This window comes from Roseivivax sediminis (assembly GCF_900112685.1).
Classification (GTDB): domain Bacteria; phylum Pseudomonadota; class Alphaproteobacteria; order Rhodobacterales; family Rhodobacteraceae; genus Roseivivax; species Roseivivax sediminis.
On sequence record NZ_FOMS01000001.1, the window covers coordinates 111,070 to 166,237 of the forward strand.

Annotated in this window: 54 protein-coding genes, 1 other RNA gene and 1 pseudogene (2 of these 56 running past the window's edge); 27 read left to right on the top strand and 29 right to left on the bottom strand. The window is 67.9% G+C overall.

What is annotated here, in order from left to right; genetic code table 11:
- Together F3H57_RS00565 and F3H57_RS00570 are read right to left on the bottom strand one after the other, a co-directional pair.
- Positions 1-586, bottom strand: partial view of a 2-hydroxyacid dehydrogenase gene (locus F3H57_RS00565; protein WP_149753929.1) — the 5' portion only. The gene continues 353 nt to the left of window position 1, outside the view; 586 of the gene's 939 nt are visible here — the first part of the coding sequence; it begins with the start codon at positions 584-586; the stop codon falls past the left edge of the window.
- A 56-nt stretch (positions 587-642) separates the two neighbouring features.
- Complete coding sequence (locus F3H57_RS00570) at positions 643-1,428, bottom strand: hydroxypyruvate isomerase family protein (protein WP_223162885.1); 786 nt, start codon at positions 1,426-1,428, stop codon at positions 643-645.
- A 121-nt stretch (positions 1,429-1,549) separates the two neighbouring features.
- Here F3H57_RS00570 and aroQ point away from each other — a divergent pair, with 121 nt between their 5' ends.
- Positions 1,550-1,987, top strand: coding sequence for a type II 3-dehydroquinate dehydratase (gene aroQ / locus F3H57_RS00575; RefSeq protein ID WP_149753930.1), 438 nt, complete (start codon positions 1,550-1,552; stop codon positions 1,985-1,987).
- 57 nt (positions 1,988-2,044) lie between these two features.
- On the opposite strand, the gene F3H57_RS00580 is transcribed toward aroQ, so the two are convergent.
- The 6 genes from F3H57_RS00580 to F3H57_RS00605 all read right to left on the bottom strand — a co-directional run bounded on the left by F3H57_RS00580 (position 2,045) and on the right by F3H57_RS00605 (position 8,992).
- Entirely contained in the window at positions 2,045-2,908 is an 864-nt protein-coding gene (locus F3H57_RS00580) for an FAS1-like dehydratase domain-containing protein (RefSeq protein ID WP_149753931.1), read from the bottom strand.
- Between the two features lie 32 nt (positions 2,909-2,940).
- Positions 2,941-4,047 (bottom strand): CaiB/BaiF CoA transferase family protein, encoded by a 1,107-nt coding sequence (locus F3H57_RS00585; RefSeq protein WP_149753932.1) that lies wholly within the window; start codon positions 4,045-4,047, stop codon positions 2,941-2,943.
- Positions 4,047-5,207, bottom strand: coding sequence for an acyl-CoA dehydrogenase family protein (locus F3H57_RS00590; protein WP_149753933.1), 1,161 nt, complete (start codon positions 5,205-5,207; stop codon positions 4,047-4,049). The genes F3H57_RS00585 and F3H57_RS00590 overlap by 1 nt, the downstream gene beginning before the upstream one ends.
- Before the next feature lie 130 nt (positions 5,208-5,337).
- Positions 5,338-6,981, bottom strand: coding sequence for a BCCT family transporter (locus F3H57_RS00595; protein WP_149753934.1), 1,644 nt, complete (start codon positions 6,979-6,981; stop codon positions 5,338-5,340).
- 431 nt (positions 6,982-7,412) lie between these two features.
- Positions 7,413-8,405 (bottom strand): acryloyl-CoA reductase, encoded by a 993-nt coding sequence (gene acuI, locus F3H57_RS00600; RefSeq protein WP_149753935.1) that lies wholly within the window; start codon positions 8,403-8,405, stop codon positions 7,413-7,415.
- A gap of 71 nt (positions 8,406-8,476) precedes the next feature.
- Entirely contained in the window at positions 8,477-8,992 is a 516-nt protein-coding gene (locus F3H57_RS00605; protein WP_149753936.1) for a DinB family protein, read from the bottom strand.
- A gap of 132 nt (positions 8,993-9,124) precedes the next feature.
- Here F3H57_RS00605 and F3H57_RS00610 point away from each other — a divergent pair, with 132 nt between their 5' ends.
- From F3H57_RS00610 to F3H57_RS00640, 7 genes are all read left to right on the top strand, one after another.
- Complete coding sequence (locus F3H57_RS00610) at positions 9,125-9,484, top strand: DUF4345 family protein (RefSeq protein WP_149753937.1); 360 nt, start codon at positions 9,125-9,127, stop codon at positions 9,482-9,484.
- 129 nt (positions 9,485-9,613) lie between these two features.
- Positions 9,614-9,966: a transfer-messenger RNA gene (ssrA, locus tag F3H57_RS00615) on the top strand.
- A 102-nt stretch (positions 9,967-10,068) separates the two neighbouring features.
- A complete protein-coding gene (chrA, locus tag F3H57_RS00620; protein ID WP_149753938.1) occupies positions 10,069-11,313 on the top strand; it encodes a chromate efflux transporter in 1,245 nt (414 codons plus the stop codon).
- Positions 11,314-11,421: 108 nt separating this feature from the next.
- On the top strand, positions 11,422-11,886 hold the full coding sequence (locus tag F3H57_RS00625) for an SspB family protein (RefSeq protein ID WP_149753939.1): 465 nt from the start codon (positions 11,422-11,424) through the stop codon (positions 11,884-11,886).
- A gap of 102 nt (positions 11,887-11,988) precedes the next feature.
- Positions 11,989-13,383, top strand: coding sequence for a class II fumarate hydratase (gene fumC / locus F3H57_RS00630; protein WP_149753940.1), 1,395 nt, complete (start codon positions 11,989-11,991; stop codon positions 13,381-13,383).
- Positions 13,384-13,451: 68 nt separating this feature from the next.
- Positions 13,452-13,628, top strand: coding sequence for a DUF4169 family protein (locus tag F3H57_RS00635; protein WP_149753941.1), 177 nt, complete (start codon positions 13,452-13,454; stop codon positions 13,626-13,628).
- Entirely contained in the window at positions 13,625-13,870 is a 246-nt protein-coding gene (locus F3H57_RS00640) for a ribbon-helix-helix domain-containing protein (RefSeq protein ID WP_149753942.1), read from the top strand. The genes F3H57_RS00635 and F3H57_RS00640 overlap by 4 nt, the downstream gene beginning before the upstream one ends.
- Here the strand turns inward: F3H57_RS00640 and F3H57_RS00645 are convergent.
- Positions 13,852-14,547, bottom strand: a complete 696-nt coding sequence (locus F3H57_RS00645) for an SIMPL domain-containing protein (protein WP_149753943.1) — start codon at positions 14,545-14,547, stop codon at positions 13,852-13,854. The two genes, F3H57_RS00640 and F3H57_RS00645, sit on opposite strands and share 19 nt — an antisense overlap.
- Before the next feature lie 158 nt (positions 14,548-14,705).
- Between F3H57_RS00645 and F3H57_RS00650 the strand changes: the two genes are divergently transcribed.
- Positions 14,706-17,525, top strand: coding sequence for a hypothetical protein (locus tag F3H57_RS00650; protein WP_149753944.1), 2,820 nt, complete (start codon positions 14,706-14,708; stop codon positions 17,523-17,525).
- Positions 17,526-17,603: 78 nt separating this feature from the next.
- Here F3H57_RS00650 and hppD read toward each other — a convergent pair whose 3' ends face one another.
- A complete protein-coding gene (gene hppD / locus F3H57_RS00655; protein WP_149753945.1) occupies positions 17,604-18,710 on the bottom strand; it encodes a 4-hydroxyphenylpyruvate dioxygenase in 1,107 nt (368 codons plus the stop codon).
- Between the two features lie 124 nt (positions 18,711-18,834).
- On the opposite strand from hppD, the gene F3H57_RS00660 reads away from it, so the two are divergent.
- Positions 18,835-19,308 (top strand): Lrp/AsnC family transcriptional regulator, encoded by a 474-nt coding sequence (locus tag F3H57_RS00660; RefSeq protein ID WP_149753946.1) that lies wholly within the window; start codon positions 18,835-18,837, stop codon positions 19,306-19,308.
- Positions 19,309-19,445: 137 nt separating this feature from the next.
- Complete coding sequence (locus F3H57_RS00665) at positions 19,446-21,314, top strand: monovalent cation:proton antiporter-2 (CPA2) family protein (protein WP_149753947.1); 1,869 nt, start codon at positions 19,446-19,448, stop codon at positions 21,312-21,314.
- A 119-nt stretch (positions 21,315-21,433) separates the two neighbouring features.
- On the opposite strand, the gene F3H57_RS00670 is transcribed toward F3H57_RS00665, so the two are convergent.
- The 5 genes from F3H57_RS00670 to F3H57_RS00690 all read right to left on the bottom strand — a co-directional run bounded on the left by F3H57_RS00670 (position 21,434) and on the right by F3H57_RS00690 (position 26,713).
- A complete protein-coding gene (locus F3H57_RS00670) occupies positions 21,434-21,943 on the bottom strand; it encodes a CarD family transcriptional regulator (protein WP_149753948.1) in 510 nt (169 codons plus the stop codon).
- A 273-nt stretch (positions 21,944-22,216) separates the two neighbouring features.
- Positions 22,217-22,555 (bottom strand): ferredoxin FdxA, encoded by a 339-nt coding sequence (fdxA, locus tag F3H57_RS00675; RefSeq protein WP_149753949.1) that lies wholly within the window; start codon positions 22,553-22,555, stop codon positions 22,217-22,219.
- A gap of 54 nt (positions 22,556-22,609) precedes the next feature.
- Complete coding sequence (locus F3H57_RS00680; RefSeq protein ID WP_149753950.1) at positions 22,610-22,990, bottom strand: RNA-binding S4 domain-containing protein; 381 nt, start codon at positions 22,988-22,990, stop codon at positions 22,610-22,612.
- Positions 22,991-26,089 (bottom strand): helicase-related protein, encoded by a 3,099-nt coding sequence (locus F3H57_RS00685; RefSeq protein WP_149753951.1) that lies wholly within the window; start codon positions 26,087-26,089, stop codon positions 22,991-22,993.
- 48 nt (positions 26,090-26,137) lie between these two features.
- Positions 26,138-26,713, bottom strand: a complete 576-nt coding sequence (locus F3H57_RS00690; RefSeq protein WP_223162887.1) for a tetratricopeptide repeat protein — start codon at positions 26,711-26,713, stop codon at positions 26,138-26,140.
- 70 nt (positions 26,714-26,783) lie between these two features.
- On the opposite strand from F3H57_RS00690, the gene F3H57_RS00695 reads away from it, so the two are divergent.
- From F3H57_RS00695 to F3H57_RS00715, 5 genes are all read left to right on the top strand, one after another.
- Positions 26,784-27,071 carry an SCP2 sterol-binding domain-containing protein gene (locus F3H57_RS00695; RefSeq protein WP_149753952.1) on the top strand — a complete coding sequence of 96 codons (288 nt, stop codon included), beginning with the start codon at positions 26,784-26,786 and terminating at the stop codon, positions 27,069-27,071.
- Positions 27,071-28,036: an alpha/beta fold hydrolase gene (locus F3H57_RS00700; RefSeq protein WP_149753953.1), complete on the top strand. Its 966-nt coding sequence runs from the start codon at positions 27,071-27,073 to the stop codon at positions 28,034-28,036. Before F3H57_RS00695 ends, F3H57_RS00700 begins: the two co-directional genes overlap by 1 nt.
- Before the next feature lie 31 nt (positions 28,037-28,067).
- A complete protein-coding gene (locus F3H57_RS00705) occupies positions 28,068-29,081 on the top strand; it encodes a ligase-associated DNA damage response exonuclease (protein WP_149753954.1) in 1,014 nt (337 codons plus the stop codon).
- Positions 29,078-30,676, top strand: coding sequence for an ATP-dependent DNA ligase (locus tag F3H57_RS00710; RefSeq protein ID WP_149753955.1), 1,599 nt, complete (start codon positions 29,078-29,080; stop codon positions 30,674-30,676). Before F3H57_RS00705 ends, F3H57_RS00710 begins: the two co-directional genes overlap by 4 nt.
- Positions 30,677-30,808: 132 nt before the next feature.
- A complete protein-coding gene (locus tag F3H57_RS00715; RefSeq protein ID WP_149753956.1) occupies positions 30,809-32,623 on the top strand; it encodes a M3 family oligoendopeptidase in 1,815 nt (604 codons plus the stop codon).
- A gap of 124 nt (positions 32,624-32,747) precedes the next feature.
- On the opposite strand, the gene ribD is transcribed toward F3H57_RS00715, so the two are convergent.
- From ribD to F3H57_RS00735, 4 genes are all read right to left on the bottom strand, one after another.
- The gene (gene ribD, locus F3H57_RS00720; RefSeq protein WP_262504480.1) at positions 32,748-33,848 is read right to left on the bottom strand and encodes a bifunctional diaminohydroxyphosphoribosylaminopyrimidine deaminase/5-amino-6-(5-phosphoribosylamino)uracil reductase RibD; all 1,101 of its coding nucleotides are present in this window, start codon (positions 33,846-33,848) and stop codon (positions 32,748-32,750) included.
- A 1-nt stretch (position 33,849) separates the two neighbouring features.
- Positions 33,850-34,314, bottom strand: coding sequence for a transcriptional regulator NrdR (gene nrdR / locus F3H57_RS00725; protein WP_149753957.1), 465 nt, complete (start codon positions 34,312-34,314; stop codon positions 33,850-33,852).
- 124 nt (positions 34,315-34,438) lie between these two features.
- Entirely contained in the window at positions 34,439-34,861 is a 423-nt protein-coding gene (locus F3H57_RS00730; protein WP_149753958.1) for a secondary thiamine-phosphate synthase enzyme YjbQ, read from the bottom strand.
- A 55-nt stretch (positions 34,862-34,916) separates the two neighbouring features.
- Positions 34,917-35,168 (bottom strand): hypothetical protein, encoded by a 252-nt coding sequence (locus F3H57_RS00735; protein ID WP_149753959.1) that lies wholly within the window; start codon positions 35,166-35,168, stop codon positions 34,917-34,919.
- Between the two features lie 169 nt (positions 35,169-35,337).
- Between F3H57_RS00735 and F3H57_RS00740 the strand changes: the two genes are divergently transcribed.
- Positions 35,338-36,009, top strand: a complete 672-nt coding sequence (locus F3H57_RS00740; RefSeq protein WP_149753960.1) for an SDR family oxidoreductase — start codon at positions 35,338-35,340, stop codon at positions 36,007-36,009.
- Between the two features lie 23 nt (positions 36,010-36,032).
- On the opposite strand, the gene F3H57_RS00745 is transcribed toward F3H57_RS00740, so the two are convergent.
- Positions 36,033-36,416, bottom strand: coding sequence for a hypothetical protein (locus F3H57_RS00745; protein WP_149753961.1), 384 nt, complete (start codon positions 36,414-36,416; stop codon positions 36,033-36,035).
- Positions 36,417-36,545: 129 nt separating this feature from the next.
- Between F3H57_RS00745 and F3H57_RS00750 the strand changes: the two genes are divergently transcribed.
- Positions 36,546-37,031, top strand: a complete 486-nt coding sequence (locus F3H57_RS00750; RefSeq protein WP_188129567.1) for a VTT domain-containing protein — start codon at positions 36,546-36,548, stop codon at positions 37,029-37,031.
- Between the two features lie 10 nt (positions 37,032-37,041).
- On the opposite strand, the gene F3H57_RS00755 is transcribed toward F3H57_RS00750, so the two are convergent.
- The 5 genes from F3H57_RS00755 to F3H57_RS00775 form a co-directional block, all read right to left on the bottom strand.
- A complete protein-coding gene (locus tag F3H57_RS00755; protein ID WP_149753963.1) occupies positions 37,042-37,326 on the bottom strand; it encodes an HlyU family transcriptional regulator in 285 nt (94 codons plus the stop codon).
- Between the two features lie 10 nt (positions 37,327-37,336).
- The gene (rpoD, locus tag F3H57_RS00760) at positions 37,337-39,334 is read right to left on the bottom strand and encodes an RNA polymerase sigma factor RpoD (RefSeq protein WP_149753964.1); all 1,998 of its coding nucleotides are present in this window, start codon (positions 39,332-39,334) and stop codon (positions 37,337-37,339) included.
- Positions 39,335-39,478: 144 nt separating this feature from the next.
- Positions 39,479-41,422 (bottom strand): DNA primase, encoded by a 1,944-nt coding sequence (gene dnaG, locus F3H57_RS00765; protein WP_149753965.1) that lies wholly within the window; start codon positions 41,420-41,422, stop codon positions 39,479-39,481.
- Between the two features lie 99 nt (positions 41,423-41,521).
- On the bottom strand, positions 41,522-41,827 hold the full coding sequence (locus F3H57_RS00770) for a hypothetical protein (protein WP_149753966.1): 306 nt from the start codon (positions 41,825-41,827) through the stop codon (positions 41,522-41,524).
- A 95-nt stretch (positions 41,828-41,922) separates the two neighbouring features.
- Entirely contained in the window at positions 41,923-43,359 is a 1,437-nt protein-coding gene (locus F3H57_RS00775; protein WP_149753967.1) for a Glu/Leu/Phe/Val family dehydrogenase, read from the bottom strand.
- Between the two features lie 492 nt (positions 43,360-43,851).
- Between F3H57_RS00775 and F3H57_RS00780 the strand changes: the two genes are divergently transcribed.
- From F3H57_RS00780 to F3H57_RS00790, 3 genes are read left to right on the top strand one after another with little or no spacing between them, the layout of a single operon-like run.
- Positions 43,852-45,198, top strand: a complete 1,347-nt coding sequence (locus F3H57_RS00780; protein WP_223162889.1) for a TadE/TadG family type IV pilus assembly protein — start codon at positions 43,852-43,854, stop codon at positions 45,196-45,198.
- Positions 45,195-45,785 (top strand): TadE/TadG family type IV pilus assembly protein, encoded by a 591-nt coding sequence (locus tag F3H57_RS00785; RefSeq protein ID WP_149753969.1) that lies wholly within the window; start codon positions 45,195-45,197, stop codon positions 45,783-45,785. Before F3H57_RS00780 ends, F3H57_RS00785 begins: the two co-directional genes overlap by 4 nt.
- Before the next feature lie 13 nt (positions 45,786-45,798).
- Positions 45,799-46,527, top strand: a complete 729-nt coding sequence (locus tag F3H57_RS00790) for a TadE/TadG family type IV pilus assembly protein (RefSeq protein ID WP_149753970.1) — start codon at positions 45,799-45,801, stop codon at positions 46,525-46,527.
- A 6-nt stretch (positions 46,528-46,533) separates the two neighbouring features.
- Here the strand turns inward: F3H57_RS00790 and F3H57_RS00795 are convergent, their stop codons facing one another.
- Entirely contained in the window at positions 46,534-47,022 is a 489-nt protein-coding gene (locus F3H57_RS00795) for a hypothetical protein (RefSeq protein ID WP_149753971.1), read from the bottom strand.
- 122 nt (positions 47,023-47,144) lie between these two features.
- On the opposite strand from F3H57_RS00795, the gene F3H57_RS00800 reads away from it, so the two are divergent.
- The 3 genes and pseudogenes from F3H57_RS00800 (at position 47,145) to F3H57_RS00810 (ending at position 49,655) form a co-directional block, all read left to right on the top strand.
- Positions 47,145-47,828 carry a haloacid dehalogenase type II gene (locus F3H57_RS00800; protein WP_149753972.1) on the top strand — a complete coding sequence of 228 codons (684 nt, stop codon included), beginning with the start codon at positions 47,145-47,147 and terminating at the stop codon, positions 47,826-47,828.
- Positions 47,828-48,654: pseudogene (locus tag F3H57_RS00805) on the top strand (alpha/beta fold hydrolase). The gene F3H57_RS00800 and the pseudogene F3H57_RS00805 overlap by 1 nt, the downstream one beginning before the upstream one ends.
- 32 nt (positions 48,655-48,686) lie before the next feature.
- On the top strand, positions 48,687-49,655 hold the full coding sequence (locus F3H57_RS00810; RefSeq protein WP_149753973.1) for a threonine ammonia-lyase: 969 nt from the start codon (positions 48,687-48,689) through the stop codon (positions 49,653-49,655).
- Positions 49,656-49,768: 113 nt separating this feature from the next.
- Here the strand turns inward: F3H57_RS00810 and F3H57_RS00815 are convergent, their stop codons facing one another.
- The 3 genes from F3H57_RS00815 to F3H57_RS00825 are packed head-to-tail and all read right to left on the bottom strand — an operon-like array spanning position 49,769 to position 52,030.
- A complete protein-coding gene (locus F3H57_RS00815) occupies positions 49,769-51,094 on the bottom strand; it encodes an MATE family efflux transporter (RefSeq protein WP_149753974.1) in 1,326 nt (441 codons plus the stop codon).
- A 1-nt stretch (position 51,095) separates the two neighbouring features.
- Positions 51,096-51,608 (bottom strand): PaaI family thioesterase, encoded by a 513-nt coding sequence (locus F3H57_RS00820; protein WP_149753975.1) that lies wholly within the window; start codon positions 51,606-51,608, stop codon positions 51,096-51,098.
- Positions 51,605-52,030, bottom strand: a complete 426-nt coding sequence (locus F3H57_RS00825; protein ID WP_149753976.1) for a PaaI family thioesterase — start codon at positions 52,028-52,030, stop codon at positions 51,605-51,607. Before F3H57_RS00825 ends, F3H57_RS00820 begins: the two co-directional genes overlap by 4 nt.
- 439 nt (positions 52,031-52,469) lie before the next feature.
- Here F3H57_RS00825 and F3H57_RS00830 point away from each other — a divergent pair, with 439 nt between their 5' ends.
- From F3H57_RS00830 to F3H57_RS00840, 3 genes are all read left to right on the top strand, one after another.
- Positions 52,470-52,841, top strand: a complete 372-nt coding sequence (locus tag F3H57_RS00830) for a MerR family transcriptional regulator (protein ID WP_149753977.1) — start codon at positions 52,470-52,472, stop codon at positions 52,839-52,841.
- Positions 52,842-53,069: 228 nt separating this feature from the next.
- A complete protein-coding gene (locus F3H57_RS00835) occupies positions 53,070-53,474 on the top strand; it encodes a MerR family transcriptional regulator (RefSeq protein WP_149753978.1) in 405 nt (134 codons plus the stop codon).
- A 32-nt stretch (positions 53,475-53,506) separates the two neighbouring features.
- A protein-coding gene (locus F3H57_RS00840; RefSeq protein ID WP_149753979.1) for an acyl-CoA dehydrogenase crosses the window boundary here: on the top strand, positions 53,507-55,168 show its 5' portion. Its footprint extends 120 nt past the window's final position; the window shows 1,662 of its 1,782 coding nt (coding positions 1-1,662); its start codon is at positions 53,507-53,509; its stop codon lies off the right edge, out of view.

Sequence of the window (55,168 nt, forward strand, 5' to 3'; positions counted from 1 at the left end):
CGACCGCGCCCGCCAGCGACACCGGATCGGCGTGGTAGGTCCAGCCGGGCGTGTCCTTCTCGCTGCGCGAATGGTAGTGAATCTCCATCTTGAAGGCCGAAAGGCGGTCCGCGATCTCGCGCCCGATGCGGCCGAGCCCGAGGATGCCGGCCGTGCCGCCGCTTGCCTTGGTGTTCAGACGGTATTCGCCCTTTTCCTTCCAGTTGCCCTCGCGCGCCCAGCGGCTGGCCTGTTCCATCTCGCGCCGCTGCATCAGCCACATCGCGACGGCAAGGTCGGCAACGTCGTCGTTCAGCACGTCCGGCGTGTTGGTCACGCGGATTCCGCGCTCCGTCGCCGCGTCCACGTCGATCGCGTCGTAGCCGACCCCGTAATTGGCGATGACGCCGAGGTTCGGCAGCAGGTCCATCATCTCGCCGTCGAAGGGCAGATGGCCCTTGTAGGCCACCGCACGCACGAGATCGCGCTCGCCTGCGTCGACGCGCGCCAGTTCGGAGATCTTGTCGAGATGCAGCGGGTCGAACGCGGCCGTGAGGTCCTCCCGCTCGTGGGGCTTGTAGTTGCCGATGGCCGCGGTGTCGGTCATGTGGGGTCCTTTCCGGAAAATGGTATACCAAACGATGCCGGTGCGCCGCGCGGGTGTCAACGCAAGGCGCGCATCCAGCCGAGCGTGGCCTCGGTCGGGCCACCCGGCCGGTACTCCGCCCCGACCGGCCGCGTCCAGCCGAGCCGGGCCAAAAGCGCGAAGACATGGGCATAGTCGAGTTCGCCGGTATCGGGCGGCCCCCGGTCCGGCGCCCCGGCGATCTGGATATGTCCGATCCGGGGCAAGAGCGCCTCCAGCCGGCGCGACACGTCTCCTTCGGTCCGCTGGACGTGGTAGCAATCGAACATCAGCCCGAGATTGGGCCGGTCGATCGCGTCCATGACCTCCGTCGCCTGCGCGGTGGTGCCCAGGAAATAGCCCGGCGCGTCGAAGCGGTTGAGCGGCTCGATCAGGATCATCACGCCCTGCCCCGCCGCACGGTCGCAGGCATGGGCGATATTGGCCACGAATGCGTCCCGCGCCGCCGCGCCCGAGGCCGTGCCGGCCATGACGTGCACCGCGCCCGCGCCGATCCGCGCGGCGTAGTCCAGCGCTTCGCCTATGTCCGCGCGCGCCTCCGCCTCACGGCCCGGCAGCGCGGCGAGCCCCGACTCCCCCGGTGCCCCCCGCCGCGTGTTGAGACCGAGCATCGGCAGGCCGGTTTCCTCCAGCGCGGCGCGCACCTGCGCGGCGTCAACATCGTAGGGCCAGTGGCATTCGACCGCGTCGAACCCCGCGGCGGCCGCGGCCCGGATCGCGTCGGGCAGCGTCAGCTCCGTCCAGAGAAACCCAAGGTTGGCAGAGAGCTTCACCGGCAGATCACTTCGCGCCGCGTCCGGCATGTCGTCCTCCCGCCTCCGCCTTCGTCCCGCGAGCGGTAGCCAGTGCCGCGCGGCGGGGTCAAGCGCGATTGCCCGGCCTTTGCCACGCGGCTAAGAGGGGCGGGCAAGACACGAGGCGCCCATGCAGACGATCCTGATCCTGAACGGTCCGAACCTGAACCTTCTCGGCAAGCGCCAGCCGGAGATCTACGGCAGTGAGACGCTCGCCGACGTGGAGGCGCGGTGCCGTGCCATCTGCCCCGCCGGCATCGACATCGAAGTGCAGCAGTCGAACCACGAGGGCCAGATCATCGATTGGATCCACGCGGCCCGCGAGAGTGCGGCCGGGATCGTCATCAACCCCGCCGCCTTCACCCACACCTCCGTGGCGATCCTCGACGCGCTCAACACATTCGAGGGTCCGGTGATCGAGGTGCACATCTCCAACGTGCACAAGCGCGAGAGCTTCCGGCACCATTCCTACGTGTCGCTGCGGGCGGACGGCGTGATCGCGGGGCTCGGCATCGAGGGATACGTCGCCGCCACGCGCCGGATTTGCACCCTGCTCGCGAGCGGATGACGCCAACCCGCGTGCCTGCCCGCACCGGACCGCTTCGCACCTCTTTAGACGGAGCTGCTACCGTAGCACCGCTCTGGCCCCCTCTGCCCAGCCGGCCTCCGCGCGCATCGCTTCGGGTCCGCCGTCGCGGGCGGTCCAGAGGGCCTGCCGACCGTCCTCCACCTGCGCCGCATTGAGGTGGAAGGCGCCTCCGGTGTCGGTCAGCGGCGACATCCCACGGAACGAAAGCCGGTCGGGCGCCCGCCCCGCCAGGTCGCCGGCGAACATCAGCAGCAGCGCGGCCTGCATCGGGCCGTGCACCACCAGCCCGTCATAGCCTTCGCTCCGCACCGCGTGATCGCGATCATAATGGATGCGATGCCCGTTGAAGGTCATCGCCGAGTAGCGGAACAGCAGGGTGCTCGACGGCTCCACGCGTCGGCGATGCTTTCCGGGCGGCGCAGCGGCGGGCGCCGCGCCGCCCGCTCCGCCGGCGGCGCGGTAGACAAGATCCTGCCGCTCGGTGACGCGCGTCTGCCCCGCGACGGTGATCTCATGCGCCACGGTCACGAACCAGAGCGTGCCGGAACGTCCCTCCTTCCGTGCGATATCGGCGATGCGCGACGTCCGGCACACCCTGTCGCCGACGCGCAGATCGCCGTGGAACGTCACCTCGCCGCCGGCCCACATGCGGCGCGGCAGCGGCACCGGCGGCAGGAAGGTTCCGAGCGCCGGGTGCCCGTCTTCGCCCAGCGCGGACATCGGCGCCACGGGCTGGGCCAGGCACCAGTGGATCAGGCGCGGCGCGGCGGCGCCGGGCGCCGGCGGATCGCCGGGACGCTCGAAGGTCATGTGATACCGGGTCGCGAGGCGGTGCGAGAGCACCTCCTCGGCGCTGTCCTTGCGGCCGATCCACTCCGCAAGGTCATCCGCGTCGGTCATGCCGTCCTCCTCCTCCGAAGCTCGATGCTGCCTCACCCATCTCGCCCGCTCCCGTGCTGGCCGAGCCCCGGGACCGGCCCGAGCCCCCGCGGTGCGCCGTCGAAGACCGCTGCGGGCGCCGGATAGCGCACCGGCCCGCACGCGGTGTCCACCGTCACGCGGCGCAAGTGCGGATGCGCCGCGAGCCCGGCCATGTCGTTCACTCGGGCAAAGGCGATCCCGGCGGCGTCGAGGATCGCCTCGGCCTCCTGAACCGTGTGGCTGGCGAAGCCCTCGGCGACGGCGGCGTCGGTCTCTGCCCGGTGCCGGACCCGGGCGACATTGGTGGCAAAGCGCGCATCCTCCGCCATCTCGGGCCGGGCAAGGAGATGTCCGCAGAGGACACGCCATTCACGGTCGCTCTGGATCGAGATCAGGATCTGGCCTCCGCAGGTACAATCGAAGACGCCATAGGGCGCGATCGAGGGATGGGCGAGTCCCATGCGCTGCGGCGTGTACCCCGCCTCGTGGTTCAAGAGCGGCACGGTCAGCCAGTCGGCCATCACGTCGAACATGGAGATGCGGATATCCGCGCCCTCTCCGGTCACGCCGCGGCGGATCAGTGCCTCGAGGATCGCGGCATGCGCCGTCGCGCCGGTGGCAATATCGACGACGGAGACGCCCACTCGCGCCGGCCCGTCCGGCCCGCCAGTGATCGAGGCAAGGCCGCTTTCGGCCTGGATCAGCAGGTCATACGCCTTTCGCTGCGCCATCGGCCCATCCTCGCCGTAGCCGCTGATCGAGCAAAGGACCAGCCGCGGATACTCGGTCCGCAGCCGGTCAGGGCCCAGGCCCATCCGCTCGAGCGCCCCGGGCTTGAGGTTCTGCACCAGCACGTCCGCGCCCGCGATCAGCTCTTCCAGCCGCGCGCGGCCCGCATCGGTCGCCAGATCCACGACGACGCTTTCCTTGCCGCGATTGAGCCAGACGAAATAGCTCGCCTCGCCGTTCGCCGCGTCGTCGTAGCCGCGCGCGAAATCGCCCTCGGGCCGCTCGACCTTGACCACCCGCGCGCCGGCATCGGCCAGCCGCGACGTGGCGAAGGGCGCGGCGACGGCCTGTTCGACCGCGACCACCGTAAGCCCCTCGAGCGCCTGCATCAGAACGACCTCGGCAGGCCGAGCACGTGTTCGGCGACGTAGGACAGGATCAAGTTCGTGGAGATCGGCGCCACCTGGTACAATCTCGTTTCGCGAAATTTGCGCTCCACGTCGTATTCGTGCGCGAAACCGTAGCCGCCATGGACCTGAAGACAGGCATTCGCCGCCTCCCACGACGCTTTCGCGGCGAGGTACTTGGCCATGTTCGCCTCTGCCCCGCATGCGGCGCCCGCATCGAACTTGCGGCAGGCTTCGAAACGCATGAGGCTGGCGGCCTCCACCTCAACATGCGCCTCCGCGATCGGGAACTGCACGCCCTGGTTCTGCCCGATGGGCCGGCCGAAAACCTCCCTGTCGCGCGCATAACCGGTGGCCTTCTCCACGAACCACCGGCCGTCGCCGATGCACTCCGCGGCGATCAGAACCCGTTCGGCGTTAAGACCGGTCAGGATGTACCTGAAGCCCTTGCCCTCTTCACCGATCAGGTTGTCCGCCGGGATCTCAAGGTTCTCGAAGAACAGCTCGTTGGTCTCGTGGCCGACCATGTTCCGGATCGGACGCACTTCCATGCCCGCCTGCATCGCCTCGGCGATGTCGACAAGGAAGATCGACAGACCTTCGGATTTCTTGCGCACCTCGGCCAGCGGAGTGGTGCGGGCCAGAAGGATCATCAGGTCGGAATGCTGGACCCGGCTGATCCAGACCTTCTGGCCGTTGATGACGTAGCGGTCGCCGCGCCGTTCGGCAGTGGTCTTGATCTTCGTGGTGTCCGTGCCGGTGGTCGGTTCCGTCACGCCCATGGATTGCAGGCGCAGCTCGCCGCTGGCGATCCTCGGCAGGTAGGTCCGGCGCTGCTCTTCCGAGCCGTGCCGGACGAGCGTGTTCATGTTGTACATCTGCCCGTGACAGGCGCCGGAATTGCCGCCCGAACGGTTGATCTCCTCCATGATTACCGACGCCTCGGTCAGGCCGAGCCCCGCCCCACCGTATTCTTCGGGGATCAGTGCGGCGAGCCAGCCGTTGCGCGTCAGCGCATCGACGAAGTCCTCGGGATAGGCGCCCTCGGCATCGATCCGGCGGTGATACTCGGCCGGGAACTCGGCGCAGAGCGCGCGGAGCGCGTCGCGGATCTCCGCGTGGTCTTCGGCGGTGTCGTACATGGATGTCCTCCCTCTCGGCGCTCAGACATAGTCCGGAGCGGGGGCAAGGTTCAAACCGCTGGCGCCGCCGCGCGCAACGAAAAAGGCCCCCGCACCGGGCGGGGGCCTTCCTTCCGCGATGACGCCTGGTTCAGCGCGGTTCGGAGCGCAGGCCCTGCAGCGTCGAGTAGCACAGCACCAGCAGGATCAGCGTGAAGAAGATCCCCGTGGTGTTCACCATCGCCTGCAACGCCGTCAGACCGCCGCCGATCAGCAGCACAATGGCCACGATGCCTTCGGTCGTCGCCCAGAACACGCGCTGCGCGGTGGGCGCCTCGGTCTTGCCACCGGCGGTGATCGTGTCGATCACCAGGCTGCCGGAATCCGACGAGGTGATGAAGAACACCAGAACCAGGATGATCCCCAGCGAAGAGGTGATCATCGACAGCGGCATGTCCCCGAACATCGCGAACATGGCCAGCGAGTCGTTATAGTTCTCGATCACGTTCTGATAGACGCCGCTCTCGGTGCCCTGTTCGATCACGTGGGTGATCGCGGTGCCGCCGAAGGTGGCCATCCAGAAGATCGACACCAGGGTCGGGATCAGCATCACGCAGGTGATGAACTCGCGCACCGTGCGGCCACGGCTGACGCGCGCGATGAACATGCCAACGAACGGCGACCAGGAGATCCACCAGGCCCAGTAGAACGAGGTCCAGCTTTCGCGGAAGCTGGCGTCGTCACGCCCGATCGGGTTCGACAGCGGCACGATGTCGACGACGTAGGTCGACAGACCGGACCAGAAATCGCGCAGGATCTGCATCGTCGGCCCGGCAAAGAACACGAACAGCAGCAACACAGCCGCGAAGCCCATGTTGATGTTCGACAGAAGCTTCACGCCGCCGTCGATACCGCGCACGACCGAGATCAGCGCCACACAGGTCACACCCGCGATCACGATGATCTGGGTGTTCAGCCCCTCGGGCACGCCGAAGACGTAGTGCATCCCCGAACTGGCCTGCTGCGCCCCGAGGCCGAGCGACGTGGTCAGACCGAACAGCGTCGCGAAGACGGCGATGATGTCGATGACATGGCCGGTCCAGCCCCAGACGCGATCCCCGAAGATCGGATAGAACGCCGACCGGATCGAGAGCGGCAGCTGCTTGTTGTAGGTAAAGAGCGCCAGCGCCAGCGCCACGACCGCGTAGATCGCCCAGGGGTGCAGACCCCAGTGGAAGATCGTCGCGGCCAGTCCGTGCGCGCGCGCCTCGGCGACGAGATCGGGGTTGACGGACCCGTCGTCGTTGAGCGGCCCCTCGAGCCCGAGCGGTCCCGACACCTGCATGTGGTAGACCGGCTCCAGCACGCCAAAGAACATCAGGCCGATGCCCATGCCCGCCGCGAAGAGCATCGCGAACCACGAGGCGTATCCGAAATCCGGCACCGCGTCCGTACCGCCGAGCCGCACCGCGCCCCATGGACTGACGATGAGGAACAGGCAGAAGATGACGAAAACGTTCGCCGCCGAGAGGAACAGCCAGTCGAACTTCGTGGTCACGAAGGTGAACAGCCAGTTGAAGACCGCGGACGCCTGATCCTGGAAGATCAGCGTGACGAGCACGAAGGCCAGCGTCGTCAGCGACGAGATCAGGAAAACGGGGTTATGAATGTCGAAGACGAGCGGCCCCAGCGTGGGCTGAAGGTTGTCCTGCCCGACCTCGTAATCCGTGTCGATCGTGTTGACCTCGCCGTCCGGTGACGGGATGTCGAGACCTTCGGACGATGTGTCCGTCATGGGCACGTCCCTCCTGAGGTTGGTTGTGTTTGAATATTTGCTCAGCGTTGTATCACGCCAGTATGGCACCACGTAGATCACCGCGCACCCACGGGCATCAAGATCTCGGCAATGAAATGCCGATTCCCGACGGTTCGGTCCGGAACATCATGTTTTAAATTACTAAAAAAATCCCCCGCCACGCACGGAACCGAATGCCGGATTGCGGCGTTCGCGCGCGAAGCGGCCGCAATTGCCCGCCGGGGCCTGCAGGCAAGGCTGCGCTGACGCTGCTGCATTGAATGCACGGCGACCGACGGAACCAACCGAGGCGAAGAGCGCATCTCGAGAAGGGCGCGCGATGGCTGTCCGGGCCTCGCATTCCCGCCCCAATTCGCACCCCGAAACCTCCCGGCGGCGTGGGGGCAAAGCCCCCACCCTTGCCGGCCGGCTCAGGCGGTCAGGTCGACGACGACCCGTCCCTGGACCTGCCCCTTCAGGATGTCGGCGCCGAGTTGCGGCAGGTCGGACAGGCGCGCGGGCCGCACCATGTCTTCCAGTTTCTCCATCGGCAGATCCCGGGCGATGCGCTGCCAGGCCTCCAGCCGGTTCTCGTAGGGCTGCATCACGCTGTCGATGCCCAGAAGATTGACGCCGCGCAGCAGGAACGGCACCACCTTCGCCGGCAGCTCCGCGCCGCCGGCCAGCCCCACTGCAGCGACCGAGGCGCCGTATTTCATCTGCCCCAGCACGCGGGCAAGCATGGGGCCGCCCACGGCATCGACGCAGCCCGACCAGGTTTCCGCCTCGAGCGGGCGCTTGGTGGTCTCGGCGAGGTCGGCGCGCGCGACGATCTGCGTGGCGCCGAGGCTGCGCAGGTAATCGGCGCTCTCCGGCCGCCCGGTCACCGCCGCGACCTCGTGACCGAGCCGGCCGAGGATCGCCGTGGCCACGGAGCCGACGCCGCCCGACGCCCCGGTCACCAGGACCGGCCCCTGGCCCGGCGCCAGCCCGTGCCGCTCCAGCGCCATCACGCCCAGCATCGCGGTGAATCCGGCGGTCCCGACCGCCATCGCCTGCCGCGTGTCGAGCCCCTCCGGCAGCGGCACCAGCCAGTCGGCGCGCACGCGCGCCTTCTCGGCATAGCCGCCCCAATGCGCCTCGCCGACGCGCCAGCCGGTCAGCACGACCTTGTCGCCGGGCTTGTACCGGTCGTCCGAAGAGCTCTCCACCGTGCCGGCGAAGTCGATCCCCGGCACGTGCGGATAGGAGCGGACCAGTCCCCCGCCCGGCCCGATGCAGAGCCCGTCCTTGTAATTGAGCGTGGAATACTCGACCGCGACCGTGACCTCGCCGTCCGGCAGGTCGCTTTCCTCGATCTCGCGGACGGCGGCGCTGGTCTTGCCGCTTTCCTCGTCCTTCTCGACCACCAATGCGCGGATCATCGTCCTGTCTCCTCTTCGCTGTCGCCCTTCGTCGTGACCTACCGCGCGGACTGCCGAAGGCAAATGCGCACTCAGGGGATTCCGGCGCCTTCCGGCATGAAGGCGAGGTCCGAGACCGGCGGGACAGCCCCGGCCTGCGACAGCATCGCATGAACCTGGCCCCGATGATGGGTCTGGTGATTGAACATGTGCACCACGCAGAGCGCGCGAGACTTCGTCTCCGTCCGGCCCGTCGCGGCGGAAGTCCAGCTCAGCGTGCCGCCAAGCTCCACGTTGCGCAGCCGCTCGGCCCAGTGGAGGATCGCCGCATCGCGCCGGAAGCGGGCGATTTCCCACGCGCCGGGCCCGTCCGTGAAGTCGGGGCTCTCCTCGAGGCCCACCCTTGGCGGCGCACCGCCGGTAAAACGCGCCATCCAGGCGGTATCTGCCCAGAGCACGTGGTTGAGCGTGCCAAGGATCGAGCCGAAGACCGCGCCGCGATCGCAGGTGAGGTCGGCCTCGGTCAACGTCTTGAGCGCGGCCTTGATCTGGCGGTTCTGCCAGGCGTTGTAACGCGCCATCTCTACGCAATAGCCAGTGTCGACCATCTCGCCGATGCTCCTTTTCGCTGCACGCGCACCGAATGTTTGGCCGATGCGGCGAACGACCGCAACACACAGGCTCTGGTCCTGACCCGGCCTCCGGCCTAGCTCCCCATGACCAAGGCCAGGGAGGCAGACATGGCGGTAGTCATCGACGTCGCGATCGCGGTTATGACCGTGGTGCTCGGCGCCGTGGGGCTCGTCGCCCCGCGCTACGCCGCAGGGGTGCTCGATCTCGTGCCGGGGGACACGACGATGGGCCTGTCGGAACTGCGCGCCTCGGCCGGCGGGCTTTTCGTGGCGCTGGGGTGCACGGCGCTGCTGACCGGCTCCGGCGCGGTCTATCTCGGGCTGGGGATCGCCTATGCCGGCGCCGCTGTCGGTCGGGCGGTTTCGCTGGGGCTCGACGGGCCGCCAATGCCCAAAGCGGCGATCTACTTCGCCATAGAAGCGGCCTTCGCGGCCTGGCTCGTCGCGACGCATCTGCGCAACCTCTGAGGGCACCGGAGCCCTCCGTGTTAACGATAGCCATGCAGCGCCGGTCCGGCGATGGGGTGACGCCAACGGCCTTTGTTCCGCGCGGAGCCATCGCTCAACACGACGCCAAGCGAGATTTCCCTGCGCTACCCTCTTTTCATGGGCGCGCCGGCCGACTACATTCGAAATGTTCCGTAAGGGACTATGGGCATAAACGCGCTCGTAATAAGCGGATCGGACCCGGGGGCGGTACCCGGCGGCTCCACCAAACATCCCGTCGTTGGGGGATCATGGGGCCGAAACAGGATCGACGAACGTGTAAAGGGGTGGCTTTGTCCCGGTGAGATACCACCGTTATCGGTTCACTAAGCATAATTGCCAACGACAATCGTGCTCCGGTTGCCCTCGCTGCGTAAGCAGTGCGGAAGACCGACTTCTGAAGTCCAGTTCCTCTAGCAAGGGCTGGCGGGGTTCGCAGGCACCTGGCAACAGAAGCCTGCATTTTCCCACACAGACCCTGACGTCCGTCACCGCATTCTGCGTTATCGCTCCGTGGGCGCGTCGCCGTCTCGACAGCGTTACAAGGGACGGCTAGCGATCGGCACATGACCGCGCCCTCCCTCTCCGACCTCGCTCGGGTCTTTCACCGCATCGGCTGGCTGTCCTTCGGCGGGCCGGCCGCGCAGATCGCCCTCATGCACCGCGAATGCGTCGAGGAACGACCGTGGCTGACCGAGCGGCAATACCTCAACGCGCTGAGCTTCTGCATGCTCCTGCCGGGGCCGGAGGCGATGCAGCTGGCGACCTATACCGGCTGGCGGCTGAACGGCATCGCCGGGGGGCTGATCGCCGGCGGGCTCTTCGTGCTGCCGGGGGCGCTGGTGATCGCCGCGCTGTCCCTCGCCTACGTGACCGTGGGCGCGGCGCAAGGGGTGGACGCGGTGCTGCTGGGGGTGAAGGCGACGGTCATCGTGATCGTGCTGCAGGCGCTGGTGCGACTCACGCGCAAGGGGCTGACCGGGGGCGCGATGGTGGCGCTCGCCGGGGCGGCCTTCGTGGCGATCTACGTCTTTTCCGTGCCCTTCCCGGTCATCGTCGCGGCAGCGGCGCTCTTCGGCTACCTCACCCGCCGATCCGAGCGCGACTCGCCGGCCGCTGAAGCCGCCCCGGCCCTGCCCTGGCGAACCATCGCGCTCTGGGCGGCGCTGTGGCTCCTGCCGCTGCCGATCCTGTGGGCGGCGAATGCGACGCTCTATTTCGACCTCGCCGCGTTCTTCGCCAAGCTGGCGGTGGTGACCTTCGGCGGCGCCTACGCGGTCCTTGCCTACATGTCCGACGTGGTGGTGGAGACCAACGGCTGGCTCACCGCCGGAGAGATGATCGACGCGCTCGGCCTGGCGGAGACGACGCCCGGGCCGCTGATCCTCGTGACGCAGTTCGTCGGCATGCTGACCGGGTTCGCCTCTGGCGGGATCGCCGCGGCCCTCTTCACCGGTGCGCTTACACTGTGGATGACCTTCGTGCCGTGCTTCCTGTGGATCTTCGCCTTCGCGGGGCACGTCGAATCGCTGCTGGCGCGGCCGCGGCTTCAGGGGGCGCTGTCGGCGGTGACGGCGGCGGTGGTCGGCGTCATCCTGAACCTGTCGATCTGGTTCGCGATCCACGTGCTGTTCGCCGAGGTAAGCGATGTCGGCGCGCTCGCGGTCCCCCTGCCCGTGCTCACGACGCTCGACTGGCGCGCGGTGGCGCTGACAGCGCTCGCGGCGGCGCTGATGCTCGGCCTGAAACGCGGCCCTCTGCCGACGCTCGCGGTCACGGCCGTTTGCGGCGGGCTTCTGGGTATGATCTGAGCGGACGAGGGCCCGGCGGCGCGGCACCGCCCGTTTTTCCGCCGGTCCCCTTTCATATCGCCGCAGATGCAATATGCTGGCGCCACGCAAGGGGAAGGACAACGCGTCATGTCGCACGGCATCGACTATGGCAATCTGATGCACCGCGCGATGCGCGGCCTGATCCAGGAGGTGTTGACCGACGTCGCCGCGCACGGGCTTCCGGGCGAGCATCACTTCTTCATCACCTTCGACACCGGCCACCCGGACGTGGAGATCGCCGACTGGCTGTCCGACCGCTATCCGGGCGAGATGACGGTGGTGATGCAGCACTGGTACGACAATCTCGACGTCACGGACGAAGGCTTCGCGGTGACGCTCAATTTCGGCGACGCGCCGGAGCGGCTCTACATCCCGTACGACTCGATCAAGACCTTCGTCGATCCGTCCGTGGAATTCGGCCTGCGCTTCGAGACGCAGGAGAGCGAGGACGACGAGGACGCAGAGACGATTCCCGAAGCCCCGCACGAGGAGGTCGAGGAAAAGCCGCAGAAGGACGCGGAGGTCGTCAGCCTCGACAGTTTCCGCAAGTGATCCCGGCCGCCTGAGGGCGCAGCCGCGCGTTGCCGAACGCGGCCGCGCGCGCTATGGCGCTGGCGAAGCGACGTTGTCGCCAGCCTAAGCGAGGGACGAGACATGACCGCCACCCGTACCGAGACCGACAGCTTCGGCCCGCTCGAAGTGCCCGCAGACAAGTACTGGGGCGCCCAGACCCAGCGGTCGATCAGGAACTTCCCCATCGGGTGGGAACGCCAGCCGGTGCCGATCGTCCGCGCGCTCGGCGCGATCAAGAAGGCCTGCGCGCTGCAGAACGTCGAACAGGGCACCATGGACCGCGAGATCGGCGAGGCCATCGCGGCCGCCGCGCAAGAGGTGATCGACGGCAAGTTCGACGACAATTTCCCGCTGGTCGTGTGGCAGACCGGGTCGGGCACGCAGTCCAACATGAACGCCAACGAGGTGATCTCGAACCGCGCGATCGAGATGCTGGGCGGCGAGATGGGCTCGAAAAAGCCGGTCCACCCCAACGATCACTGCAACATGGGTCAGTCGTCGAACGACACCTTCCCCACCGCGATGCATGTCGGCATCGCAATGCACGCGCGCGACGTGCTGCTGCCGGGTCTGCGCAAGCTGCACGACGCGCTTGAAAAGAAGTCGAACGACTTCAAGGACATCATCAAGATCGGCCGCACCCACACGCAGGATGCGACGCCGCTGACGCTGGGCCAGGAGTTTTCCGGCTACGCCCACCAGGTCGCCAAGGGGATCGAGCGGGTCGAGGTCTGCCTGCCCGACATCCACGAGCTCGCGCAGGGCGGCACCGCCGTGGGCACCGGGCTCAACACCCGGGCCGGCTGGGCCGAGGGCGTGGCGGCGAAGATCGCCGACATCACCGGCCTGCCCTTCGTCACCGCCCCCAACAAGTTCGAGGCGCTCGCCGCGCACGACGCGATGGTGATGTTCTCGGGCGCGCTCAAGACCGTGGCAGCATCGCTCTTCAAGATCGCCAACGACATCCGGCTGCTCGGCTCCGGCCCCCGCTCGGGCCTCGGAGAGCTGATCCTGCCGGAGAACGAGCCGGGATCGTCGATCATGCCGGGCAAGGTGAACCCGACGCAGGCCGAGGCGCTGACCATGGTCTGCGCGCATGTCATGGGCAACGACGCGGCGGTGGGCTTCGCCGGCAGCCAGGGGCATTTCGAGCTCAACGTCTACAACCCGATGATGAGCTACAACGTGCTGCAATCCATGCAGCTTCTGGGCGATTCGGCGTCGGCCTTCACCGACAACATGGTCGTCGGGATCGAGGCGAACGAGACCCGCATCGAGAAGCTGATGACCGAATCGCTGATGCTGGTCACCGCGCTGGCGCCGACGATCGGCTACGACAACGCCACCAAGGTCGCCAAGACCGCGCACAAGAACGGCACCACCCTGCGCGAAGAGGCGGTCAACCTCGGCTTTGTCGACGAGGAAACCTTCGACCGTGTCGTCCGCCCGGAGGACATGATCGGCCCGAAAAGCTGAGGCACCACCGGCGCGGCGCCCCCCAATGGAGGTCTTGGGCGGCCGCCGCGCCGTGCTATACATGCTCCATGTCGAACACGGTCAATCTCAACCGCTATCGGAAGGACAAGGCCCGCGCCGAGAAGCGCGCCAAGGGCGATGAGAACGCGGTGAAGTTCGGCCGCTCCAAGGGCCGGAAGGCGCAGGAGCGGGCCGAGGCCGACAAGGCGCGGCGCGATCTCGACGGGCACAAGGGCGAGTCGTGAGCGGCCCGCCGGTCAAGCGCTCGCTCACGCTGCGCGGCCACCGCACCAGCGTCTCGCTCGAAGCACCGTTCTGGGACGCCTTTCGCCGCATAGCCGAAGCCGACGGCAAGGCCGTGAACGCGCTCGCGGCCGAGATCGACGCCGAACGCGAGGTTTCGACAGGGCTTGCCTCCGCGATCCGCGTCTACGTGCTGGAACGCACGCAGCGCGGCATCGCCGAGGGTCAGCGTTCCAGGTCGTAGACGATCCGGACCGTGGCGCTGTAGCCGGTCTCGCCCGCCGCGATGGGCACGGACGCAGCGCGCATTTCGGCCATCGGCATCGGTTGGCCGCCCCCGGATCCGCTTTCGTCGATGGTCACGATCTCGCCCAGAGTCACGCCTGCCGCTTCGGCGTAAAGCTCGGCCTTCGCGCGGGCATCCTGCACCGCATCGCGCCGCGCGGCTTCCAGCAGCGGATCGGGATCGGCGACATCGAAGCTCAGCCCGCCGAGTGTGTTCGCCCCGTCCTCCAGAAGCGCGCCGAGCACGTCGCCGAGACTGTCCAGCGCGCGCACCCGCACGGTCACGTTGTTGGACGCCTCGTAGCCGTCGATGCGCGGACGCTGCCCCGGCTCGCGGCTGTCGACGTAAACGGGATTGAGCGACAGGGACGTGGTCTGAACGTCCCGCGGCTGAACCTCCAGGCTCTCCAGCCGGCTCAGCATCCTGTCGGCCACGGCCGAGGCCGCGTCCATCGCCGCGACGGCCGTGTCGGCCTGCTCGCTGACGCCGACGGTCACCAGCGCCATGTCGGGCTCAGCGGCCGCCTGGCCTTCGCCGGTCACCGTCAGACGCCCGTCATGCGAGCGTCCGTCATGGGCCAGGGCCGGGCCGCTCAGAGCGGCGAGCGTCGCTATCACGATTGCGTAACCGCGCATGATGATCCTCCGTATCGCGCCAGACGGGAAGGACTCTCGCGCCTTGCGCGGCGGGCGGCAAGCGGGTTCTCTTCCGTTGGGCAAATCAGTGCTGTAGAGCACCTGGCACGCTTTCAACGGACTCCCCTAAGCCGCCATGCGATGGTAAGAGCGACACCATGACAACCGATTTCGCGCTGAACCTGTCGTCCTCGGGCATCTCGCTCCTGCGCCGGGCGGACCGTGGCTGGCGTGTCGCCGGCGAGGCACAGCTGGACGGCGACCTCGATGCGGAGATGCGCGCGCTTCGGGCGATGACCGATGACGGCGCCGCCGTGAAGCTCGTCCTCCCGGAGGACCAGATCAAGTTCCTCAGCCTCGAGGATCCCGGGACCCCCAGTGGCCGGGCCGAGGCCGCGCGCGCTGTGCTGGACGGCGCGACCCCCTATCCGATCGACGAGCTCTCGCACGACTACGCAGTCAAGAAGGGGCGGCTCTTCGTCGCCGCGGTGGCCCGCGAGACGCTGGAAGAGGCCGAGCAGTTCGCTCTTGCACAGGGCTTCCGCCCGGTCTGCTTCGTCGGCCTGCCGATGCCACGCAAGTTCAACGGCGAGATCTTCTTCGGCGCCTGCGACAGCTGGGACGGCGAGGCCCCCTCCCGCGAGACGCCGCCGATCCGCGTGATGACGGACGAGGAGGCGCAGGCCATGGCCGCCCGCGCTGCCAAGGAGGCCGCCCGCAAGGCGACCCCGGCCCCGGCGGCGCAGCCACAAACGGCAGAGGCAAGCCCGGCCCCCGCGCCCGCAGACGTTCAGGCGTCCCGCGTCCCCGAGCCGGCCACGGCCGAGCCGCCGTCCGCTACGGCCACCCGCCGGGCGGCCCCTGCCCCGACACCGCCACCGGCCGAGCCGGCCCCCGCAGCGCAGGCGCGAAAGACCGCACAGGCGCAACCGGCCCCGTCCGCCCCTGCCGCGCCCCAGGTACAGACCACGCCGGAAACCCCGGCACGCGAGACCCCCGCACCGCCCCCGGAGCCGGAGCACACCGTGCGTCCTCTCCCGGCCGAGCCCGCGCCCGATCCGGACACGTCGCCAGCCCGGACGCCGCAGGCTCCCGAGGTCCCCTCGCCGAATACGGCGGCGTCAGAACCCGCCCCGGTGCCGACATTCTCGAGCATCCGGGCGCGGCGCGACGTGCCGCCGCCCACCGCCGCGCCGCGCGTGGACGGGCCTGAAGGGCCTGCGGACGGGTCCGATGCCGGCCCGCTCAACCGACCCGTGCCCAGGCGGCCCAATCCGGACGAGGTGCAGGCGCGGTTGCGCACCATCGCCGCCACTGCACCATCGAAAAGCGATGTGCCGCCCCCGCCCGCCCAGGCGCCGGCCGCCGGCCGCGGCGCACGCGGTATTCTCGGCCGGCTGAAGCCGGGACAGGAGGAGGCCGCCGGCCCGGCGGCGGCACAGCCTTCAACGCCGCACACAACACCGAAGGTCGCGACCCAGCCGAAGCCGGCAGTTTCGATGGAGAAGCCGCCCGCCGCCGTTGCGCCGGAGGCCCCGAGCGCACCCGAAAGGATCGCGGCGCTACGGCCCGGGCGGGAGCCGCCGACAACGCGCGCTCCGGCGCAGGACAATGCCGGCGGCGGCGCCGCCGTGCTGACGGCCGGCACCGATGACGAAGCACAGCGCATGACCATCTTCGGCGCCCGCCAACGCGCCGAGCAGGAGCGCATCGGCGGCAAGCCCCGGTATCTCGGCCTGCTGCTGACCGTCGTCCTGCTGATCTTCCTCGCCGGGGTGGCGGCTTGGGCGTCCGTTTTCCTCGAGGATGGGCTCGCGCGCTTCTTCCGCAGCGACTCGGACGAAGCCCAGGTCGCGCAATTGCCCGACCCCGCCGCCACAGAGACGTCCGCGTCCGGCACCGGGTCCGGCCCTGACGCGCAACCGCAGGAATCCCCGGACACCAGGGTTGCCGCACTCGAACCCGGCACGGCGGCAGAGCCGCCAGACGCAGAGACGCCCGCGGCCCTGTCCGAACCCGAGACGGCGCGCGCGCTCGATCCGGCGGAGGCCGAGGCGACCTATGCCGCGACCGGCATCTGGCAGCGCGCACCGACCGCGCCACTGGCGCTTTCACCGGGACAGGAAGGCGTCGGCGATCCCTACATGCTGTCGCTCGATGCCGGGGTCGAGGCGCATGACGCGGTCGCGCTGCCAGAGGCGGAGGCCGGCTACAACGATACGCCCTTCGACGCGCCGATGCCGCCGGCGCCGGCCGACACGGTCTTCGACCTCGACGAACGCGGCTTTGTCGTCGCTACGCCCGAAGGCGCACTCAATCCGGATCGCATCCGCGTCTTTGCCGGCATGCCGCCGGTGGTGCCGCCCAGCCGCAGCAGCGTTCTGCCCGGCGGCCAGGACGCCCCGGCGACGGCCGCCGAGGCCGAGGCGCTGAAACGGCTGAACAGCGTGCGCCCGCGGTCCCGCCCGGTCACGCTGGTGGAGGACAACGAGCGTGCCGCACTCGGCGGCGTGTCGCTCGGTGAACTGGCCGCGCTGCGCCCCAATGTCCGCCCGGAATCCGCGAAGGCCGAGGCCGAGACCGACACGGCCGCGACCGACCAGGCGGTGGCCGAATCGCGCGCGCCCATCGCCCGCCCGCGCAACTTCGCCAGCATCGTCGAGCAGGCCCGCGAACGCCAGGAGCAGCAGCCGCAGCAAGTCGCCGCGGCGCCGCGCACCGTGGAGCCGAGCGCCCCATCGAGTGCCTCGGTCACCCAGCAGGCCACGGTGCGCAACGCGCTGAACCTGCGGCGGGTCAACCTGATCGGCGTCTACGGTCAGCCCTCGAACCGCAGGGCGCTCGTGCGCCTGTCGAACGGGCGCTACCAGAAGGTGCAGGTCGGCGATCGCATCGACGGCGGCCGCGTCGCCGCCATCGGCGAAAGCGAGCTGCGATACGTCAAGGGCGGCCGCAACGTGACGCTGGAGATGCCGTAGGCATTCCGACGATATCCAATCGCGAAGGGGCGGCTCGCCAGAGCCGCCCCTTGCCATGCCGGACAGCTCGGCGCCGGGTTATTCCGCCGCCTTCACGTCGCCGTAATCCCCCTGCGCCATCTCCTCGGCTTCGATGGATTCGAAGAGCGCCTTGAAGTTGCCCTCGCCGAAGCCGTCGTCGCCCTTGCGCTGGATGAACTCGAAGAAGATCGGCCCGATCACCGTCTTGGAGAAGATCTGCAACAGGATCTTCGTCTCGCCGCCGTCGACCACGCCCTCGCCGTCGATCAGGATGCCATGCTTCTTCATCCGCTCGACCGGCTCTTCGTGGCCCTGCACGCGGGTCTTGCTGAGCTCGTAATAGGTCTCCGGCGGGCCGGGCATGAATTTCAGCCCCTTCGCGGCGATCGCGTCGGTGGCATCGTAGATGTCCTTCGCGCCCACGGCGATGTGCTGGATGCCCTCGCCGTTGTACTTGTTGAGGTAGTTGACGATCTGCCCGGTCTCGCCCCGATCCTCGTTGATCGGGATGCGGATCTTGCCGCAGGGCGAGGTCAGCGCGCGCGAAAAGAGCCCGGTGAACTTGCCCTCGATGTCGAAGAACCGGATCTCCTTGAAATTGAACAGATCGCCGTAGAACCGGAACCACGTGTCCATGTTGCCCTTGAACACGTTGTGGGTCAGGTGATCGAGATACCAGAAGCCCACGCCTTCGGGCTTCGACGTGGCGATCCAGTCGAATTCCCAGTTGTAGGGCGAAGTGTCGTAGTAATCCTCGATGAAATAGATGAGCGAGCCGCCGATCCCCTTGATCGCGGGCACGTCCATCGTCTTGTCGCCACCGGTATATTCCTCGGCGCCGAGCTTGACCGCGTGCCGAAGCGCATGCTGCGCGTCCACAACGCGCCAGGCCATCGAGGGCGCGCAGGGGCCGTGTTCATCGACGAAGCGGGCCGCGAAGCTGCCCGGCTCGGCATTCAGGACATAGGTGATGTCGCCCTGCTGCCAGAGCTCGATCCGCTTGGTCTTGTGGGTGGCGACGTGCGCGTACCCCATCCGGGCGAAAAGGTCGCGCAGCTCCTGCGGCTCGGGATGCGCGAACTCCACGAATTCGAACCCGTCCGTGCCGGCGGGATTCTCCTCGTTGATCTGGGCTTTCGGGGCGTCGTGCGGGAACGGTCCCATCTGTGCCTCTCCTCCTGTTTCGCCTTGCGAGTCACAGGATGGGGCCAAAGCCGTGCGGGGTCTGCGCATTCTTGGCGCAATTCGGGGCTTTGTTGCGTGGAATACGGCATTTAGACTGCCAAACATGCACGATTCCCGCACCGACCTCGACGATACCGACCTGCGCCTCCTTGCGGAACTTCAGACCGACGCGCATCTGACCGCCGAGGAGCTGGGCCGCCGGCTGCACCTGTCGGCCAGCCAGGCCGGGCGCCGGCGCCAGCGGCTGGAGGCGTCGGGCTATATCCGCGGCTACATCGCCCGGCTCGATCCGGAGCGTCTGGGCCTCGACGTGCAGGCCTTCGTGCAGGTGCAGCTTGCCTCCCACGGGGCGGAGCAGGGGCAGAGCTTCGCCCGCCTACTGCGCGTGCGGCCCGAGGTCATCTCGGCCTGGACGTTGACCGGGGAGGCCGATTACCTCCTGCGGGTCTTCTGCACAGATCTGCGCGCCCTTCACCGGCTGATCCACGACGTCCTGCTGACCCACCCCACCGTCGCGCGGGTGCAAAGCCAGATCGTCATGGACCAGACCAAGCCCGACGCGCCCTTCCCGGTCTGACCGCCCTGCCCGCCGCTTGCGCGGCAAGACCCTGTCGCACCTCCGCCACCCATTGGGCGGTTGTATTTCCGACGCCCGGCACGGCATGATCGGTCCGCAGTCCGTAACCGCGATCCCGAACCAGGCCCGGAGGTCCGATGGAAACCTTCCTCTATCAGGCGTCGATCTTTCTTGCGGCCGCGGTGATCGCGGTGCCGATCGCGGCGCGTCTGGGGCTGGGTTCGGTGCTCGGCTACCTCGCGGCGGGGATCGTGATCGGCCCGGTCCTCGGCCTCGTGACCGCGACGTCGGATCTGCAGCACTTCGCGGAGTTCGGCGTGGTGATGATGCTGTTCCTCATTGGTCTGGAACTCGAGCCGAGGGCGCTCTGGGCCATGCGGCAGAAGCTCATCGGACTCGGGGGCCTGCAGATCGTGATCACCGGCGCGGCCTTCATGGGCGGGGCGATGGCGCTGGGGCTCGACTGGCAGCCGGCGCTCGCCGTGGGCATGATCTTCGCGCTGTCCTCGACCGCCATCGTCTTGCAGACGCTGTCGGAAAAGGGGCTGATGCAGACGCCCGGGGGGCGGTCGACCTTCTCGGTCCTGCTCACCCAGGACATCGCTGTCATCCCCATGCTCGTGGTCCTGCCCCTCCTCGGCAGCGCGGGGGCAGCGACCCTGTCCGCCGACGGCGCGATCGAGCGGCACACGGAGAGCGATGCCCATCATTCCATGAGCCTTGTCGAAGGGCTGCCGGGCTGGGGCGTCGCGCTGGTCACGCTCGGCGCGATCGCGGCGATCATCCTGGCAGGGATCTTCCTGATCCGGCCGCTCTTCCGCTTCATCCACTCGGCGCACCTGCGCGAGATGTATACCGCCTTCGCGCTGCTCATCGTGCTGGGCATCGCCTTCCTGATGCTGCTCGTCGGGCTGTCGCCGGCGCTGGGGACGTTCCTGGCCGGCGTCGTCCTGGCCAACAGCGAATTCCGGCACGAGCTCGAAAGCGATATCGAGCCGTTCAAGGGCCTGCTGCTGGGCCTGTTCTTCCTGACCGTGGGCGCGGGGATCGACTTCGGCGTGTTCTTCGCAGCGCCGCTGACGCTGCTCGGCCTCGCGCTCGGGGTTATGGTACTCAAGGGCGCGATCCTCTTCATTCTCGGCCGCGCCTTCGGGTTGCGAGGGCGGAGCAGCTGGCTCTTCACGCTGGGCCTCGCACAGGCCGGGGAGTTCGGCTTCGTGCTGGTGTCCTTTTCGCTGCAGCAATCGGTCTTCGGGACGGCCTTCGGCGCGCAGCTCCTCCTGGTGATCGCGCTGACAATGCTGTTCACGCCGCTGTTCTTCATCGCCTACGAGGCGCTCTCCAGGCGCTTGCGGGAAGACGGCGAAACGCACGATCCCGACAGCATCGACGAGGAAGCGCCCGTCATCATCGCCGGAATCGGCCGGTTCGGCCAGATCGTGAACCGCATGGTCACCAATTCGGGCTTCTCGACCGTCGTTCTCGATCACGACATGGAGACGATCCAGGTCATGCGCCGGTTCGGCTTCATGGGTTATTTCGGCGACCCGACGCGCCCCGACCTGCTGCACGCGGCCGGGATCGAGAAGGCGAAGGTGCTGGTCGCCGCGCTCGACGATCCGGAGGCCACGAACCGGCTGGTCTCCTACGCGCGGCGGCTGCGGGGCGAGGATCTGCACATCATCGCGCGGGCGCGCGATCGCAGTCATGTCTACGCGCTCTATCAGGCCGGCGCGGACGACATCGTGCGAGAGCTGTTCGACAGTTCCATGCGCGCGGGCCGCTACGTGCTGGAGAACGTGGGCCTGACCGAATTCGAGGCGGCCGAGGCGCAGAAGACCTTCTACCACCACGACCGCCGCATCGTGCGCGAGCTTGCCTCGCTCTGGAAGCCCGGCGTTGCGGCGAAGGACAACGCCGAATACATCGCCCGCGCGCGGGAGTTGGAGAAGGAGCTGGAGACAGCGCTGTTTTCAACGCTTGAGCGAAAAGACGACGCGGCCTGAAGACGCGGACCTGCCCGGTCGGTGATGGCGGGTTGGCCCTGCCCTTCGAGAAACGGATGCACACAAAAAGGGCCGCACCGAAACCGGCACGGCCCTGCGTTACGCTTTGAACGGCAGAATCAGGCGGCGCGCGAGACCAGGACCTCGTCCACCTGCTTGGCCGCCGCGACCTCGTCACCGCCGGTGACGGCGGCCACTTCGCGGGTCAGGCGTTCGAGCGCGGCCTCGTAGAGCTGACGCTCCGAATAGCTCTGCTCGCGCTGGTCGTCGGCGCGGTGCAGGTCGCGCACGACCTCCGCAATGGCGATCAGGTCGCCGGAATTGATCTTCTGTTCGTATTCCTGTGCGCGGCGCGACCACATGGCCTTCTTGACCTTGGCCTTCCCCTTCAGCGTCTTCATGGCCTGGCCGACCACGTCGGGCGAGGACAGCGACCGCATGCCGACCTCGGTCGCCTTGTGGGTGGGTACCCGCAGCGTCATCTTGTCCTTCTCGAAGGAGATCACGAAGAGTTCCAGCTTGATGCCGGCGATCTCCTGCTCTTCGATCGACATGATCTGACCGACGCCGTGCGCAGGATACACGACGTAGTCATTAGGGCTGAACTCGGACTTCTTGGCTTTGGTCATCAGGCTTCCTCGACAGCTCGGCATGTGCACAGGCGACACGTACGGGCGAGCGGAAACCATTTGCTTCCGTTCACCCTTGTCAGATCAGCATTTCAAGAGACCGGGAGCAGCTTAGCCCGGACGACATATGCACACGACGTACTCATTTGTAACGTAAATATAGCACTTTCACAGCGCCATTGCCAGCGCTGTAGCAAGCACTGTTTTTCGCATTTGATTCAATTACTTCGCTCCGAGGGCGCGCGGCATGTGCCGCCGCCCCCGCGAATCGCGTCAGCCGCCCTCGCCCGCGCCTTCGGAGAAGTACTTGCCCAGCTTGCCGTCCTCGCCGTCGCGTTCGTCGGCCTCCGGCAGGGGATCCTTCTTCGTCACGATCACCGGCCATTGCTCGGAATACTTGCGATTGAATTCGACCCACTGCTCGGCGTCCGGCTCGGTGTCGGGGCGAATGGCGTCTGCCGGGCACTCGGGTTCGCACACCCCGCAATCGATGCATTCGTCGGGGTGGATCACCAGCATGTTCTCACCCTCGTAGAAGCAATCCACGGGGCAGACCTCGACGCAGTCGGTGTACTTGCAGGCGATGCAATTGTCAGTGACGACGTAGGTCATGGGGCTTCGGGCTTCCTGTCCGTTTCCCGGCGACAGCTAATCCATCGCCCGAGGTCATTCAAGCGCCTCGCCGCGGGTTTGATCGAGCTGCCGGCGTGCCTTCTTGGTGGGGCGTCCACCCGGCTCGGGCTTCGGTTTGGACGGGTCCGGATCCCGCGGCTCGGGCGGCGACAGATCGTCATAGAGCGCGCGCGCCTCGGGTGCCGGCCCCCGCCGTTCGCCGAGCGCGAGCACCCGTACCACGCGCACGTCTCGCGCCTGCGGAAAGGTCAGAACATCGCCGACAGCGACCGCCACGCTCGCCTTGGCGATGCGCGCGCCGTTCAGTCGCACCGCACCGCCCGAGACGACTTTCGCGGCGAGGCTCCGCGTCTTGAAGAAGCGGGCATGCCACAGCCACTTGTCAACGCGGAGTTTGGCCGTGCCCTCCGCCACTCAGGAGCGGTCCTTGAACCCCATAAGCGCCGCCGCGAAGGGATTGTCTGGATCGATGCGGTCCTTCTTCTCGGGACGGGCGGAGTAGGACTTGCCGCCCTCGCGGTCCTGGCCGCCCTTGCCGCCCTTTCCCTTGCCCTTCGGCGGGCGGCCGCGGCTTTCGCCACCCTTGCCGCCACCACGCCCTTCGGCCCCCTTGCCACCACGGGCTTCGCCCGGCTTGCCGCCGCCGCGCTGGCGGCCCTGGCCATCGCGACCCCGGTTCCGGGCGCCGCGATTGCCGGCCCAGGTGAAGGTGTAGTAAATCTCGATCTCCGGCTCGGCCACGTCGGCATCTGGCGGGGTGCCGACCGGCACCTCTTCGTCCGACACTTCGGGCACGGGCGACTCCGGCGGCGTGTCCGACGGCTCCTCGGCCACGGGCGCAAGGTCGGAGTCGGGGATCTGCTCGGCCTCAGCCTCGGCCTCGGTCTCGGGCGCAACCTCGGGCTGCTCGGTGATCGCGCCGGGCTCCGCATCCTGCGCAGCGTCGAAGACCGGAGTGTCCTCGGCCGGCACGGGAGCATCGGCCTCTGCCTCCTCCGCGGCGGCGGCACCGTCGGCGGCGCCCGCTTCGTCGGCCGGGCGTTCGGCGGCCTCTTCCTGTGGCGTGGCGGCAGCGTCGGGAACCACGGCCTGGTGCGCCTCGCCGGAATCTGTGGGCACGGTCTGGTCGACCGCCTTGACCTTGGTGCGCTCGCCCTGCTCGGCGCGGTAGCCGAGACCCTGCATCAGGTCGGCGAACTGCTCCAGCGTGAGGCCGGTGATCGACAGCATGTCGGCCGACGCCTCGAAGCCGCCGCGCGTGTCCTCGCCGCGGATCATGTCGGCGAGACGCTCCAGCATGTCGATGCGGATCGCCCGCGTGCCGGCCTTGCGATAGCCCATGATCGCGTAGTGATCGTTCGGCATTCCCGGCGTTTCGGGCACCGTCACCAGCCCCGGCGGCGGCGCCTCCGGGAAGGTGTCGAGTCCGTTCGCAAGGCTCCACAGCACGAGCCGCAGCCGCGTCGGCGCGGGTTTCAGGAGCGCGCCCATGAAGATCGTGAACTGGCCGAAGCGGATGCCGTGCTTGCGCAGCGCCCCGCGCGCATCCTGGTCGAGCGCCTTCACGTCCTCGGCCACTTGGCCGCGCGGGATGACGCCCATCGCCTCGACCATGCGGAACCCGAAGCCCTTGGCGAGCCCGGTCAGCGCCTCGTCCTTCTGGATGCTCACCAGCGGCTCGAAGAGCGCGGCGATCTTGCGGTCGATGAAGTGCTGCAGCCGGCGTTCGACCTTATGCTGCACGTCCGGCCCCGCGGCCTCGTCGACGAAGGCCACAATCCTGGGTTTGAGGGGGTCGTCCCCGGCGGCGAGCTTGCCGATCGCCTGGTCGCCCCACATCAGGCCACCCTGCTCGGTGAAGTCGATCTCCGTGTCGGGCGCGTTGTAGAACCGGTCCGCCCGCAGGTGGAAATGCGGCGCCAGCGCCTGCAGAGAGGCGGACTTCAGCGTCTTCGCCTCCTGGCCCTGTGCGTCCTGGTCCTGCCGGAACCGGAATCCTTCGAGCCGGCCGACGAATTCGCCTTCGACCGTGACTTCGCCCTTGTCGTTCACTTCGGCCAAGAGGGCCTCCTTCTGCTTGAGCCGGCGAAGGAGCACGCTCGTCCGCCGGTCAACGAATCTCTGAGTCAGTCGCTCGTGGAGCGCATCCGACAGCCTGTCTTCTACAGCGCGCGTTTCATCGCGCCAATGCGTTTCGTCCCGGACCCAGCCACTGCGCTGCGCGACATAGGTCCATGTGCGGATATATGCCAACCGCTTGGAGAGCGTGTCGATATCCCCGTCGGTCCGGTCGATGCGCCGGACCTGGCCGGCGATGTAGTCGTCGGGCACGCGCCCGATCTGGTGAAGATGTCCGAAGATAACCTGCAGAAGGCCGGCATGTTCCGCGTGAGAGATGCCGCGGAAATCCGGAATGCGGCACACGTCCCACAGAAGCTGGACAGAGCGCGGATCCGAAGCCCGCGCCGTCACTTCAGCGTCGCGCGACAAGGCCTTGAGCGCGCCCAGATCGTCGGCCTCGCGCGCCTTGGTGAGCCGCAGATCGTCCGGCGCCGCCTCGAGGCTGGCGATCAGCCGCTCGATCGAGCCGAATTTGAGGTCGGGATTGCGCCAGTTGAGCTTGCGGATCGGCGTGAAGCGGTGATCGACGATGGCCTCCGCCACCTCGTCGTCCAGAGGCTGCGCCTCCCCGGTGACACCGAAGGTGCCGTTCGCCATGCCGCGCCCGGCGCGCCCGGCGATCTGCGCCAGCTCGTTCGGAGCAAGCGGCCGCATCCGCCGGCCGTCGAACTTGGAAAGCGATGAGAAAGCAACGTGGTCGATGTCGAGGTTGAGGCCCATCCCGATCGCGTCCGTGGCGACGAGGTAGTCGACTTCCCCGTTCTGGTAGAGTTCCACCTGCGCGTTGCGCGTCCGCGGGCTGAGCGCCCCCATGACCACCGCGGATCCGCCCTTCTGACGCCTCAGAAGCTCTGCGGTCGCGTATACATTCTCAACTGAAAAGCCGACGATTGCGGTCCTGGGCTTCAGTTTGCTTATCTTTTTCGAACCTGTGTAGGCCAGCTCGCTCATCCGCTCGCGGCGCACGAACTCCACCCCCGGAACGAGCTCCGCAATGGCGCCGCGCATGGTGCCGGCGCCCATGAACACGGTCTCGCGCAGGCCGCGCATCCGCAACAGACGGTCGGTGAAGACGTGCCCGCGCTCGGGGTCGGCGCAAAGCTGGATCTCGTCGATGGCCACGAAGTCGCAGCCCATGCCCTCGGGCATCGCCTCCACGGTGCAGACCCAGTAGGCGGCGCGGGGCGGCACGATCCGCTCTTCCCCGGTAACCAGAGCCACGACCGACGGGCCGCGCGCGGCCACGATCTTGTCGTAGACCTCGCGCGCCAGCAGGCGCAGCGGCAGGCCGATCATGCCGGTCCGGTAACCGAGCATCCGGTCGATGGCGTAATGGGTCTTGCCCGTATTCGTCGGACCGAGGACGGCCGCGACGCGCGCACGCTCTGTCATGCAGGACCCTTCGTGCCCTCTCTCACCGCAATTCCTGACAGAAGTCGGTCAGAGCTTCCAGCCCGTCGCCTCGCGCTCCAGCCGCGTCAGCGCCGCATCGAGATCCTCGTCATGCGGGCGGAGTCGCGCGGCGGCGGCATAGGCGTCATAAGCCAGCTGGGGCTTTTCGAGACTGTCGTAAATGGCGCCAAGCCCCTGCAGCGCCCCGAAATGATCGGGATTGAGCGCCAGCGTGCGTTCGAGCGCGTGCGCGGCGGGGCCGAACATCTCCTCCGCGTAATAGGCGGTGGCGAGCGCCAGCCAGCCCTCGGCGAAATCCGGTGCATGGTCGGTCAGAGCCCGCAGATGTTCCAGCGCCGCCCCCGTGTCGTTGACCTCAAGCGCGTCGCGCCCGCGCTTGAGCAGCAGATCCATCGCCGGGGACCCCGACTTCGACCATTCCAGCCGCAGCTCGCGCTCCAGCTTTCCGGCCGCAACCCGATCCTCGGCCTCCGCCAGATCGGCCAGCAATTCGGCAGAGCGGTCCGACCCGACCTGCGCCGAAACGGACACAGGTAGGGAAATCATGACTATGGCGGCCAGTGCCGCGACGGTAGATTTGAACTTCGGATATGTGATGCGCATTGTACTCCAGAGATTAGCTTACATGGCGGGAAATACCACCCGCCGGTCGATCAAATGGAGGACAGCGCGCATGAGTGACGTCGTGAATGGAGCCGTTGCGGCAATGAACGAAAAGGACGTGTCGGGCTTCGACGGCACAGCCAAGTTCGACATCGAGGGCGAAGGCGCCTTCGTGCTCGATTCGGACGGCGCGCGCGCCGGCGACGGGGACGCGGACGTCACGCTCAAAGCCGACGCCGACACGTTCCGCCAGATCATGGAGGGCGATCTCGACCCGACCTCGGCCTTCATGTCCGGCAAGCTCGCCATCGAGGGCGACATGGGCAAGGCGATGCAGCTGGCGCAGGTGCTCGCCTGATGCACGACGCCGCGCCGTTTCTCGACGCGCTGGCCGAAGGGCCGGAGGGCAGCCATGCCTTCTGGACCCATACGCGCGACGGGGTGAGGCTGCGGCTGGCGCATTTTCCGGGGCCGGCGGACGCGAAAGGCACGGTCCTGCTCTTCCCCGGCCGCACGGAATACGTGGAAAAGTACGGTCGCACGGCGACCGACCTTGCAGCCTACGGCTATCACACGCTCGCCATCGACTGGCGCGGCCAGGGGCTCGCCGACCGGTTCCTCCCGGACAGCCGCACCGGGCACGTGAACGCGTTTCTCGACTACCAGTCGGACGTGGCGGCGATGGTCGCGGCGGCCCGCGATCAGGACCTTCCGGAGCCCTTTCACCTCATCGCGCATTCCATGGGCGGGGCCATCGGCCTGCGCGCCCTTGTCGAAGGGCTGCCCGTAAAGGCCGCCGCCTTCACCGGGCCGATGTGGGGCATCCGCATCGCCGCGACGCTGCGACCGGTGGCCTGGGCACTCGGCTGGTCGAGCCTGCGTATCGGGCTGGGCCATGTCTTTGCCCCGGGCACCAAGCCCGAGGCCTACGTGCTCGAGCAGGCGTTCGAGGACAACCTGCTGACCCCAGACATCGAGATGTACGAATACATGCGCAGCCAGGTCGCGGCAGAGCCGAAGCTGCAGCTCGGCGGACCGTCGCTGCGCTGGCTGCACGAGGCGCTGGCCGAATGCTGGGATCTCGCGCGGCTGCCGTCGCCGGACGTCCCCTGCATCGCCTTCGTGGGCGAGAACGAGCGCATCGTCGACGTGGAGCGCATTCGCGCCCGCATGGACCGCTGGCCCGGCGGCCGGCTGGAGGTGATCGAGGGCGGCGCGCACGAGGTGCTCATGGACCGCGCCGAAGTGCGTCACCAGATCACCGACGCCATCGCCCGCCATTTCGAGGCCGCCCCGCCCGAGGTCGCCCGCGCCGCAGGTTGAGCGCGCGCGGCGCGGCGCTAGCTTCGCCGCCATGGCCGTGCTGACCTTCACCGACCGCGGGATCTACTGCCCTGCCGGGGACTTCTTCGTCGACCCCTGGCGGCCGGTCGACCGCGCGCTGATTACCCACGGCCATGCCGACCACGCCCGTCCGGGCCACAATCGCTACCTTGCGACCGAGGCCGCCGCACCGGTCATGCGCCACCGTCTGGGAGAGATCGACCTCGACACGGTGGCATATGGCAAGGCACTGACCATTGGCGATGCGAAAGTGTCCTTCCATCCCGCCGGCCACATCCCGGGCTCGGCGCAGATCCGCGTGGAGGTGGGCGGCGAGGTCTGGGTCGTCTCCGGCGACTACAAGACCGAGGCGGACGGCTTCTGCGAGGATTTCGAGCCGGTTCGCTGTCATTCCTTCATCACCGAATGCACCTTCGGCCTGCCGGTCTTCTCATGGGTCTCGCAGGCCGCGGTCGCCGCCGAGATCAACGCCTGGTGGGCGGCGAACGCGGCGGAGGGGCGGGCCTCGCTCCTCGGGGCCTATTCGCTGGGCAAGGCGCAGCGGCTGCTTGCGCTGGTGAACCCGAAGATCGGACCGATCCTCACCCACGGCGCCGTCGAGGGCACAAACGCCGTGCTGCGCGGCCAGGGCTACGCGCTGCCGGAGACGGTGCAGGTCCTGCCGGACACCGATCCGAAGGCTCATCCCGGCGCGCTGGTGCTGGCGCCGCCCTCGGCGCTCGGCACGCCGTGGGCGCGGCGCTTCGGGCCGGCCTCCACCGGGTTTGCCTCCGGCTGGATGCGCCTGCGCGGGGTGCGGCGCCGCCGCGCGGCCGACCGCGGCTTCGTGCTGTCGGACCATGCCGACTGGCCCGGCCTGATCGGGGCGATCCGCGAAACCGGTGCGGAAAACATATATGCGACGCACGGTTACACCGACATCTTCGCGCGATGGATGAACTCCGAAGGCTGGAACGCGGAAGTCGTGCCCACCGAATTCGGCACAGACGAGGATGACGACGCAGCGGTGACGGACGCGGCATGAAGGACTTTGCCGCACTCTTCACCGCTGTCGATCAGACGACGAAAACCACAATCAAGACAAGGGCTTTGGCCGACTACTTCAGCCAGGCCTCGGACGACGACAAGCTCTGGACCATCGCGCTCTTCTCCGGCCGGCGACCGAAGCGTGCGGTCACCACCACGCAACTGCGCGAATGGGCGGCGGAGCGGGCGGGCATCCCGCTCTGGCTTCTGGAAGAAAGCTATCCGATCGTCGGCGATCTGGCCGAGACCATCGCGCTCGTCCTGCCGCCCCCGGCGGAAGAGACCGACCGCCCGCTCTCCCACTGGATCAATGACTTGCGCGCGCTTGCGCAGGTCGACATCGACACGCGCCGCGACCGGATCGTCGCCGCGTGGGACCAGCTCGACGCCACCGAACGATTCCTGTTCAACAAGCTTCTGACCGGCGGCTGGCGCATCGGCGTGAGCCAGAAGCTGATGACTCGCGCGCTGGCGCAGGCCACCGGGCAGGACGAGGCGGCGCTGGCGCTGAAGCTCATGGGCGGCTGGACGCCGGACGATGTCAGCTACCGGACGCTGATCGAGGCGGACGACGGTTCCGCCGATCTCTCGCGGCCCTACCCTTTCTACCTGGCCTACCAGCTCGACGATCCGCCGGAGACGCTCGGTGATCCAGAGGAGTGGCAGGCGGAATGGAAGTGGGACGGGATCCGCGGGCAACTGGTGGTCCGGGGCGGCGAACACCATGTCTGGTCCCGCGGCGAAGAGCTGATGACGGACCGGTTTCCGGAATTCGCCCGCGCCCGCGACTTCCTGCCGGACGGCACCGTGATCGACGGCGAGATCGCCGCCTGGGACGCCGAGGCGGTCATGCCGATGCCGTTCAACACGCTGCAAAGCCGGATCGGCCGCAAGACCGTTCCGAAGAAGCTGCTGACAGAGGCGCCGGTGATCATGCTGGCTTACGACCTTCTGGAAGAGGCCGGCACCGATCTGCGCGAGACCCCGATGGCCGACCGCCGCGCGCGGCTCGAGGCGCTGATCGCGCCCCTGCCGGCCGAGGCGCCGCTTCGCCCCTCACCGCTCATCGACTTCGCCGATTGGGAGAACCTCGCCCGGCAGCGCGCCACCGCGCGGGAGTTCCGCGCCGAGGGCGTGATGCTCAAGCGCAAGGGCTCGCCGTATCTCTCGGGGCGCAAGAAGGGCGATTGGTGGAAGTGGAAGCTCGACCCGCTCGTGATCGACGCGGTGATGATCTATGCCCAGCAGGGCGCGGGGCGGCGCGCGAACCTCTTCACCGACTTCACCTTCGCGGTCTGGGACGCGGAGACACTGGTGCCCTTCACCAAGGCCTATTCGGGACTGACGGACGCAGAGTTCCGCAAGATTACCGCCTGGGTGCGCCGCAACACCGTGGAGCGATACGGGCCGGTGCGACAGGTCACGCCCGAGCACGTGTTCGAGATCGCCTTCGAGGGGATCCAGGCCTCGCCCCGCCACAAGTCCGGCGTGGCGCTGCGTTTTCCGCGCATGAGCCGCTGGCGGCACGACAAGCCGAAAGAGGAGGCGAACACGCTTGAAGACCTCAAGGCGATGCTCGCGGCCTACGGGTAGGAGGGGCGCTGCCCCTCTTGGCCGCTTGCGGCCAATTCACCCCGGAGTATTTGCGACGAGAAGAAGCGCATGCGGGCTTGAACCGGGGGGGCGCGCGGGCCTACCTCAGACGGATAACAGCAGGAGACATCCATGAGACTTCGCCCGCTTCTCGACGCCAATGCCGCCGCCGGCGGCCGCGACCTCGGCGACCTGCCGGAATGGGATCTGAGCGATCTCTACACCGCGCCGGACGCGGCGGAGCTCAAGCGCGATCTCGACTGGCTGGAGGAGGCCTGCCAGCGCTTCGCGGCCGATTACGAGGGCAGGATCGCGGATCTGGACGCCGCCGGGTTCCTGGAGATGGTGCAGCGCCATGAGCGGATCGAAGGCGTCGCGGGGCGGATCATGTCCTATGCCGGCCTGCGCTATTACCAGAACACCACCGATCCGGCGCGCACCAAGATGCTGTCGGACATGCAGGAGAAGATCACCACCTACACCACGCCGCTGGTGTTCTTCTCGCTGGAGCTGAACCGGCTGGACGATGCCGATTACGACGCGCTGTTCGCGGCGGACGAGGCGCTGGCGCGCTACAAGCCGGCTTTCGACCGGGTCCGGGCGATGAAGCCCTACCAGCTTTCGGACGAGCTGGAGAAGTTCCTGCACGACATGGGTGTCGTGGGCGACGCGTGGGAGCGGCTCTTCGACGAGACCATCGCGGGGCTGGAATTCGACGTGGACGGTGAGGTCCAGGGCATCGAGGCGACTCTGAACGGGCTGACCGAGCAGGACCGTGCCAAGCGCGAGGCCTCGGCAAGGGCGCTGGGGGCGGTGTTCACCAACAACGTGCGGACCTTCGCGCGGGTGCACAACACCCAGACCAAGGAGAAGGAGGTGATGGACCGCTGGCGCGGCATGCCGACGCCGCAGACCGGCCGGCACCTGGCCAACGACGTCGAGCCCGAGGTCGTGCAGGCCCTGCGCGACGCGGTCGTTGCGGCCTACCCCAAGCTGTCGCACCGGTACTACGAGCTCAAGCGGCGCTGGCTGGGGGTCGAGCGGATGCAGGTCTGGGACCGCAACGCGCCGCTGCCGATGTCCTCGGACCGCGTGGTGAACTGGGACGAGGCGCGCGAGACGGTGATGAACGCCTATTCGGCCTTCGACCCGAAGATGGCGGAGATCGCGCAGCCCTTCTTCGACCGCGGCTGGATCGATGCGGGCGTGAAGCCGGGCAAGGCGCCCGGGGCCTTCGCGCATCCGACGGTGACCGACGTGCACCCCTACGTGATGCTCAACTACCTCGGCAAGCCGCGGGACGTGATGACGCTGGCGCACGAGCTCGGCCACGGTGTGCACCAGGTGCTGGCCGCGGGCCAGGGGGAGATGCTGTCCTCGACCCCGCTGACGCTGGCCGAGACCGCGTCGGTGTTCGGCGAGATGCTGACCTTCCAGCGGATGCTGGCGAACGCGGGTGACGCGGCGGAGCGCAAGGTGCTCCTGGCCGGCAAGGTCGAGGACATGATCAACACGGTCGTGCGGCAGATCGCGTTCTACGATTTCGAATGCAAGCTGCACGATGCACGGCGCGGCGGGGAACTGACCCCGGACGACATCAACGCGCTGTGGATGTCGGTGCAGGGCGAGAGCCTCGGGCCCGCCTTCGACTTCATGGAGGGCTACGAGACGTTCTGGGCGTATATCCCGCATTTCGTGCATTCGCCCTTCTACGTCTATGCCTATGCCTTCGGCGACGGGCTGGTGAACGCGCTTTACGCCGAGTACGTGGAACGGCCCGAGGGCTTCCAGGAGAAGTATTTCGACATGCTGCGCGCGGGCGGATCGAAGCACCATTCGGCGCTCTTGGCGCCGTTCGGGCTCGATGCCTCGGATCCGACGTTCTGGGACAAGGGGCTGTCAATGATCTCGGGCATGATCGACGAGCTGGAGGCGATGGAAGAGTGATCGCGTGCGTGGGTGGGCAGATTGCCCACCCTACGGGCGGTTACCAGCGGAGAGCGGCGGGGGCGCTGCCCCCGGACCCCCGGGATATTTTCGGGCAGATGAAACCAGGGGCGGGCTGCGCTTGTCAGGCGCGGTGCCAGCGGTGCATGACGTCGGCGCCGATGGCGCGGGTTTCGGCGAGGCGGAACCGCGGGGCTTCGGAGAGGCGGTCGATGCCGAGCGCGCCGAGGCTGGGCTGGCCCTCCGCGCCGAGGGCGAGGCCGGCGGTGAAGCCGACGAGCTCGTCGACGAGGTCCGCGGCGAGAAGCGTCGCGGCGAGCGTGCCGCCGCCTTCGCAGAAGACCCGCGTGAGGCCGGCCTCGCCGAGGCTGTTCAGGAGCGCCCTGGCGTCGAGCTGGCGCCCCGAGAGCGGACAGGCGATGAGGCGGGCGCCGAGCCCTTCCCAGGCGGTGCGGCTTTCGGCCGGGGCGTCGGGGCCGTGGCAGATCCAGACCGGCACCTCGCGCGCGGTGCGGGCCAGTTGGCCCATGAGCGGCAGGTCGAGAAGGCGGGAGGCGACCACGCGCACCGGCTGCGGCACCCTCCCCCAGCCGCGCACGGTCAGCGCCGGATCGTCGGCGCGGGCGGTCCCTGCCCCGACCAGCACCGCGTCGTGGCTCGCGCGCAGGCCGTGCACCACGGCGCGGGCTTCGGGGCCGGTGATCCAGCGGCTTTCGCCGGTGGCGGTGGCGATGCGGCCGTCGAAGCTCGTGGCGAGCTTGAGCGTCACCGTTGGCCTACCTTGTTCCGTGCGCAGGAAGAAACCTGCGTGGTCGCGCGCGGCCTCTTCGGCCATCACCCCGGTCGTCACGTCCACGCCCGCGGCGCGCAGGCGGGCAAAGCCCTGGCCCGAGACGCGCGGATCGCTGTCCTCCAGCGGAGCGACGACACGGGCGATGCCGGCGGCGATCAGCGCGTCGGCGCAGGGCGGCGTCTGCCCGTGATGGGCGCAAGGCTCCAGCGTGACATAGGCGGTGGCGCCCTTCGCGGCCGCGCCGGCGGCAGCGAGCGCCTCGGTCTCCGCGTGAGGGCGGCCGCCGTCGCCCGTCCAGCCACGGCCGATCACGCGGCCGCCATTCACGATCACGCAGCCGACCGCCGGGTTCGGCCAGGTTCGCCCCATGCCGCGCCGGCCGAGGGCCAGCGCATGCGCCATGTGGCGCGCGTCCGCCTCGGAAAGTGCCACGTTACTTGTCGGCGGCGCCGGGGCGCAATTCGCTGACGAACTTGTCGAAATCGTCCGCCGCCTGGAAGTTCTTGTAGACGCTGGCGAACCGGACATAGGCCACGGTGTCGATGCGGGCCAGCGCCTCCATCACGATCTCGCCGATCTGCTTGGAGGGGATGTCGGTTTCGCCCATCGATTCAAGCCGCCGCACGATGCCGGAGATCATCTGGTCGATGCGCTCGGGCTCCACGGGGCGTTTCTGCATGGCGATGCGGATGGAGCGTTCGAGCTTGTCGCGGTCGAAATCCTCGCGCCGACCGTTGGTCTTGATGACCACGAGGTCGCGCAGCTGCACCCGTTCGTAGGTGGTGAACCGGCCGCTGCATGCGGGACAGAAGCGCCGGCGCCGGATCGAAACGTGATCCTCGGCCGGTCGCGAGTCCTTCACCTGCGTGTCGATATTGCCGCAAAACGGGCAGCGCATGACCGTCCCCCTCGTCCGTAATTCGCCTGTTTCTGGGGTTCGGCCCCAAATTATCCACAGTGACTATAGGAGGTCGGCCAGAATTTGGGTAGGGGGGAATTGGCGCCGCAAGATGCGGGGCGTGTCAGCTTGCGAGATGCGCGAAGATCTGGCGCGTGTGCGCCGCGTCGCGATGCTCCACGACGTAGATGCCCTGCCAGGTGCCGAGAACGGGGCGTCCGTCCGCCACCGGGATCGACAGGGACACGGGCAGATGCGCGGCCTTGATGTGGCCCGGCATGTCGTCCGGCCCCTCGTAGGTATGCGTGAGGTACGACATCGCGGGATCGGTCGTGGGCGGCACGAGCCGCGATAGCCACGCGAGCACGTCCGAGCGCACCTCGGGGTCGGCATTCTCCTGGATGAGCAGGCTCGCCGATGTGTGGCGGATAAAGAGAGTCAGAAGGCCGGTCGATGCGCCTGTGCCCGCAACCCACATCGTCACGTCGCGTGTGATCTCGATCAGGCTCGGGCCGCGCGTGGCCACGTCGAAGGTCGTCTGGTGCATGTCGCGTGGTCCGTTTGGGGCCCGCGCAGACGGACCCCGTAAGTGCCTCGGGCGATCAGGCTTCCGCGACCACGCATTGCACGCTGGGCAGGTCCTGCGTGCGGTCGAAGAAAAGCGGGGAGCCGTTGTCGGCAACGGCCGGGGATTGTGCGACCTGCGCGAGCGTCTCGCGGCAATCGTTCAGTTCGGCGGCGGAGACCTCGATCTCGATCACCTCGGCTTCTGGGGCCTGCAAGACGTTCGTGGCAGCGAACGACGCGGCGGCGACGCAGGTCAGGGCGGCGGCAGTAAGGGCGGTACGACGCATAACTGGAACTCCGATCTGGCTTCGGGGACAAAACGGGTGGGGCGCAGAAAAGTTTCCTCGGAATGCGCGTTCGGGCTTGACGCCCCTCCCGCACCGCATCCTGCAACCGGCCCGCATCGGGCTGCGTTACCATCCGAACACACGGATGCAGTTCAGCAGGGAGACCTTTATGGCGCGCACTCTCTTCATCACCGGTGCCTCCAGTGGCATCGGCGCGGAAACGGCCCGGCAGGCGGCCTCGAAGGGCTGGAATGTCGGGCTTTTCGCCCGATCGAAGGACAAGCTGGACACGCTCGCCGCCGAGATCGGAGAGCAGGCGATGGTTCTGCCCGGCGATGCGAGCGACCTGTCGCAGCAGCGCGAGGCCGTTGCGCATCTGGCAGAAGCCTACGGCGGGGTCGACGCCGCCTTCGCCAATGCCGGCACCGGCGCTTCTGTCCCAGGCGCGGAGGACGGCGATCCCGAGGAATGGGAGACCATGGTGCATCTCAACGTGCTGGGGCTGTTGTGGACCGTGAAAGCGGCGATCCCCCTCTTGCGCGAAAGCCGCGGGCACATGGTGCTGACCGGGTCCGCCGCAGGGCGCAAGCACATCAAGGGGTCGGTCTATTCGGCCACGAAATGGTTCGTACACGGCTACGGCGGCAACCTCGCCGAAGAGATGCGAGACTGGGGCGGGCGCTGCACCGTGATCGCGCCGGGCATGGTCGACACGCCGTTCTTCGAGGAGGCCAAGCCCGACAAGCTGAAGCCCGAGGACGTGGCCGGCGCGGTGATGTACGCGCTGGAGGCGGAGCGCCGGGCGAACGTGCAGGAAGTCTTCGTCATGCCCACCGACTGAGGGAGCGTGCGGTGGCCTGGCCTCTACCCTTCGGTCCGGCGGGCGCGCAGATGCGGCACCATGAGCGCCGCGAGGCTGAGCTCGACCGCGACGGTGCCCCAGGCGGTCCAGCCGGCGACGCCGCGCAGGATCGCCTGGACCCCGAAGAGCGCCAGGCCCGCCCAGATCACCACGACGCCCAGCACGATGGCCCGCCGCTCCGGCGAAGGGCCTGTGTTGCGCACGAGCATGAGGATCACCGCGATGCCCAGCAGAACGACGCCCGAGCGACGTATCGCGAGTTGCGCACCCGGCGTCGCGGTCTGATCGAAGGCGGCGAGCGGCAGGCCCGGCAGCACGACGTAGATGGCAAAGAGCGCCGCGAAGACGGCGGCGTGGATATGGCAGGCGGTACGGAAATCAGGCATGTGCAGTGAGCTAGAGAAAGCTGCGGCCCCGTCAATCGTCGCAAGCGGGAGGGCGCGCAGATCGAAACGCTGATCTCCGAATTCGGGCTTCTGGCGGTCTGGCTGGGATGCGCGCTGGAAGGGGACGCGGTGGCCATCACGGCCGGCGTGCTGTCGCATCGCGGCTACTTCACCCACTGGCACGCGATCGTGGCGGTCGCGGCGGGCGGATGGACCACCGACCTCATCACCTATTACGGCGCCCGCTACTTCCGCGATCATCCACGGGTGCTGCGCGCGCTCGCCCGGCCGGCGGCGCAGCGGCTGACCGCGCGGTTCCTGACGCGGCCGCTACTGCTGACCGCCATCTTCCGGTTCATTCCGGGCGCGCGGTTCATCGTGCCGGTCTATATCGGCACGGCCACGGGCGTGCGGTCCGCCCGCTATCTGCCAATCACCTTCTGCTCGGCGGTCGTGTGGGCGACGCTACTGGTGACGCTCGGCACGAAGATCGGCCGAGCGCTCGGTTACCTCTGGGGGCACCTGTGGTCGCCGACGGGACTTCTGGTGGTGCTAGGGCTGGCGATACTGGGAACCGCCGCGCGCGACCTCTGGCGCTACGCCCGGTCGGCCTGAACCGGGCGGATTACTCGAAAAGCGCCTTGCCCTGCTGGTCGATCGCCTGCCGCGCCTTGGCGAGCGAGGCCTCGACCGCGGCGTCGTAATCGCTCATCACGTCCGCACGAATGAGCTGATGCGACTTGCGCTCGCCGTCCACATCGCCCTCGATCAGCGCGGCGATGCGGAACTGGCCGTCATCGGGCATCGGTTCGGGCGTGATGTAGAAGCCGTTGTATTCCACGGTCTCGGCGGGAGCCGGCTTGCCGCCGTCGTTCCCGCCGCCGAAGAGTTTGGAAAAGAAGCCGGCCATACCCTGCCCTTTACTGATCGAGGAACGACCGCAGCTTGCGCGACCGGCTGGGATGCTTGAGTTTGCGCAGCGCCTTCGCCTCGATCTGGCGGATACGTTCGCGCGTCACGGAGAACTGCTGGCCCACTTCTTCAAGAGTGTGGTCGGTGTTCATGCCGATGCCGAAGCGCATTCGCAGGACACGTTCCTCGCGCGGGGTGAGCGACGACAGCACGCGCGTCGTGGTTTCCTTGAGGTTGTCCTGGATCGCCGCGTCGAGCGGCAGGACCGCGTTCTTGTCCTCGATGAAATCGCCGAGCTGGCTGTCTTCCTCGTCGCCGATGGGCGTTTCGAGAGAGATCGGCTCCTTGGCGATCTTCATCACCTTGCGGACCTTCTCGAGCGGCATCTGCAGCTTTTCCGCCAGCTCCTCCGGGGTCGGTTCGCGGCCGATCTCATGCAGCATCTGGCGGCCGGTGCGGACCAGCTTGTTGATCGTCTCGATCATGTGGACCGGGATGCGGATCGTGCGCGCCTGGTCGGCGATCGAGCGGGTGATCGCCTGGCGGATCCACCACGTCGCATAGGTCGAGAACTTGTAGCCGCGGCGATACTCGAACTTGTCCACGGCCTTCATCAGGCCGATGTTGCCTTCCTGAATGAGGTCGAGGAACTGAAGGCCACGGTTGGTGTACTTCTTGGCGATGGAGATCACGAGGCGCAGGTTGGCCTCGACCATCTCCTTCTTGGCCTGCCGGGCCTCCTTCTCGCCCTTCTGGACCTGCTGGACGATGCGGCGGAATTCGCCGATATCGAGACCGACATACTGGCCGATCTGGGCCATGTCGCCGCGCAGCTCGCTCACCTTGTCCGAAGAGCGTTCGATGAAGCTCTGCCAACCGCGGCCGGGCTTCTGGCCCATCCGCTCCATCCAGTTGGGATCGAGCTCGTAGCCGCGGTATTCGTCGACGAATTCGCGGCGGTTGATGCGCGCCTGGTCGGCCAGCTTCACCATGGCGCTGTCGATGGCCATGATCCGCTTGTTGATACCGTAGAGCTGGTCGATCAGCGCTTCGATACGGTTGTTGTGCAGGTGAAGCTCGTTCACCAGCTTCACGATCTCGCCGCGCAGCTTCTGGTAGCGTTCCTCGTCACCGCGGCTGAACGAGCCGTCCTCGTTCAGCGTGGCCGAGATGCGGCTGTCCTGCATCGCGGCCAGCTCTTCGTAATCCTGGGCGATGCGGTCCAGCGTCTCCAGCACACGGGGCTTGAGCGCGGCTTCCATCGCCGCAAGCGACATGTTCGCCTGCTCTTCTTCCTCGTCGCCCTCGTCCTCGCGCCGGATCGGGTTGCCGTCGGCGTCGAGCTCCGGCTCCGCCGGCTTTTCCTTGCGCAGTTCGGCATTGCCGGCGGTCTCGTTCGAGACGACGGCTTCCTCGAGCTCTCCGTCTTCGCCGACCTGGTTGCCGAACGTGGTCTCGAGGTCGATCACGTCGCGCAACAGAATATCTTCGGCGAGAAGTTCGTCGCGCCAGATGGTGATCGCCTGGAAGGTCAGCGGGCTTTCGCACAGCCCCGCGATCATTGTGTTGCGACCCGCCTCGATCCGCTTGGCGATGGCGATCTCGCCCTCGCGGGACAGAAGCTCCACAGAACCCATCTCGCGCAGGTACATGCGGACGGGATCGTCCGTGCGGTCGAGCTTCTCGCCCGAGCCGGAGGACAGCGCGACATCCTTGTTGGAAGACGACTGGACGAGCTCGGTCGAGCCCTTGTCCTCTTCCTCTTCGGCTTCCTCGTCCTCTTCGGTGACCTGGATGCCCATCTCGGAGAGCATCGACATCACGTCCTCGATCTGGTCCGAGGAGACCTGATCCGGCGGCAGGACCGAGTTGAGCTGGTCGTAGGTGATGTAGCCGCGCTCTTTGGCCTCCGCGATCATCTTCTTGACCGCGGCCTGGCTCATGTCGAGCGTGACCTCCTCCTCCTGCACCTCGGGCTTGGCGTCGTCGTTATCCTTGGCTGCCATTCTCAGCACTCCTCTCGAGGGGCCGGGTCGCGCATCGGGCGCATTGCGCATCGAGCGATTCGATTAGCGCGAATCAATAGCGCGGTGAAGTGATTCGCACACCCGGGCCAGCCGATTCTTTTGACGATCCGCGACGTTTGTGCATTAGCTGCGCCGTTTGTCGAACCGTATCGTTTCCATCAGGGCGGCGAAGGCGTCGCGTTCGCCGCGGTCGATTCGCGCGCCGTTGGCGCCCGTGTCGAACTCCCTGTCATCCTCCCGTGCGGCCCGTTGGGCACGGGCGTAATCCTCGGACGCCTGTCTCAGTCGCCAGGTCAGCACCTCGTCGGAATGCGCCTCCAGATCCTCGACCGCCTCGGTTTCCGCTTCGTGTCGGCCCCGTGCGGCGTTCCGCTTGGCCAGTTCCTCCGCAACGGTCAGCGCCGCGATCTCGGCATCGCCGGGCTGGCGCAGGCACGGAACGACCTGCAAATGAGGTGCCGAAAGAAAGGAATCAAGGGCCGACTGACCGATCGCCGCGGCAACGGCGGCGCGGGCATCCGATTCGCCGGCGGGCATCGCACGGAGCAGCGCATCGCGGATCGCGGAATGGGTGGCGTCGGCGCAATCCATCTCCGCGATCTCGGCATCGAAGGTGTCGAGCACCTCGGGCGTCGACAGCACCGCGGCGAGGATCACCGCCTCGCGGATATGCTCCTCCGCCCGCGCGTCGGAGGCCAGGAGCGACGCCTTGGCCGACGGCGAGGCGGGCGCCGGCGCATCGCGGCGCCAGGGCGTGCGGCGCTTGCCCTCGGGGCGCGCGGGGCGGAACAGCTCCCACCTCAGGCGCTTGATCTCCTCGCCGTAATGGTAGCGCAGCGACGGGTCGGGGATGCGCTTCAGCGTCTCGCGCAGCGACTGGTCGAGCGCGGCCTTGCGCTCGGGGCTGTCGAAGACGCGGCCTTCGGTCTCGCGCCGCCAGAGCAGGTCGACCGTGGGCGCCGCGGCGTCCAGCACCTCGCGCACCGCCGCCTCCCCGCCCGAGCGGACGAGATCGTCGGGATCCTTGCCCTCGGGCATCCGCGCGAACCGCAGGGAGCGCCCGGCCTCCAGAAGCGGCAGGGCGAGGTCGATCACCCGGTAGGCGGCGCGCAGGCCCGCCGCGTCGCCGTCGAGCGCGATCACCGGCTCGGGCGCGACGCGCCAGAGCGTCTGAAGCTGTGCCTCGGTCACCGCTGTGCCGAGCGGCGCGACGGCGGCGGTGAAGCCGCCCTCGGACAGCGCAATCACGTCCATGTAGCCCTCGGCGACGATCAGCGGCTGGCCCTTGCCCGCCGCCTCGCGCGCCGGCGCGAGGTTGTAGAGGTTGCGCCCCTTGTCGAAGAGCTCCGTCTCGGGCGAGTTGAGGTATTTGGCTTTGTCGTCCGGGTCCATCGCGCGGCCGCCGAAGGCGATGGCGCGACCGCGCCCGTCTCGGATCGGGAACATGATGCGGTTGCGGAAGACGTCGTAGGGCTTGCCGCCCTTCTGCGAGGCCCGGGCAAGACCGGCGGCCAGAATCAGCTCCTCGCTCACCCCGTCGTGGCGCAGATGATCCCACAGGCCCTGCCAGCCGTCGGGCGCGAAACCGATCTCGAACGTCTCCACCGCCTGCTCCGACAGCTTCCGCTTGCCGAAAAGGTAATCGCGGGCATCCGCTCCTGCCCCGGTACGCAGCTGCATCCGGTAGAAGCGCACGGCCGCCTCCATGACCTCGGCGAGCTGGTCGCGGCGGTCGGACTTCTCCTTCGTGCGCGGGTCCTGCGCGGGCATCTGCATGCCGGCCTCGCGGGCAAGGATCTCAACCGCCTCCATGAAGCCGACATTCTCGCTTTCGCGGACGAACGAGATCGCGTCGCCCTTCGCCTGGCAGCCGAAGCAGTAGTAGAAGCCCTTGCGGTCGTCGACGTGGAACGACGCGCTCTTTTCCTGGTGGAACGGGCACGGCGCCCACATGTCCCCCTTGGCTTGGTTGGACTTGCGGTTGTCCCACATGACCTTGCGGCCGACGACCTGGCTCAGGCTGAGGCGGCCGCGCAATTCGTCGAGGAAACCGGGGGGGAGACTCATGCCCCGAATATGGCCGCCGTCCGGAGCGGAGTCGAGAGCCGGCGGCGGCGCAACCGGGCGTCGGGGACCTGCACGCGCCCGGCCGCGCGACTCGCGGGATCAGCGTGCCAGGCACGCCTCCACCCAGCTCTGGCCGACCCCGTCGCCAAGCTGATCCTCGGGCAGTGTGTAGACCCAGTCGACCACCGCCGGCACGACCGAGGCATATTTCGCCTCGGGTCCCGACAAGTTGGACTGCACGGTCTCGACCGCTTCTTCGGCTCCCACGCCCTCTCCGCGGCTGTTGACAACGGCCATCACCATGTCCGCCTGGAGATTGCATTCCTCCGCCTTGTCCTGAGCGGTGGCCGCGGGTCCAACGATCGCGGCCGCCGTCAGCAACATCGCAAAAAGCGCCTGTTTCATCGTCGCGTCCTTTCGTTGTCGGTCGCGCCTGCACTTAGAGTGAGGCGCCGGGCATGCCAAAGGCACGGCGGCCGAACCGGCGAAGTTTCGCCTTTCTAAAGGCCCTTGGCCCGATAGCTCGATGCCACGCGGTTGATCGCCACCATGTAGGCGGATGTTCGCAGATCGGTGACGTCGGACCTTTCGTGCCACGGCACGCGCATCGACTGGTAGGCAATGCGCATAGTGTCGTCGAGACCCGAGCGCACCAGTTCCAGTTCGTCCGCGCCCTTGAGATACTTCGACTTGAAGTCGGGCGACATCGACCAGGCATCTCCGAGATACCGGTCGAGCCGCTCCAGCTCGTCGACGATAAGCTGGTGGCGCGCTTCCTCCTGCCGGCGCTGCATCCGGCCGAACCGGATGTGGCTGAGGTTCTTGACCCATTCGAAATAAGACACCGTCACACCGCCGGCATTGGCGTACATGTCGGGAATGATGACGGTGCCGCGCTGGCGCAGGATGTCGTCGGCGCCGGCGGTCACGGGGCCGTTGGCCGCCTCCACGATCAGCGGCGCCTTGATGCGGTGCGCGTTCGACAGGTTGATCACCCCTTCGAGCGCGGCGGGGATCAGCACGTCGCATTCGTGTTCGAGCACGGCGTTGCCGGTCTCGGTGTAATCGGCATCGGGGCAGCCTGAGACGCCGCCGGTTTCCAGGATGTGCGCGCGCACCTTCTCCACGTCGAGGCCCTGGGCGTTCATCACCGCGCCGTCGCGCTCGACGATGGCGACGATCTTGCAGCCGTCCTCCTCCGACAGGAACTTCGCGGCGTGGTAGCCCACGTTACCGAGGCCCTGGACGATCACCTTCTTGCCGTCCAGCGTGCCGGACATGCCGGTCTTGGAGACGTCCTCGGGGTGGCGGAAGAACTCGCGCAGGGCGTATTGCACGCCGCGGCCCGTCGCTTCCACACGGCCGGGGATGCCGCCGGAATTGAGCGGCTTGCCGGTGACGCAGGCCTTGGAATTGATGTCGGTGGTGTGCATCCGCGCGTACTGGTCCGCGATCCAGGCCATTTCCCGCTCGCCGGTGCCCATGTCGGGCGCCGGCACGTTCTGCGAGGGGTTGATCAGGTCGCGCTTCACCAGTTCATAGGCGAAACGGCGGGTGATCTGCTCCATCTCGTGGGCGTCCCAGTCGCGCGGATCGACGCAGAGCCCGCCCTTCGAGCCGCCGAACGGCGTCTCCACCAGCGCACATTTGTAGGTCATCAGCGCGGCCAGCGCCTCCACCTCGTCCTGGTTGACGGCGGTGGAATAGCGGATGCCGCCCTTCACGGGCTCCATGTGCTCGGAGTGGACGGACCGGTAACCGGTGAACGTGTGGATCGCGCCGCGCAGCCGCACGCCGAACCGCACCGTGTAGGTGGCGTTGCACACGCGGATCTTCTCCTCGAGCCCGGGACTGAGGTCCAGAAGCTTGACCGCGCGATTGAACATCAGATCGACGCTCTCGCGGAAGGTGGGTTCGTTGAGCGGGGTGTGTTCCATTGCGCCTCCTCGGGCCCTTGCGGGCAATCGGTCCCGGGCCGCACGACGGCCGGCCCGGGATGGAGCGTAACGCAGGATGGCGACGGAGACATCCGCGAACTGCACAAATTTGTGGCGCAGAGTCGCCGGTACCCGTCATGGCCCGACGGGACGACCGCCGCCCGAGGCCGCCCGGCGTCGCCACCCCGGGGACAATGACCCGCAGCGCCCCGCAATGTGCGCGATCGGCTGCAAACAAGCCGAAATTGGCGGTAATCGCGCCCCATTTTCGCCGACTTGCCGGAGCAGTGTCCGGTTCCGTCGACCTGTCCGGCTGCTCGCGGCAGGCCACGAAACACCGAACAATGTGTACGCCCCGGCGAGAAGCTCCGGGGGGAAAGGTACGGCATGCGTATTGAATTGCCCAGATGCCGGGGAACCGCTTCGGCCGGAAGGTCCGCCCGCGCGCTCCGGCAGGCGCGGCGAGATTGGCCGGCCCCCCTGCGCGCCTTCGTGCGGGACGAATCCGGCGCACTTTCCATCACGATGATCTTCACGTCGCTGATTCTGGTCGCTGTCGGCGGGATCGGCGTCGACCTCATCATCGCCGAGTACAAGCGCGTGAACGTGCAGAACACTCTCGACCGCGCGGTGCTGGCCGCGGCCGACCTCGAACAGGTGCTCGACCCCGACGTCGTCGTGCGGGATTATTTCGACAAGATGGCGCTCGACGGCACGCTGACCAGCGTCCGGTCGCAGGAGGGGCTGAACTTCAAGGACGTCACCGGCACCGCCGACATGGAGGTCCCGGCGAACTTCACGCGCCTGCTCGGGCAGCAGTCCTACCGGACCGGCGGCACCGCCCAGGCAGTGGAGCGGATCGCCAATGTGGAGATCTCGCTCGTGCTCGACATCTCGGGCTCTATGGTCTCGAACAACAAGATGGCCAACCTGAAGACGGCGGCCAACACCTTTATCGACACCGTCCTGTCGGACGAGAACGACGATCTCGTCTCGGTGACGCTCGTGCCCTATTCGGAGCATGTGAACGCCGGCCCGGACGTGGCCAGCCATTTCAACGTCGACTGGCGGCACGGCTATTCGCATTGCCTCGAGATCGACGGCAACCAGTTCGACAGCACCGAACTCGACATGTCGGTCACCTACGAGCAGGCGCAGCACTTCCAGTGGAACTATCCGGGCTACAACGAGCGCAGCGACACCGTCTGCCCGCGCTATTCCTACGAGCGGATTCGCGCGTTCTCGCAGGATGCCGGGGCGCTGAAATCGCAGATCTCGCAATTCCAGCCGCGGGCGGGCACGTCGATCTTCCTGGGCATGAAGTGGGCGACCGCCTTCCTGAGCCCGGAGCACCGGCCGCTGGTCTCCGCCATGGCGGCGGAAGGCGACGTCGATTCCACCTTCGCGAACCGTCCGGCCGACTGGGACGACGAGAACACGTTGAAAACCATCGTGCTGATGACCGACGGCCAGCACGACCGGTCCTACCGCATCTCGGACTGGGCCTATGACAGTTCATCGGAAGTGTCGCACTGGAACCAGTACAACCTGTGGTACTACCTGAACCGGCACGTGAACTCCTATTACCACTCGCAGTTCTATTACCAGAAATACAATGCCGGCATGGGCGACGGCCTGATGGACCGGATCTGCGACGCGGCCAAGGCGGAAGGCATCGTCATCTGGTCCATCGGTTTCGAGGTGAGCGACCACGGCGCCGACGTGATGCGCAGCTGCGCCTCTTCGCCGGCCCATTTCTACCGGGTCGACGGGCTGGAGATCGAAGACGCATTCTACTCGATCGCCCGGGCGATCAACCAGCTGAGGCTCGTGCAATGACCCGTGTCCATACCGCGTATCTGCGCCGTTTCGCGCGCAACGAAGACGGCGCCGTGCAAACCGTTCCCTACGTTCTGTGGATCCTGATCTTCATCGTCTTCATCCTCGGCGGCGTCGAAATGGGCATGTACACCGCCCGGCAGACGATGCTCGAGCACGGGCTCGACAAGACGATCCGGCGCGTGCGGCTCGGCACCGGCACGATCTACGATCGCGAGACGCTGAAAGAGATGATCTGCGACAACTCCGTCATCCTGCCGTATTGCGAGGACGAACTCTACCTGGAGATGGTCAAGCTCGACATCCGCGACTGGCAACTGCCGCCCCAGAACGTGAAGTGCTACGACGACACGGTCGACGCCACGGGATCCGGATCGGACGGCTACGGCGGTTCCGACGACGAGGTCCAACCGCAGGTCGCCTTCGAATACGGCCGCGAAAACGAACTGATGATGCTGCGCGCCTGCTTCCGGTTCGAGCCGATCACGCCGACGCTCGGCCTCGGCAAGTACCTGGCCAGCTACTACGAGGATGACGGCCATGCCCGGATGAATGCCGTCGGCGCCTTTGTCCACGAACCGCTCTGAGGAGGATCGGCGCATGTTCGATGCAATCAAGTCCCGCGCGCACCGCTTCCTCGGCCAAGAGGACGGCGATGCGACGGTCGAAGGTCTGCTGCTGATCCCGGTGGTCGCCACGCTCTTCGCAGCCGGCTGGGTCTGGCACGATTTCGGCCGCCAGACGGCGCTGGAGCAGCGGATCAATTACACCGTCGGCGACATGATGTCCCGCGAGACCGACCCGATAGACGACGCCTATATCGATCACACCTTCGAGCTTGTCCTGGCGATGCTGAAGAGCAATCTGGACAAGACCGACCTGCGCATCAGCGTCGTCCGTCAGACGAAGAAGATCGACCGGCAGGATCCCGAGTACCGGGTCGTCTGGTCCGAGACCCGCGGCGACCGGGCGGTGCTCTCGGGCACGCTGACGGATTGGGACGACAGGCTGCCGCTGATGGCGCGCAACGATCAGGTGATCGTCGTCGAGACATGGACGGACCACCAGCCGGTCTTCACCATCGCCGGTCTGGGAGCGTCCGAGATCACATCCTATTCCTTCACCCGCCCGCGCTTTGCTCCGCAGGTGCTGTTCGACGACGGCGGCGGCGGATCCCACGCCAACAATGGCTGGGGCAACGGCGACCAGGACGCGCCCGGAAACTCGCTGTGCAACAACAACGCCGAGAACTACGACGAGGGTCAGAACTCCAACAAGTGCAGGGACAACGTCGACGGCAGCGAAAACATCGAGCCGAGCGGGGTGTGACCCCGCTCAGATCTGCCCAGATTTCAACGCCGCGATGATGTCGGCCATGGGGCGGGTCTGCGCTCCGGCTGTCACGCCCCCCACCGCCACGCGCCGCCCAAGGCGCCACCAGAGCCCCGGCCGCCAGACCCGTGTCTGCGGCCGGGACAGCTTGAGAAGAAAACCGTTCGACGGCTTCATCGCGAACATCGACCGGTCGACGCGTTCGACCTCCTCGATCCGCGCCAGGACGAGGCCGCCGCGCTCGCGCAGCTCCTCCCGCGTCAGTTCCAGCACCGCCTGCGTCGCGCGGTGCATGGCCGCCGCACCGGCGATGGCGCCCGCCGCCCCGGCCAGGAACACCAGCCGCCAGAGGAACGCCATCGGGGTGCCAATCGCCAGCGCTGCCAGGAGCGTGCCCAGTCCCGCCAGCGCGACGATCCCCATCCAGCGCCGTGGCGCGGAGGCATGGACAACCACCAGTACCTCGCCCGCGTCCGTGTCGTCCCTGTCCATGCCCGCTCTCCTGCTGCCGCCCCTGCCCTAGCGCCCTTCCGCGCCGAGGGAAACCGCCCGGGCTTTTCGCCGCCCCGGCGCCGTGCCAGTGTTCGGCGCGACACCGGCAGCGCGGAGGCCCCATGCCGATCACCACCTGCATCTTCGACGCCTACGGCACGCTCTTCGACGTCGGCGCCGCGGCCCGTGCGGCCGCGGCCGAGCCCGGCCGCGACGCGCTCGCCGCCTGCTGGCAGGAACTGGCCGAGGACTGGCGGCAGAAGCAGCTGCAATACACTTGGCTGCGCGCTGTGATCGGAGAGCATTGCCCGTTCTGGCAGGTGACGCAGGACGGACTCGACTGGGCGCTGGAACGCCGCGGCCTCGATGGCGACGCGGAACTGCGGGGCCGCCTGCTGGCGCTCTACCGCGAGCTTGACGCCTATCCCGAGGTGCCGCAGGTGCTGGCCGCGCTCAAGGCCGCCGGCAAGACCTGCGCGATCCTGTCGAACGGCAATCCCGAGATGCTGCAAGACTCCGTCGACGCCGCCGGGATCGGCGGATCGCTCGACGCCGTCCTGTCGGTGGAGGAGGTCGGCGTCTTCAAGCCGGCCCGGGCTGTCTACGACCTCGTCGGCCGGCGCTTCGGCTGCGCGCCCGCCGAGGTGCTGTTCGTCTCCTCCAACGGCTGGGACGCCGCGGCCGCCGCCGGCTACGGCTTTGTCACCGCCTGGGCCAATCGCGCCGGCGCCCCGGTCGACCGGCTGCCGCACCGGCCGGCGCATGTCGTGCCCGACCTCACCCCCATTCCGGAGCTTGCCCCCTGATGCCGCGCTTCACCTCCTCCGACGGCCTGTCGCTGCATTACGAGGACGAAGGCGACGGCCTGCCGCTCCTCTGCCTCGCCGGTCTCACCCGCGACCACCACGATTTCGACTATGTCGCACCGCACCTGACAGGGGTGCGCCTGATCCGCCCCGATTATCGCGGGCGCGGACAGTCCGACTGGGGCCCGCCCGAAACCTACGCGATCCCGGTGGAGGCGCGCGACGCCGTCGAACTCCTCGACCATCTGGGGATCGAGCGGGCGGCGATCCTCGGCACCTCGCGCGGCGGGCTCATCGCCATGGTACTCGCGGCGACGGCGAAGGACCGGCTGTCCTGTCCGGCATCGCCTTCAACGACATCGGCCCGGAGATCGCCGAGGAGGGGCTGGAGGCGATTCGCAACTATCTCGGCCGCGATCCGGTCTGGAAAACCCATGCCGATGCGGCCGAGGCGCTCGCCACCCGCCTGCCGGGGTTCGAGGGCGTCCCGCCCGAGCGCTGGGAGCGCGAGGCACGCATCCTCTTCCGCGAAGGCCCGCACGGACTGACCATCCCTTACGATCCCAAGCTCAGGGACGCCGTGCTTGGCGGCGGCGCGCAGCCCGCAGCGGATCTCTGGCCGCTCTTCGACGCGGCCGCGGGCCTGCCGCTCTGCGCCATCCGCGGCGCCAATTCCAACCTGCTCGCGCCCGAGACCTTTGCCGAGATGCAGGCCCGCCGCCCCGACATGATCGCCGCCGAGGTGCCGGGCCGCGGCCACATTCCCTTCCTCGACGAGCCCGAGGCGCTGGACGCCCTGGATCGCTGGCTGGACATGCTGCGGTAAGGCCCGCGCCGGTTTTCCAAGGAGGCTGCCCCATGAACATCGAGATGATCCGCGCCGCCGCGGCCCGCCTTCACGGCCACATCCGGCGCACGCCGCTCCTGTCCTCTCCGGCCCTCGACGACATCGCCGGGCGGCGGGTGCTGGTAAAGCCCGAATGCCTCCAGCACACCGGCAGCTTCAAGTATCGTGGGGCGCGCGCCGCGCTCTCGGCCCTCGACCCCGACACCCGCGCCCGCGGCGTTCTCGCCTTCTCCAGCGGCAACCACGCGCAGGGCATCGCCCGCGCGGCCGGCGAATATGGCGTGCCGGCGGTCATCGTCATGCCGCGCGACGCGCCGCGCCTGAAGATCGACACCACCCGCGCGCTCGGCGCGGAGGTGGTGCTCTACGATCGCGGCCGCGAGGATCGCGCCGCCATCGGCGCCGCCCTCGCCAAAGAGCGCGGCCTGACCCTGATCCGCCCCTATGACGAGCCCGAGGTGATCGCCGGCCAGGGCACCTGCGGGCTGGAGATCGCCGAGGACGCACGCGCCCTCGGCATCGAGACAGCCGAGGTCCTCTCCTGCTGCGGCGGCGGCGGGCTCTCCTCGGGCATCGCGCTCGCGCTCGAGGCCGAGGCGCCCGGCCTGACCCTGCGAACGGTTGAGCCCGAGGCCTTCGACGACATGAAACGCTCTCTCGCCGAGGGGCGCATCACCGGACATTGCGGCCCCGAGGGCGGCCTCTGCGACGCCATCCTCACGCCGCAGCCGGGCGAGATCACCTTCCCGATCCTCGCCCGCCTTGCCGGCCCCGGCATCGCGGTGAGCGACGATCACGCGCTGCGCGCCATGGCGCTCGCCTTCCAGCGGCTGAAACTCGTCGCCGAACCCGGCGGCGCCGTCGCCCTCGCCGCCGCGCTCTTCAGCCCCGAGATCCGCGCGGGCACCGTCATCGCCACCATCTCCGGCGGCAACGTGGAAGCGGACACCTTCACCCGCGCCCTCGCCACGCTCGGATAGCCACTGCAGAACGCCCGCCTCCCCCAGCACCCTCTTCCCGCTTCTTTGGGCGTCAAATACTCCGGGGAGCGCGAGGGGCCGGCCCCTCGCTCCCGCACTCTCCACCGGCGCCGTCAGCCGGTCGCCGCGCGCTCGAGCGCCGGATAGCGCGCGGCCAGCGTCGCCGCCCGGAAGACGTAGGACAGCGCCAGCGCCGCCCAGAGACCGTGCATCCCGAACACCGGCATCAGCACGCCCAGTGATGCGAAATAGAGCGCCGCCGCCAGCGCGGTCATGTTGCGCATGTCGCCGGTGCGCGTCGCGCCGATAAAGACCCCGTCGAGCATCCAGGACGCCAGCCCAAGCACCGGCACCGCGACCATCCAGGGCAGGTAGACCCGCGCCTCGACGCGGACCGCCTCGGCCTCGGCCATCACGTCGATGATCCACGGGCCCAGGGTCCAGAACGCCGCCGCCAGAGACAAGCTCGCCGCCAGCCCCCAAGCCGAGGACACCAGCGCCGCGCGGCGCAGCACCGGCACCGCGCGCGCACCCATCGCCTGGCCCACCATCGCCTCGGCCGCGAAGGCGAAGCCGTCGAGCGCGAAGGCGGTGATCTGCACGAATTGCGAGAGAACCTGCGCCGCGGCGAGCGTGACGTCGCCGAAATCGGCGGCAAAGAGCATGAAGGACAGCATGATGGACTGCAGCGCCATCGACCGCAGCAGGATGTCCGAATTGACCCGCGCCATGCGCACCAGCTTCACCCGGTCGAAGACCCGCGCCCAGTCCCGCCAGTCGGGCACGCGGAACGCCGCCCGGCAGAGCCAGAGCCCCACTGCGAGCCCCGACCATTCCGCGATGAAGGTCGCGGTGGCCACCCCGTTCACGCCCCAGCCGAGGCCGAGCACGAACCACAGGTCCAGCACCACGTTCACGCCGTTCATCCACAGCTGCAGCGCCAGCACAGCGCCGGCGCGTTCGCGCGCGATCAGCCAGCCGGTGATGCCGTAGATCGCGATCGCCGCCGGGGCAGACCAGATGCGGATGGCCATGTAGCCGCGGGCCAGCCCCTCCACCTCGTCGCTGGCCGGCGAAATCGCGAAGGCGCCCCGGAACAGCAGCGGTTGCAGCACGATCAGCGCCGCGCCGCCGGCAAGGCCGATCATCAGAACCCGCGTGAGCAGCGCCGCAACCTCCGCGCGATTGCCCTCGCCTTCGGCCTGCGCGGCAAGGCCGGTGGTGCCCATGCGCAGAAAGCCGAAGACCCAGTAGAGCGCCGAGAGGATCACCGCGCCGATGCCCACCGCCCCGATCGGCGCGGCGGCGCCGAGCTGGCCGACCACGCCGGTATCGACCGCGCCGAGGATCGGGATCGTGGCGTTCGACAGCACGATCGGCAACGCGATCTTCAGAACGCGCGCATGCGTGACCTCGCGCGGCGCGGCGATGTCGGTCATTTCAGTCCTCGCGCAACGGCATGAGGAAATGCGCCATCGCCTGCGCCATCGGCCGGTCGCGGTTGTCCTGCCACGCCTCCACCTGCACCGAGGCGTAGCGCCGCCCCGAGCGCGTGATGCGCGCCCGCGCATAGGCGTCGCGCGGCAGGCCCGACCGCAGGTAGTCGACGGTGAAATCGACGGTCTTGGGCAGGCGCGGCAGGTCCCCCGCTTCCAGCGCGTCGACCTCGATCCGCCCGGTTTCCACGTCTTCCCAGAGCCACAGGTAACTGAGCGATATGAGCGCCGTCATCTCCAGGAACGCGGCCGTCACCCCGCCATGGATCGCCGGCAGCATCGGGTTGCCGATGAGATCGTCGCGGAACGGCAGGATCCCGGTCAGCTCGTCGCCGCGACGGTCGAAGCGGATGCCGAGGAACTGGATATAGGGCACGCCGCCGGCCAGCGCGGTCAGCGCCGCGTCACGCCGCTGCTTGACCACCTGCACGGGCTCGGGCTGGGGGCGCTTGCTCATGTGCCGCGCTCCACGGTGAATGCGCCGCTGGCGGTGGCGACCGGGCGGTCCCGGTCGTCGTCCATCGCGGTGGCGCGGATGAAGGCGACGGCGCGGGTGACGTGGTAGCACGTCGCCTCCGCCACGATGGTCTGGCCGGGGGTCGCGCCGCGCATGTAGTCGATGCGCAGGTCTATGGTCGCGGTGCTCACGGGCGCCTCGGGATGGCTCATCACCGCCGCCCCGCCGCAGGTGTCCATCAGGGCGGAGACCGCACCGCCATGGATCACCCCGGTCTGCGGATCGCCGACGAAGCGCGCGTCGTAGGGCATCTCGATCCGCGCGAACCCGTCCCCGAGCTCGGTGATCGCCATGCCGAGCGTGAGGGAATGCGGGATGGAGTCGATGAATTGTCGAGCGATGCGGGCCTTGTCGGCTTCCATGGCGGATGTCCCTCGGTGTCGCCCGCCTTTATGCGCACCGGCCCGGGCGGGCTTCAACCCTCGGGCTCGAACGACACGGCGGCAAGCCTCACGTCACTCTTTCTTCTGAGACGATTGATTACTGCTTCTGCGCGGACTCAAGGCCGAAGGGCGACGAGGGACCGTCGCGCCGGTGGCGCGGCGTAAGCCAGAGGAGCGCGCATCGCCGGGCCGCCCCCCGGACCGGCGATTTGTCGACGCTGGGCGCAGCGCTCAGAGGTCGTCCTGACTTGGCTGACATAAAGCGCGCCGCTCGGCGGTCCGGATCGCCGATCCGCGGCCCGTCGCTGCGCGGCTCCCCAACCCTTCAAACGCATCGGCCGACCCCCGCTTTCTTGCCATGGTTGCTCCGGCGCCCGGCGGCACCTAGATTTCCATCAGCCGCCAGACCGGAGCGCCGATGACCGACCCCCGCCTCAGCTTCAAGGAGATGTGCGCGAAGTTCGACGTGACCCCGCGCACGCTTCGGTACTACGAATATATCGAACTCCTGCAGCCGGAGCGTCAGGGGCGGGCGCGCTTTTACGGCCCGCGCGAGATCGCGCGCATGACGCTCATCATGCGCGGGCGGCGCTTCGGCTTCCAGCTCGAGGATATCCGCCAATGGCTGATGATCTACGAGAATGACGGCACCGAGGCGCAGATGCGCGCCTGGATCGAGCTTGCCGACCGGCAGATGGCCGAACTCGCCGAACAGCGCCGCCAGCTCGACGCCGCGATGGACGAGCTGAAGGCACTCCGCGACGAGACGGCGGCGGCCCTCTCCGGCTGAAGCACGCCGAATCTGCCCCCGGCGCCGCGCGGAAACCGGCCCGTGCCCGGGTGCGTTGCTTGAAACCACGGAAAGAAAATTCCAGCTGCCGTGGGGTCAAATCCCCTTATCTTACGTCAGCCGGAAAGTGACGCGACGTTGAACTTACGTAAACGTCAATGGCTGTTGTACGAGGCGAGCGAGGCTCGCAGATGGGCGGACACCCGTTGGCGAGAGAGCAAGGAAAGAATGACCGACGACACCACCATGACCATCCGCGAGATGTGCGACGCCTACGACGTCACCCCGCGGACCCTGAGGTTCTACGAGAGCAAGGAGCTGATCTTTCCCGTCCGGCAAGGCCAGAAGCGGCTCTTCACCCGTCGCGACCGGGCCCGGCTCAAGCTGATCCTGCGCGGCAAGCGTTTCGGCTTCAGCCTCGAGGAAATCCGGCAGCTTCTGGACCTCTACCACATGGGCGACGCGCAGGCGACGCAGCTGGCCAAGACCTACGAGATCGCCGAGGGGCGCCTCGATCAGATGAAGGCTCAGCGCGCCGAACTCGATACCACGATCGCCGAGCTTGAAGAACAGATGCGCTGGGGCGAGAAGATGCTCGCCTCGCTCGACCAGCCGAAGAAAGCCGCCGAGTAACGACCGCGATCCCGCGGGGGAGGAGACCCGACATGCCGATCTACCACGCGCCCACCAAGGATCTGGGCTTCGTCCTGCACGAGGTACTGAAGATCCACGAGCAGGACATCCCGGGCTATGACGAACTCGACGCCGACACCACGGCGGCGATCCTCGAAGAGGCCGGCAAGCTGTCCGAGAACGTGCTCGCGCCGCTGAACCCCGTGGGCGACCGGCAGGGCTGCGTGCTGGAAAACGGCGTGGTGCGCACCCCCGAGGGGTTCAAGGACGCCTACGAGCAGATGCGCGCGGGCGGCTGGATGGGTCTCGACGCCGATCCCGAATATGGCGGCCAGGGCATGCCCTACGTCCTGAACTGCGCGGTGGGCGAGATGTTCGTGTCCTCGAACATGGCGTTCAACATGTACCAGGGCCTGACCCACGGCGCCTATTCGGCGATCCACGCGCACGGCTCGGACGCGCAGAAGCAAACCTATCTGCCGAACATGATCGACGGCATCTGGTCGGGCACGATGAACCTGACGGAGCCGCATTGCGGCACCGATCTCGGCCTGATCCGCACCAAGGCCGAGCCGCAGGACGACGGCAGCTACTCCATCACCGGCTCCAAGATCTGGATCTCGGCCGGCGAGCACGACCTGTCCGAGAACATCATCCACCTGGTGCTGGCCAAGGCGCCGGGCGGCGGCGAGGGCACCAAGGGCATCTCTCTCTTCATCGTGCCGAAGTTCCTGGTGAACGAGGACGGATCGCTCGGCGCGCGCAACGCGGTGTCCTGCGGCGGGCTCGAAGAGAAGATGGGCATCCACGGCAACGCCACCTGCGTGATGAACTACGACGGCGCGCGCGGCTTCCTCGTGGGCGAGATCCATAAGGGCATGCGGGCGATGTTCACCATGATGAACGAGGCGCGGCTCGGCGTCGGCCTGCAGGGCTACGCGCAGGGCGCGGTGGCCTACCAGAACGCGCTCGGCTTCGCGAAGGACCGCCTGCAGGGGCGCGACGTGACCGGCACCCAGAACCCGGACGGGCCGGCCGATCCGATCATCGTGCATCCCGACGTGCGCCGGAACCTGATGGCGCAGAAGAGCTTCGTCGAGGGCGCGCGCGCCTTCGTGCTCTGGGGCGCCCAGATGATCGACCGCGCGCACCGCAAGGAGGATGCGGACGCGGAAGGTATGATCTCCCTGCTCACGCCGGTCATCAAGGGTTTCCTGACCGACAAGGGCTTCGAGACCACGGTGCTGGCGCAGCAGACGCTGGGCGGCTCGGGCTTCACCCGCGAATGGGGCCTGGAGCAGTTCGTGCGCGATGCCCGCATCACCATGATCTACGAAGGCACCAACGGCGTGCAGGCGCTCGACCTCGTGGGGCGCAAGCTGGCGCAGTCGGGCGGCAAGCACGTCATGGCCTTCTTCGACATGGTCAAGAGCTTCATCGCCGAGCACAAGGGGAAGGACGAGGCGCTCGACCGCGACTTCCTCGACCCGCTCAAGGCGGCGTCGAAGGATCTTCAGAGCGCGGGGATGTTCTTCATGCAGAACGGGATGAAGACCCCCAACGCGGCTCTTTCGGGGTCGTATGACTTCATGCACCTCTTCGGGCATGTGTGCCTCGGCCTGATGTGGTCGAAAATGGCGGTGGCCTCGCGCGCCGCACTCGATGCCGGCACCTCCGACACCGAGTTCCACGCC

Excerpts from the sequence above, each read along its gene's own strand:
- F3H57_RS00570 (WP_223162885.1), bottom strand. The coding sequence starts at position 1,428 with ATGCCGGACGCGGCGCGAAGTGATCTGCCGGTGAAGCTCTCTGCCAAC.
- aroQ (WP_149753930.1), top strand. The coding sequence starts at position 1,550 with ATGCAGACGATCCTGATCCTGAACGGTCCGAACCTGAACCTTCTCGGC.
- F3H57_RS00580 (WP_149753931.1), bottom strand. The coding sequence starts at position 2,908 with ATGACCGACGCGGATGACCTTGCGGAGTGGATCGGCCGCAAGGACAGC.
- F3H57_RS00585 (WP_149753932.1), bottom strand. The coding sequence starts at position 4,047 with ATGCAGGCGCTCGAGGGGCTTACGGTGGTCGCGGTCGAACAGGCCGTC.
- F3H57_RS00590 (WP_149753933.1), bottom strand. The coding sequence starts at position 5,207 with ATGTACGACACCGCCGAAGACCACGCGGAGATCCGCGACGCGCTCCGC.
- F3H57_RS00595 (WP_149753934.1), bottom strand. The coding sequence starts at position 6,981 with ATGACGGACACATCGTCCGAAGGTCTCGACATCCCGTCACCGGACGGC.
- acuI (WP_149753935.1), bottom strand. The coding sequence starts at position 8,405 with ATGATCCGCGCATTGGTGGTCGAGAAGGACGAGGAAAGCGGCAAGACC.
- F3H57_RS00605 (WP_149753936.1), bottom strand. The coding sequence starts at position 8,992 with ATGGTCGACACTGGCTATTGCGTAGAGATGGCGCGTTACAACGCCTGG.
- F3H57_RS00610 (WP_149753937.1), top strand. The coding sequence starts at position 9,125 with ATGGCGGTAGTCATCGACGTCGCGATCGCGGTTATGACCGTGGTGCTC.
- chrA (WP_149753938.1), top strand. The coding sequence starts at position 10,069 with ATGACCGCGCCCTCCCTCTCCGACCTCGCTCGGGTCTTTCACCGCATC.
- F3H57_RS00625 (WP_149753939.1), top strand. The coding sequence starts at position 11,422 with ATGTCGCACGGCATCGACTATGGCAATCTGATGCACCGCGCGATGCGC.
- fumC (WP_149753940.1), top strand. The coding sequence starts at position 11,989 with ATGACCGCCACCCGTACCGAGACCGACAGCTTCGGCCCGCTCGAAGTG.
- F3H57_RS00635 (WP_149753941.1), top strand. The coding sequence starts at position 13,452 with ATGTCGAACACGGTCAATCTCAACCGCTATCGGAAGGACAAGGCCCGC.
- F3H57_RS00645 (WP_149753943.1), bottom strand. The coding sequence starts at position 14,547 with ATGCGCGGTTACGCAATCGTGATAGCGACGCTCGCCGCTCTGAGCGGC.
- F3H57_RS00650 (WP_149753944.1), top strand. The coding sequence starts at position 14,706 with ATGACAACCGATTTCGCGCTGAACCTGTCGTCCTCGGGCATCTCGCTC.
- hppD (WP_149753945.1), bottom strand. The coding sequence starts at position 18,710 with ATGGGACCGTTCCCGCACGACGCCCCGAAAGCCCAGATCAACGAGGAG.
- F3H57_RS00660 (WP_149753946.1), top strand. The coding sequence starts at position 18,835 with ATGCACGATTCCCGCACCGACCTCGACGATACCGACCTGCGCCTCCTT.
- F3H57_RS00665 (WP_149753947.1), top strand. The coding sequence starts at position 19,446 with ATGGAAACCTTCCTCTATCAGGCGTCGATCTTTCTTGCGGCCGCGGTG.
- F3H57_RS00670 (WP_149753948.1), bottom strand. The coding sequence starts at position 21,943 with ATGACCAAAGCCAAGAAGTCCGAGTTCAGCCCTAATGACTACGTCGTG.
- fdxA (WP_149753949.1), bottom strand. The coding sequence starts at position 22,555 with ATGACCTACGTCGTCACTGACAATTGCATCGCCTGCAAGTACACCGAC.
- F3H57_RS00685 (WP_149753951.1), bottom strand. The coding sequence starts at position 26,089 with ATGACAGAGCGTGCGCGCGTCGCGGCCGTCCTCGGTCCGACGAATACG.
- F3H57_RS00690 (WP_223162887.1), bottom strand. The coding sequence starts at position 26,713 with ATGCGCATCACATATCCGAAGTTCAAATCTACCGTCGCGGCACTGGCC.
- F3H57_RS00695 (WP_149753952.1), top strand. The coding sequence starts at position 26,784 with ATGAGTGACGTCGTGAATGGAGCCGTTGCGGCAATGAACGAAAAGGAC.
- F3H57_RS00700 (WP_149753953.1), top strand. The coding sequence starts at position 27,071 with ATGCACGACGCCGCGCCGTTTCTCGACGCGCTGGCCGAAGGGCCGGAG.
- F3H57_RS00705 (WP_149753954.1), top strand. The coding sequence starts at position 28,068 with ATGGCCGTGCTGACCTTCACCGACCGCGGGATCTACTGCCCTGCCGGG.
- F3H57_RS00710 (WP_149753955.1), top strand. The coding sequence starts at position 29,078 with ATGAAGGACTTTGCCGCACTCTTCACCGCTGTCGATCAGACGACGAAA.
- F3H57_RS00715 (WP_149753956.1), top strand. The coding sequence starts at position 30,809 with ATGAGACTTCGCCCGCTTCTCGACGCCAATGCCGCCGCCGGCGGCCGC.
- nrdR (WP_149753957.1), bottom strand. The coding sequence starts at position 34,314 with ATGCGCTGCCCGTTTTGCGGCAATATCGACACGCAGGTGAAGGACTCG.
- F3H57_RS00730 (WP_149753958.1), bottom strand. The coding sequence starts at position 34,861 with ATGCACCAGACGACCTTCGACGTGGCCACGCGCGGCCCGAGCCTGATC.
- F3H57_RS00735 (WP_149753959.1), bottom strand. The coding sequence starts at position 35,168 with ATGCGTCGTACCGCCCTTACTGCCGCCGCCCTGACCTGCGTCGCCGCC.
- F3H57_RS00740 (WP_149753960.1), top strand. The coding sequence starts at position 35,338 with ATGGCGCGCACTCTCTTCATCACCGGTGCCTCCAGTGGCATCGGCGCG.
- F3H57_RS00745 (WP_149753961.1), bottom strand. The coding sequence starts at position 36,416 with ATGCCTGATTTCCGTACCGCCTGCCATATCCACGCCGCCGTCTTCGCG.
- F3H57_RS00755 (WP_149753963.1), bottom strand. The coding sequence starts at position 37,326 with ATGGCCGGCTTCTTTTCCAAACTCTTCGGCGGCGGGAACGACGGCGGC.
- rpoD (WP_149753964.1), bottom strand. The coding sequence starts at position 39,334 with ATGGCAGCCAAGGATAACGACGACGCCAAGCCCGAGGTGCAGGAGGAG.
- dnaG (WP_149753965.1), bottom strand. The coding sequence starts at position 41,422 with ATGAGTCTCCCCCCCGGTTTCCTCGACGAATTGCGCGGCCGCCTCAGC.
- F3H57_RS00770 (WP_149753966.1), bottom strand. The coding sequence starts at position 41,827 with ATGAAACAGGCGCTTTTTGCGATGTTGCTGACGGCGGCCGCGATCGTT.
- F3H57_RS00775 (WP_149753967.1), bottom strand. The coding sequence starts at position 43,359 with ATGGAACACACCCCGCTCAACGAACCCACCTTCCGCGAGAGCGTCGAT.
- F3H57_RS00785 (WP_149753969.1), top strand. The coding sequence starts at position 45,195 with ATGACCCGTGTCCATACCGCGTATCTGCGCCGTTTCGCGCGCAACGAA.
- F3H57_RS00790 (WP_149753970.1), top strand. The coding sequence starts at position 45,799 with ATGTTCGATGCAATCAAGTCCCGCGCGCACCGCTTCCTCGGCCAAGAG.
- F3H57_RS00795 (WP_149753971.1), bottom strand. The coding sequence starts at position 47,022 with ATGGACAGGGACGACACGGACGCGGGCGAGGTACTGGTGGTTGTCCAT.
- F3H57_RS00800 (WP_149753972.1), top strand. The coding sequence starts at position 47,145 with ATGCCGATCACCACCTGCATCTTCGACGCCTACGGCACGCTCTTCGAC.
- F3H57_RS00810 (WP_149753973.1), top strand. The coding sequence starts at position 48,687 with ATGAACATCGAGATGATCCGCGCCGCCGCGGCCCGCCTTCACGGCCAC.
- F3H57_RS00815 (WP_149753974.1), bottom strand. The coding sequence starts at position 51,094 with ATGACCGACATCGCCGCGCCGCGCGAGGTCACGCATGCGCGCGTTCTG.
- F3H57_RS00820 (WP_149753975.1), bottom strand. The coding sequence starts at position 51,608 with ATGAGCAAGCGCCCCCAGCCCGAGCCCGTGCAGGTGGTCAAGCAGCGG.
- F3H57_RS00825 (WP_149753976.1), bottom strand. The coding sequence starts at position 52,030 with ATGGAAGCCGACAAGGCCCGCATCGCTCGACAATTCATCGACTCCATC.
- F3H57_RS00830 (WP_149753977.1), top strand. The coding sequence starts at position 52,470 with ATGACCGACCCCCGCCTCAGCTTCAAGGAGATGTGCGCGAAGTTCGAC.
- F3H57_RS00835 (WP_149753978.1), top strand. The coding sequence starts at position 53,070 with ATGACCGACGACACCACCATGACCATCCGCGAGATGTGCGACGCCTAC.